This is a genomic window from Streptomyces sp. NBC_00775 (assembly GCF_036347135.1).
GTDB lineage: Bacteria > Actinomycetota > Actinomycetes > Streptomycetales > Streptomycetaceae > Streptomyces > Streptomyces lutosisoli.
The window spans coordinates 625,879-682,961 of sequence record NZ_CP108938.1 but is presented as its reverse complement, the minus strand read 5'-3'; the positions used below and the strand labels follow the sequence as shown (position 1 = coordinate 682,961).

Sequence of the window (57,083 nt, the reverse complement as noted above, 5' to 3'; positions counted from 1 at the left end):
GTGCCCGCCGCGCGCACCGCCTCGATGAGTTGCTCCACGGCCTCCTCGGGAATCGGACCGCCGTGCGCCACCCGCTCGGACAGCCGCAGCCGCCACTTGGCGGTGTGCACCGGCAGCGGTACCCCGCCCTCGGCGTCCGCCACCACGAGACGCACCGTGTTCGACCCCACATCCACCACGCTCACTCGCATGCCGCTGCATGTACCCCCGGTAACCGGGTGGCACGCCCCGCGTGCACCGTTGTTGTGGGTGGTGTGGTCCCGGTGGCGTCCCTCGCGCTGCTGTCGCGTCACCCGGGGCCGCGCCAGGGGCGGAGTCCGGGCCACCAGCCCGGCACCGCTGCGCGGTAGCGCTCGTACTCGGCGCCGAATCTGCCGGTCAGTTCCGGCTCCTCGTACCAGCGCGCGAACGCCGCCATCACGAGCCCGGCGACCGCCCCGTACACCAGGAGCACCGGCCGCGCGAGCAGCAGGCCCTGCCCGGCGATCACCGCGACGACCGCCACGTACATCGGATTGCGGACATGCCGGTAGAGCCCGCCCACGACCAGGTGTTCCGTGGGCGCGACCGGCGCCGGAGTGCCGAGGCCCTCGGCGACGAACCGCGTGAAGGCGGACAGCAGCACCACCGCGCCCGCGGCCAGTGGCACCAGGCCCAGCACACGGACGGGGGGCCACCAGTGACCGGCCCGCCAGCCGGTCAGCCCCCAGGGGAGAAGGACGGCCACCGTGCCGGGGGCCAGGGCCAGGAAGAGCGAACTGCCGACCGCCGCCGCAGATCTGCGCATACGCTCACCATGGCCGCCGCGCGGCGCGGCGTAAACGTACGCGGTCCCTGGTTGGGGAAACGTGCGCCGCCCGGAGCAGACACGTCACCGGTCCGAGCCGTCCGGGATGCCGAGACGGGCGCGAGACCGCAAGGATGGACCATGGGTGTACTCGGCGAGCTGGACCAGCGGCTGTTCACACGGGTGGCCGGGGCGCGGGTGCCCGGGGCCGATCCGGCGCTGCGGCGGCTCAGCCACAGTGCCGACCACGGACGTCTGTGGCTGGGAGCGGCGGCCGGGCTCGCGCTGATCGGCGGACACACCGCCCGACGGGCGGCTCTGCGTGGGGTGGGTTCGCTGACGCTGGCCTCGCTGACCGTCAACACGGTCGTGAAGTGGAGCACCCGCCGTCCCCGCCCGCTGCTGGACTTCGTACCGCCGATCCGGCACCTGACCCGCCAGCCGCACACCACGTCCTTCCCGTCCGGGCACTCCGCGTCGGCCGCGGCTTTCGCCACCGGAGTCGCCCTGGAGTCCACGCGCTACGGCGCCCTGGTCGCGCCACTCGCCGCCGCGGTCGCCTTCTCGCGGGTCTACGTGGGAGTGCACTACCCCGGAGACGTGCTGGCCGGAGTGGCGATCGGCGCCGGGGCCGCCGCGCTCACCTGCCGCTGGTGGCCGCCGCGCGCGGCCTCCCCGGAACGGGAACGGCCCACCGCCCACGCGCCCGCGCTGCCCCGCGGCGAGCGACTGGTCGTCTTCGTCAACAGCCGGGCCGGCAGCGGCGCGCCCGCCGCGCCGCTGCCGCCCGCCGAGCGGCTGCGTGAACTGCTGCCCGGGGCCGAGCTGATCGAGCGCGGCCCTGACGACGACTTCACCGCGCTGCTCGCCGAGGCGGTCGACCGGGCCGCGGCGACGGGCGGCGCGCTGGGCGTGTGCGGAGGCGACGGCAGTGTCAACGCCGCGGCCCGCGCGGCGGCCGAACGAGGCCTCGCGCTGGCCGTGTTCCCCGGCGGCACCCTCAACCACTTCGCCCAGGACGTGGGCGTACCGGACTTCGAGGACACCGCCGTGGCCGTCGCCAAAGGGGAGGCGGTGGCTGTGGACATCGGCGTTGCGCGATCGGAGGCCGGAGAGGAGGTGCGGTTCCTCAACACCTTCAGCATCGGCCTGTACCCCGAACTCGTCCAGCTCCGCGAGCACTTGGAGGAGCGGTGGGGCAAGTGGCCGGCCGCGGCCGTCGCCCTCGTGCGGGTGCTGCGTACCGCGACCCCCGTCGAGCTGAGCGTCAACGGCCGCCCCCGCCGCCTGTGGTTGCTCTTCGCGGGCAACGGCCGGTACGTCCCCGAGGGCTTCGCCCCGGCGTTCAGGCCGCGCCTGGACGACGGACTGCTCGACGTGCGCCTGGTGGACGGAGACCACCGCCTCGCCCGCACCCGTGTCATCGCCTCCGCGCTCGTCGGGGCGCTGCACCGCTCCCGGGTCTACGGCGCCGAATACGTCCCATGGGTGCGGCTGGAGGGGCTCACCGGTATGGACAGACTCGCGTACGACGGTGAAATCGCCCCCGTGCCCGCGGAGTTGACGCTGGAGAAGGAGCACCGGACACTCGTCGTGTACCGGCCCGCGCAGCCGCAGGACGAGCTGGTCCAGCAGGCCCGTCTGGCCGCCGCGACAGCCCGTTACCGCAGACGGATGAGACGCTCCGCCACCGGAGACGGATGAGGGGCCGCCGTCTCCCTGCAGACGGCGGCCCCTCGGCCTGGTGGGTGATCGGATCAGCGACCGATCACATGTGGACGACCGGTGCGGCGGAAGCGTCGGAGGCCTGCTCCAGCTTCCCGCGGCGGTAGAGGAGGAAGCCGATCAGCGCGCCCGCCACGAAGAAGCCCGACGACCACCAGAAGGCGGTGGTGTAGCTCTCGATCGTGGACTGGGCCTGGACCAGCTTGTCGGTCGCGTCCTTGCCGGAGAGGTAGCTCGTGGCGGCGCTCGCGGCGAGGGTGTTCAGCAGCGCCGTACCGATCGAACCGCCCACCTGCTGCATGGTGTTGACGGTCGCGGAGGCGACACCGGCGTCCTCGGGGGCGATCCCGCTGGTGGCCAGCGACATCGCGGGCGGCATCACCATGCCGAGGCCCGCGCCGACCAGGAGCAGCTGCGGCAGTACCGCCGTGGAGAACGACGAGCCGACATCGATGCCGGTCAGCCACGCCATACCGACCGCGGCGATCGCGAAGCCCGCCGGGATGACGGCCTTCGGTCCGATGCGCGGCACCAGCATCGTGGTGGAGACCTGCGCCATGACCATGAGGGCGGCCATCATCGGCAGGAACGCCACACCTGTCTTGGTGGGGCTGAAGCCCAGGTTCAGTTGCAGGTAGTAGGTGAGGAAGAGGAAGACACCGAACATGCCCGCGCCGGTGATCAGGACGGTGATGAACGAGGCGGCGCGGTTGCGGTCGAGCAGGACGCGCATCGGCAGCAGCGGGTGCTTGGCGCGGGTCTGCCACCAGGCGAACGCGGTCAGCAGGATTCCGCCCGCGGTCAGGAAGCCCCAGGTGGCGGGCGAACTCCAGTCGTGGGTCTCGGCGTTGGAGAAGCCGTAGACCAGGGAGAAGAGACCGGTGGAGACCATCAGCGTGCCCGGCAGGTCCAGCTTGGAGTTCGCCGCGTCACGGTGATTGGTCAGCAGCATCCAGCCGCCGGCGAAGGCGACGATCGCGAAGACGACGTTGACGAACAGCGTCCAGCGCCAGTCGAGCGCGTCGGTCAGCACACCGCCGAGCAGCAGGCCCACCGCGCCACCGGCGCCGGCGATCGCGCCGTACACGCTGAACGCCTTGGCGCGTTCCTTGGCATCGGTGAACGTCGTGTTCAGCAGCGAGAGCGCGGCGGGTGCGAGCAGCGCGCCGAAGACACCTTGCAGTGCGCGGGCGGTGACCAGCATCCCGAAGCTGGTGGACACGCCGCCCAGCATGGAGGCCGCGGCGAATCCGGCGATACCGACGAGGAAGGCGGTCTTGCGTCCGAAGAGGTCGGCGATGCGTCCGCCGAGCAGCAGCAGGGAGGCGAAGGCCAGGGAGTACGCCGTGACGATCCACTGCCGGTTGCCGTCGGAGAAACCGAGGTCCGCCTGGGCTGACGGCAGGGCGATGTTCACGATGGTGGCGTCGAGGACCACCATCAGCTGCGCGATACCGATGATCGCGAGGATCCACCAGCGCCGCTTCGACGCGTCCGCGGGCGGTGCGTCCACGGCACCGGTGCGGGGGCCCTTGGTCAGGGTCTGAGGCATGGGAGAACCACTCCAGGGAAAGTCGCTCAGGGGTTACGTGCACGTAAACGAAACGGTTTCGTACACATCGACAGTACGAGACTAGACCCCCTTCAGCGAAACGGCAAAGTTTCGCTAAGTGAGCTGGGTCGCTTCTTCATTCCTTGACGGGCATATAACCGGTGAGGCATATTAAAACCATGCCCGATGTCTCCCTCTGGGCCGCACTCGCCGACCCCCACCGGCGCGCCATCGTCGCGCTGCTCCTGGAGCGGCCACGAGCCGTCGGTGAGATCGTCGAGGCGTGCGGTCTGAGTCAGCCGAGCACCTCGAAGCATCTGCGGGTGCTGCGCGACGCGGGATTCGTGCGGGTACGACAGGACGCGCAACGCCGCGTCTACGCGCTCGACCCGGCTCCGATCGGCGAGCTGAACGCCTGGCTGGCCCCGTACCGGAAGCTGTGGAACGAGAGCCTCGACGCCCTCGGCCGTCGCCTGGACGAGGCGGCGGGGGAGCCGTCGGACGACCACGAAGAACTCTCCCCGAAGGACTGAGCCACCATGTCCGCCGAACCCGCCGCCCTCACCGGCGCCTACGTCACCCTCGACGACGGCCGCCCCGCCGTCCGCTTCAGCCGGACCTACGACCACCCCGTGGACCGGGTCTGGCAGTTCGTGACCGACCCCGACGAGCTGGCGCACTGGTTCCCGTCCCGCGCCGAGATCGAGCTGCGGCCCGGCGGCACCATCACGTTCAGCGGTGACCCGAACATGCCGGAGTCCACCGGCCGTGTCCTCGCCGTCGACCCGCCCCGGCATCTCTCCTTCGACTGGGGCGGCGACGAGCTGCACTTCGACCTCGAGGCCCTCGACGAGAAGCGCACGCACTTCACGCTCACCGATGTCCTCGCGGCCGAGAACACCGCCGCCCGCAACGGCGCCGGCTGGGAGATGTGCCTCGCGGCCCTCGACGCCCGTGCGCGAGGGGAGGAGTCCGCAGGACCGCACGCCGGGGCCAGTACGCCGTGGAAGGAGTTCTACCGCGGCTACGTCGAGGCCGGGGTTCCCTCCGGCGCCCCGGTCCCCGGACTCGACTGAACGCCTACCGCATCTGCCGGCGCACCAGCTCGTGCAGCCGCCCGCCCGTGTCCGCCAGCAGCGCCGCGGGCGGGCCCTGCTGGGCGACCCGGCCGTCCTCCATCACGATCACGCGGTCCGCGTCCATCACCGTGGACAGACGGTGGGCGATCACGATCCGCGTGGCGTTGAGCGCCCGGGTGCTCTCGATGACCGTGCGCTGGGTCTCGTTGTCCAGGGCGCTGGTCGCCTCGTCGAAGAAGAGGATGCGAGGACGGCGGATCAGCGCCTGGGCGATCATCAGGCGCTGGCGCTGGCCGCCGGAGATCGCGCCGCTGCCGGAGACGATCGTGTGCAGCCCCATCGGCATCCGCTTGATGTCCTCGGCGAGGCCGGCCATCTCGGCCGCCGCCATCGCCTCCTCGGGCGTGTACGGCTCGGTGCCGCAGATGCAGTCCAGGATCGATCCGGTGAACGGCTGGGCGTGCTGGAGCACGACACCGCACTGACGGCGTACGGCGGACTGGTCGAGGGCCGCCAGATCCTGGCCGTCGTACAGCACACTGCCCGAGACGGGCTTGTCGAAGCCGATCAGCAGCCGCAGCAGCGTGGACTTGCCGCAGCCGCTGGGGCCGACGATCGCCACGAACTCGCCCGGCCTGATGTCGAACGACACGTCGTCGAGGACGAGCGGGCCGTCGTCGGCGTACCGGAAGGAGAGCCTTCGGGCCTCGATGCTCCCGGAGAGGAGACCTGGGCGGGTGCTCGCCGTGCGGACCTCGGGGGTCGCGTCGAGCACCGGCCTGATCTCCTCGAACATCGGCAGCGCGGCCGCCGCCGAGACGGCCGCTCCCGTGATCTGGGTGACCGAGGTCAGCAGCATCGTCACCGAGGTGTTGAAGGTGAGGAAGGCGGCGGCCGACAGCGTGCCCCGCGCCGGGCCCGCGAGCAGCATGAACATCAGCAGCGAGCACAGCGGCAGATACACCGCGCCCATCACCGTGGTGAGGTTCTTGATCCGGCCGACCTTCTGCTGGAGCTCACGACTGCGCGCGAACTCGCCGGCCCAGGCCGCGTACGCGTAGTTCTCGGCCGCCGCGACGCGCAGCTTGGGCAGACCGCGCAAGGTCTGGAACGCCTGGTTGTTCAGCTTGTTGCTGAGTACGACCAGCCGCCGCTGCCAGCGCACCTGCCACAGACCGAGCCCCAGGAACACCGCCGCGATGACGACGAGCATGCCGATCGCGGCCAGCGCCATCGGCACGCTGTACCAGAACAGCAGCCCCAGGTTCATCGCGCCGACCGTGCCCGCCTGCGCGACCGTCGGTCCGACCCCCGCGAGGAGCCGGCGGATCGCGCTGATGCCCATGGCGGCACTGGCGAGCTCACCGGTCGAGCGTGAGGTGAAGAACTTCGTGGGCAGGCGCAGCAGCCGGTCCCACACGGCCGGCTGGAGCGTGGCCTCGATGCGCCCCTCCATGCGCAGCATCGTGAGGTTCTCCAGCAGCATGAACGCCGCCGACACGACACTGGTGACCATGAGGGCCAGACAGACCTGCACGATGAGGGTGTGCTGGGCCTTCGGCACGTACTCGCCGAGCACCTTGCCGGTGGCGATCGGCACCAGTGCGCCGATCGCGACCGTGACGAGACCGCTGATCGCGAGGTTGCGCAGATCGCCGCCCGTGCCCTGGAGACAGAACCGCAGCAGCCGCAGCGGGCTCAGCTTCCGCTCGGGCAGCGGACGGTAGAACATCACGGCCCGCGGCTCGAACTCCGCCGCGTTGGCCTTCTCGACCGGCGTCTCCCGCCCGGAGGACGGCTGTACGGCCACATATCCGCCGCGCCGCCACAGCAGCGCCACCGGCGCGCCGGACACGGCCCGGTGACCGATCAGCGGACCGATGTTGTCGCGCCACCAGCGCCCGTCGAGGCGTACGGCACGGGTCCGGACGCGCGAGGCGAGCGCGATCCGCTCGACCGGGTCGAGCCGGTCGCTCTCCGTGCCGCTCTGCGCGGACTCGGCGAGGGTGATCCCGCCGGCCTGGGCCACCAGCTTGCAGGCCGCGTACGTGGCGTCCGCGTCGGCCGCGGTCGGGCGCTTCGCCGACGACTTGCCGATGGAGGCGAGCAGGGTCCGGTCGGCCTGGGCGCGGACGGCCTCGCCCGCCTTGATGCCCGCCGCCGTACGGTCCTCGTGGCGGGCCTCCAGCTGCTCGATCCAGCGGTCGAGCGTGGACAGCAGCCGGTACTGCTGGTCGACCATGCCCTGCCAGACACCGGAGTCCATCAGCAGGTCGGCCGCGGCCTCCGCGCCGTACAGCGAGCCGTACTGCACACTGCCGGGCGGCACCTGCATCCAGAAGACGTCGTCGTCCGTGAGCGCGGCAGCGTTCTCCGTGGCCATCGGCGCCTGGAAGAGGATGGAGAGGCTGCGGCCGACGCCCAGGGCGAGGGCGTACTCCAGTGGGCTCGAAGTCGGCGGGACGTACTGGGCGTTGCCGTACTCGTCGTACGACCAGGTCTGCGTGTCGACGGGCTGGTACAGCTCGCGCAGCACGATCCGGTGCACCACGCAGTCGCGCAACGGCCGCCCGACCAGCGTGTGTTGGGGGCCTGCCACCGGACCGAGCAGCAGCGAGCCCGCTTCGAGGCGGCCGAGGTGGTGCCAGTGGCCCTGCTGGACGGCGTCGACCGCGAACAGGTCCATGGCGCCCGCGGCGACCAGCCACAGCACCTGCGGACCTTCCAGGTCGAGGCGGTTGAGGCCGGAGCAGTCGATCGCCGTGCCCATGCCGCCGAGCGCGCCGAGGACGAGGTCTCCGTCGCGTACGCCCTCGTGAACCGTGGTCATCTCATCGCTCCTTGACCAGCTCGGCGTACGGGCCGCCGGCCGTCACCAGGGTGTCGTGCCGCCCGCGCTCCACGATCGTGCCGTGCTGAAGTACGACGATCTCGTCGCTGTCGCGCACGGTGCTGAGCCGGTGCGCGATCACCACGCAGGCGCAGCCGCGCTTGCGCAGGTTGTCGATGACGGTCTGCTCGGTCTCCGCGTCCAGCGCGCTGGTCACCTCGTCGAGGACCAGGATGCTGGGCCTGCGCACCAACGCCCGTGCGATCTCCAGGCGTTGCCGCTGGCCGCCGGAGAAGTTGCGGCCGTCCTGCTCGACCCGGCTGTGGATGCCGCCGGGGCGGCGCATGACGACGTCGTACAGCGCCGCGTCCTCCAGCGCCGCCACCACGGCGTCGTCCGGGATCGATGGGTCCCACAGCGCGATGTTGTCGCGGACCGTTCCCTCGAAGAGGAAGACGTCCTGGTCGACGAAGGAGACGGAGGCCGCGAGCGCGCCGCGCGGGATGTCCTCCAGACGCTGCCCGTCGATACGGATCGTGCCCTCCCAGGGTGCGTACAGCCCCGAAATGAGCCTGGAGACGGTGGACTTGCCGCTTCCGGAGCCGCCGACCAGCGCGACCTGCTGGCCGGGGCCGACCGTCAGGGAGAAGCCGGTGAGCAGCGGCTTGTCGAGCGGGCTGTAGCCGAACGTGATGTTCTCCAGCTCGACATGGCCCTGGAGGCGGCGGGTGGAGTCGCCGGTGCCGGAGCGGGCGTAGAGCGGGTCCGCCTGGAAGTTCTCGACGTCCTTGAGGCGGGCCACGTCGGCCGCGAAGTCCTGGATGCGGCCCGCGACGCCGTTGAGGCGGGTGATCGGCGCGGTGAAGCGGGTGACGAGGGCCTGGAAGGCGACCAGCAGACCGACCGAGATATGGCCCTCCACCGCCCGCAGACCGCCGATCCACAGGATCAGCGCGGAGTTGAGGGTGGCGAGCGTCGGCGCGACCACGCCCAGCCAGGCGCTCGGCACGCCGAGGCGCTGCTGTTCCTCCAGTGTGGTGGCGTGCTGCCCGGCCCACTTGCGGAAATAGCCGTCCTCGCCGCCGGTCGCCTTCATCGTCTCGATCAGCTGGAGCCCGGAATACGCCGTGTTGGTGAGCCGGGCGGTGTCCGCGCGCAGCTTCGCCGTGCGGGTCGCGCGCAGCCGGATCACCACCCGCATGGCCACCACGTTGAGCAGGGCGACGCCGATTCCCACGGCGGTGAGCTGCGGGTCGTAGGTGTAGAGCAGTACGGCGTAGAGCACCACCACGATCGCGTCCACACCGGCCGCCGCGAGGTCGCGGGCCAGGGTCTCGGCGACCGCGTCGTTCGACTGGAGCCGCTGCACCAGGTCGGCCGGGCTGCGCTGCGAGAAGAACGTGACCGGCAGTCGCAGCAGATGGCGCAGGAAGCGGGCGCTGCTGAGCGTGGAGGAGATGATGCGGCCGCGCAGCAGATTCGCCTGCTGCAGCCAGGTCAGCACCACTGTGAGCAGCACGGAGGCGCCCATCGACGCGAACAGCACACCGAGCAGCGAGGACTGACCGCCGATCAGATACTGGTCGATGTACGTCCGGCTGAGCGCGGGCAGCGCCGCACCGACCGCCACCAGCAGCAGACTCGCCAGCACGGCCGCGGGCATCGTGCCCGACGTGCCGCGCAACCGGGCCGGCATGGCGCCCAGGACGCCGGGCTTGCGGCCGCCCTTGCGGAAGTCCGGCCCCGGCTCCATGACGAGGACGACGCCGGTGAAGCTGGTGTCGAAGTCCTCCATCGGGACGAAGCGGCGGCCCTTGCCGGGGTCGTTGATGTGCACGCCGCGCCGTCCGAAGCGGCGGCCCATGCCGTCGTACACGACGTAGTGGTTGAACTCCCAGAACAGGATCGCGGGCGCCTTCACCTCGGCGAGCGCGACCGTGTCCATCTGCATGCCCTTGGCCGTCAGGCCGTAACTGCGCGCCGCCTTCAGCAGGTTGCTGGCGCGCGAGCCGTCCCGGGAGACACCGCAGGCGATGCGCAGCTCTTCGAGCGGGATGTGGCGGCCGTAGTGGCCGAGCACCATGGCGAGGGAGGCCGCGCCGCATTCGACGGCCTCCATCTGGAGCACGGTGGGGGTGCGGACGGACTTCCGGCTGCCCTTGGGGACCGTGCGCTTGGGCGCGGCGGCGCGGCGTCTGCCCCGGGTGTCTTGCGTGGTGGTCACGGCAGGAGCCAATCCATCGGGCGCTGATCGGCCAGGCGGATCGAACCCGTGGCCAGGGTCATGGAGGTGAGCGCGTACGGCGGTCCGTCCTGCGAGGACCACTTGAGGCCGCTCTTCGTGCCGGACGAACGGTCGAGACGGACCAGGACGGCCACCGGCCTGCCCTTCTTGGTGAACTGCTCGCCCAGCTGGCTGTCACCGAGGAAGGAAGCGATCTGCTGCTGGCTCTGCACCGTCAGGTCGACCGCCTTCACATGGCCGCGCAACACCCCGTACTGCTGCGTCGGCACCGACTGGACGGTGAGGTCGACGGCGGCGTTCTCGGGAATCGTGGAGGCGCTCTCGGCGGGGACGTACACGGTCGCGTACAAGGGATCGCCGGCGTGGGCGACCTTCTCCACCGCGGCGACGTTCGCGCCGGTCTGGATGATCGCGCCGATGGTGGCGGCGAGTGCCGTGATGCGACCCGCGGCGACCGTGCGGACGACGGCCGTTTCGCCCTGCGCCGTACGGACCTTCAGTACGGGGGCGTTCGCGGTGAGCCGTTCGCCCTCCTTGGCGAGGACCTCGGTGACCTGCCCGGCGACGGGGCTCTGCAACACGTAACTGCCCTCCCCGTGCGTGAGGATGGCGGGTGCGCTGACCGTGGACGCGACGGTGCCCGTCACCGCCCACACGGAGGCGGCCGCCATGACGACGACCGTCACGGACAGCACGAGCCAGCCCTGGGGGCGGGCGAAGCGCACCGGAAGGTCGAGCTCTTCGGGCGACTGCAGCTTGGCGAGGGCCTGTTGGCGGAACTGCACGGGACTTCCCTCACCTGTTCGAGAGATTTACGGCACCCGAGAGTCCCGGAACCGGGAAGCGGTTCCGGGACTCAACGGCATGAGATGCGATCAGAGACCGGCAACCAGGCCGGTGACCGGGGCGGTGTTCAGGCCGGTGACACCCTCGACGGTGCCGACGACCGTGCCCACGAGGCCGGAGACCGGGGCAACGCTGTCGACCAGGCCGGTCACGGTGCCAACGGCGTTCAGCGACAGGCCGCCGGAGACGTTGTCGAGGTCGGCGTCCGAGATCTCGGCGGTCGCAACACGGGGGGTGGAGTTCATGATGGAACTTCCCTTCCTAAAAGAAATTCATAAGGGGGAGAGCGGCCCCCCTCTGGGGACAGATGACGGCCGCCACCGCGAGCGCGCGGCACCCGTTTCGGGGAGCCTTGGTGCGACCCCCGCGGTGCAACGGATCAAAGCACGCCCGGACGGCGTGCATCCAATCAACCAGGGCTCTCACCTGGGCACTTGAGTGCTCCGGCCGGTCAACCGTGATGACGTGCACACGTCTCGACGGCGAGTTCTTCACATGCTGCACGGCGTCGTTTCGTGCGGGCTCTTGCCGCCCGGGGATCGAATGGGACAGTCCCGTCCCAATGGCGCGGAGGGGGGCGCGCGACTGTGCAGATCCCTCGCACACGGTGACTTGGTTGAGTATTCGATGTGCAGATTCGCTGAAGCCGGGATTCCGTTCTCGGTCGAAGACGGACCGTTACCGATCAGTAGCGGTCTGTGCCGCTCAGTCCAGGAGTGCGTACACCGTGCTCGCCCGCGCCGCGATCCCGTCCGCCCCCTCCGCGGTCATCGTGATGTCCGCGAAAGCCATACGGCGGCCCAACTTGGTGAGGACCGCCTCGATCAGCACGTCCGCGTCCGTCACCGCCCGCTGAAAGCTGGTGGACTGCTGAACCGTGGTCATGGGCACGAAGGCGCCGCGCGCCGCCGACACCGCGATCACGGTCGCCGTGTCCGCGGCGGCCATCAGGGCCTGGCCCGACAGGGAGCCGCCCTCCCGGGAGAGCCGCGTCGACCAGGGCAGTCGCAGGACCGCGCGGTCCTCGCCCAACTCCTCCACGGACAGACCCAGGTCGAGCACCCAGGGGGCGAAGTGGTCGGCGAGGATCTTGTCGGCTTCGGTGAGGTTCAGTGTCATACGGGGCATTGTTCCCCGTCTGCTTGGCCCAAGGGCCCGATTGCCTCGTAATCCACGCCTTTGGCCTGCGTAACTCCTGCCTTTCTTAAAGGGAGTTGAACAACCCACGTGGCTCACGCGTACCAACAAGCATCCAGGCGCCCCCCAAGTCAGCTGCCGGACGGCGGCATCGACCCCGTCCCCAGGAGGTCAGAAGTTGAGTCACAAGCGGATACCCAAGCGCAAGGCCGCCCTCGCGGCAGGAAGCGTGGCGGCGCTCGGAGCGGCGGCACTTCTGCTGCCCAATGCCAACGCGTCCCAGACGAACTCGGAGGACGCCACCCCGAAGACGTTCAAGGCGACCGATGTCGCTGACGTCGCCTCGCAGCTCGCCTCCCAGTTGGGTGACGCCTTCGCCGGTTCGTACTACGACGCGTCGAAGCAGCAGCTCGTCATCAACGTCGTCGGCGACAACAGCAACGTCGTCAACCAGATCGAGAAGGCCGGCGCCGTCGCGAACGAGGTGCAGAACAGCACCTCCACGCTCCAGGCCGCCGCCAAGACGCTGAAGACGGACGCGACGGTCCCGGGCACGGCATGGTCCGTCGACCCGAAGACCAACGAGATCCGCGTGACCGCCGACTCCACCGTCACGGGCACCAAGTGGGACACGGTGGAGTCGACCGTCAAGAGCCTCGGCTCGGACGTGGCGACCCTCAAGAAGTCCGCGGGCACCTTCAAGACGTTCGTCGACGGCGGCGACGCCATCTTCGGCGGCGGCGCCCGCTGCTCCCTCGGCTTCAACGTCACCGCCGGCGACGGCAGCCCCGCGTTCCTCACCGCGGGCCACTGCGGTGTCGCGGCGGCCCAGTGGTCGGACGCGCAGGACGGCGCCCCGATCGCCACCGTCGACCAGGCCACCTTCCCCGGCAACGGCGACTTCGCCCTCGTCAAGTACGACGACCCGAACACGCAGACGAACAGCGTGGTCAACGTCGGCAACGGCCAGACCGTCACGATCAACCAGGCCGCCGACGCCGCCGTGGGCCAGCAGGTCTTCCGTATGGGCAGCACCACCGGTCTGAACGACGGCAACGTCACCGGCCTCGACGCCACCGTGAACTACCCGGAAGGCACGGTCACCGGCCTCATCCAGACCGACGTCTGCGCCGAACCGGGCGACAGCGGCGGCTCCTTGTTCACCCAGGACGGCAGCGCGATCGGCCTGACCTCCGGCGGCAGCGGCGACTGCACCGTCGGCGGCGAGACGTTCTTCCAGCCCGTCACGACCGCGCTGCAGGCGGTCGGCGCGACGCTCGGCGCGGGCGACGCCGGCGCCGGTGGCGCGGTCGACCCGAGCGCGAGTGCCGGCGACGCGGCGGGCGCCGGTGACGCGGCGGGCGCCGGTGACGCCGGTGGAGCGGTGGACCCGAGCGCCAGTGCCAGTGACGCGGCGGGCGCCGGTGACCAGACAGGCGGGGCCGACCAGACGGGCGACCAGTCCGCCACCGGCATGGACGACGGCTCGGGCCTGGTGTCCTCCAACCCCTGACGCCGGTGACGAAGAGCCACTGACCCGGCCGCGGAACAGCCGTCCCGGCCGGACGTGGAAGGGTCCGGCCCTCCGGCGGGAGGGCCGGATCACCCGGCGTACACGGGGCCGGCTCCACCGGCCGGCTGCGCGGACAGGGTCCTCGTGGCCACGCGCCCGGGCTCAGTCCTGAGCCCGCGCCCGCAGCAGGAGCAGTGCGACATCGTCGAGCCGCTCCCGCGTCGCCTTCTCGCCGCCCTTCACGAGGCTGTCGGCGAGCGCGTCCAGGGGCTGGTCGCCGCTCTCGGCGAGCCGTCGGCCGAGGTCGGCCAAGGCGTCCTCGATGTCGACACCGGGGGACTCGATCAGACCGTCGGTGTAGAGGGCGAGCATGGACCCGGGGGCGAACGGCACCTCGGTCGTCGGATACGTGGCCGACGCGTCGATCCCGAGCAGTGGCCCACCGGCCAGGTCGAGCACCCGGACCTTGCCGTCCGGCCGCAGCAGCAGGGGCGGCGGGTGGCCCGCGCGCGCCATCACGGCCACCTCCCGTGCCGGGTCGAGGCGCATGTACAGACAGCTCGCGAAGAGGTCGGTGCCCAGGTCGATCAGCAGCCGGTTGGTGCTCCGCATGACCTCCTCCGGCGTCTGCCCGACCGTCGTGTACGCCCGCACGGCGGTGCGGAGCTGCCCCATCAGCCCCGCCGCCGTCACGTTGTGCCCCTGCACATCGCCGATCACCGCCGAAGCCAGGCCGTGCGAGGGCACCAGGTCGTAGAAGTCCCCGCCGATGTCCATGCCCTGAGTGGCCGGCAGATAGCGTGCGGCGGCCTCGATCAAGGGCAGCGGCGGCAGCGAGTGGGGCAGCAGCGCGGCCTGCAGACCGTGCGCCAGCTGGAACTTGGCGTCATAGAGGAGAGCACGCTCCAGCGCCTGCGCGATCAGACCGCTCAGACTCGTCAGTACGGCACGCTCGTCCGCCGGGAAGGGACGCGGCTGCTCGTACGCGAGGACACAGGTGCCCACCGGACGCCCGGACGCGATGAGCGGCAGATACGCCCACGCGGCCATGCCGTCCGGTGTCGCGTCCCGCGACGGGTAGAGGCGCTCCAACTGCTCACGCGAGTCGAAGAAGGCGGGAACCCCGGAGGTCAGCGCATGGGTCCCCGGGGTCTGTTCGCTGAGCGGCAGCCCGTCGAAGCGCTCCACGACCTGCGCGTCCCGATACCCCCGATGCCCGAGCACATGCAGGCGCCCGGCCCGCGTGCCGAGGACGACCAGGGCCTGGCTGCCGACAGCGGGCGCGATCTCGTCCGCGACCAGCTGCACCACGTCCTGCACGCCCGCCGCCTCCGTGAGGGCGCTCGCCAGACTCAGCACATGGGAGATGGTCACCAGGCTCCGGGTGCCGTCGCCCTGCTGTGGTCCGGCACGGGTCATCTCGGCCACCGCCCGGGCCCGTGAGATGCGCACACTCAGCCCGTTCGTACTGGGATACATGCGAAACGACAGCCAGTCACCGGGCGGCCGCAGCGCCACGAACGACGTGACGTGCTGGCTCAGCAGCGCGGCACGGTAGCGGTCTTCGTAGACGGGGTCGTTGAGCCAGGGCACGGACGCCCACAGCTGGGCGCCCAGCAGCCCGCTGACCGGGATGCCGAGCAGCTCGGCCGTCGCCGGGTTGGCATAGCTGACCCGGCCGTGCAGATCCAGCGCGCACAGTCCGTAGGGCAGCCGGGACACCATCCGCGAGGCCTCCATCGTGCCGAGCGCGCCGGTCATGGTCGTCGCCGCGGCGGACGGTGCCAGCAGGTCCGGCTCGGGGTGGACCGGACGCCGCTCCTCGGCGGCCCGCTCCAGGCGCAGCGCGAGCCGCTCGCAGGCGGCGGTGAGGTGGTCGCGTTCCCGGTCGGACAGCTCCGGCGGATGCGAACCGGGCCAGGTGACATAGACGGCGCCGTACGCCTTGTGCGCGGTCGCCACGGGGAGCGCGGCCAGTGCGAAGGAATAGGGGAGCACCACGGCGATCCGCGGATAGCGCAGGGCCATCTCCTCCTCGCCGCTGACCCAGACCAGCCGGCGCTCCCGTACCGCCTCGGCGACCGGGATGGGCGCGCTCAGCCCCACCCGCTCCCAGGGCGCGGCGAAGGCCCTGGGCAGCCCCGCCATCACCGCCATCTCCAGCACCGGCTCGCGGGGCGCCAGCAGATACACCGCGCCGGAGTGGGCATGCACGTCGTCCAGCATCGCGGCGAGCGACAGCGACAGCAGCGGCCGTCCGACCGGCACCGCGGTGGCCGCCGGCGCCTGCTCGGACCCCTGCCAGCCGGACACGCCGACCACCTCCTCGCAGGGCCGTGCGACAGCTTCCAGGGATCAAGGCTCCCTCTTGGCGGCTCTTCCCGCACGGCGAGCGGTGCGGGAAGGCCGTTCCGGTGGGGGTGCCGCTTCTACCCCGGTGGCGTGCAGGCATGCCCCTAGGGTCGAAGCGCGACGCGGCGCACAGGCGCTCCCCGTGCGCCCCCGCGCACCCTGTTGGCCGGTTCTTCGCGCCCATGAACGGTCGCAGGCGCCAACAATGGGCACGCGCTCAGGACGAGGGCGCCGCCGAACGGGGACCTGGAGGAGCCGACGTGATCCGTGTACTACTCGTGCACGACGCGTGCCTGGTGCGACTGGTGCTGGCGGAGTGGCTGCGCCGCGAGCCGGACCTCGGGGTGTACGACACCCCGTGGCGCAGCGCACCGGGCCGCGTCCGGTCGTTACGGCCGGACGTGTGCGCGGCGGACCTGGAGTGCACCGACTCCTACGGCATTCCGCCGCTCGCCGACCTGTGCGGCCGCGGCGCCGGCCCCCGGCCGCCACGGCTTCTCGTGCTTGCCAGTGCGAACAGGCCCGGATTGCTGAGGCGGGCCGCGGAAGCCGGCGCGCTCGGCTACGTCGACAAGGAGGGCTCGCCGGAGCGGCTGGTGTTCGGGATCCGCCGGGTCGCCGAGGGGGAACGTTTCGTCGACGACTCGCTCGGCTTCGGTTTCCTCAAGGCCGCCGAGATGCCGCTGACCCGGCGCGAGCTGAGCGTGTTAACCCTCGCCGCCGAGGGCGCCTCCGTCGCGGAGATCGCCGGCAGTCTCCATCTGTCCCACGGGACCGTGCGCAACTACATGGCGGCCATCACGCGGAAGACCGGTGCCCGCAACCGCATCGACGCCATCCGGATCTCGCAGGGGGAGGGGTGGCTCTGAGCCCGCCCGCGACCAGGTGCCGACCAGGTCCCGGTAGAGCGAGGACCGCTCCAGCAAGGCCTCGTGATCCCCGAGGTCGACACGCTGTCCGTCCATCACCAGCACCTTCGCGGCACGCCGTGCCGAGCTGATCCGATGGGCGACGACGACCAGCGTGCCGCCGGGGCGCGCGGCGAAGGCGCGCTCCGCGCGTGCCTCCGCCGCGGGATCCAGGTGACAGGTCGCCTCGTCGAGCAGCACGAGCGGCGCATACGAGAGATACGCCCTGGTCAGCGCGATCAGTTGGCGCTCACCGGCGGACAACGCCCCCGGATCCACCTCGGCCGTCGGACCGCCGAGCCTCCCCATCAGCCCGGCGAGCCCGACCGCCTCCGTCGCCGCCAGCAGCTCCGCCTCCGGCACGGGATCCGGCCGCGACTGGCCCAGGTTCTCGGCGAGCGTCCCCGTGAAGACGTACGCCTCCTGCGGGATGAGGACCCGGTGCGCGGCGGCCCCGCTCCCGGGCACCTGGTGTCCGCACACCCGGATCGTGCCGTGCCCCGGCTCCAGGAGCCCCGCGACGAGTCCCGCGAGCGTCGACTTGCCGATCCCGCTCGGACCGACGACGGCCAGGTGGGTGCCTTGGGGGAGCAGGAGGTCCAGGTTGTCGATGACCGGGGCACTGGCGGGGCCGTAGGCGAAGGTGACGGCGCTGAGGGACAGGGCGGGGCGCGCGCCGGGCGGCGGGGAGGCGGCGGCTTCGGGTGCAGGGGCGGCCGGCGGCGCCTCCGGCCGCTGTACGGCGGCGGGGTCCATTTTCTCCCCGAGAGGGGCCGGGGAGATCGGGCGCGGGACGGCCGCGAGGCGCGGCGTCGTCTTCGGGTCCTGCGCGTCGGCGGGGTCCGCCGGATCCGGAGCGAGTCGGCGCAGCACCACCGCGAGGCGGGAGCCGCTGGTGCCCAGGCCGTGGACCAGGTTCTGGAGGGCCGGGAGGAGGGACTGGGTGACGTAGGCGAGGGCGCCGACCAGCGCTCCCGCGCTCACGCCGTGGTCCAGGAGCCAGGGAGCCGTGGCGAGCAGGAGGACGAGGGGGAGCTGCCCGCCGACGGCGAGGGACGCCACCCGCAGAATCCCCCAGCGGGCCAGGGACCGCGCCGCGCCCAGCTCGGCATCGATGCGCACGCCCGCGGCGGCGGCGACCCGCGGTTCCGCGCCCCCCGCCGTGATGTCCCGCAACCCCGGGCAGACGGTGCCCAGTCGGTCCGCGAGGGCCTCGTCCGCGACGAGGAACACCTCCTGTCTGCGGGCCAGCGGCCGCAGTGTCGCGGCGAAGAGGGCCACCCCGGCCGCGAGCGGCGGCGCGACCACGACCAGGAGCAGCGGGTCGAGCGAGAACAACCCGATCAGGGCGCCCGCGGCGGTGAACAGGAACGAGCGCGACACCATCACCACGCCGGCGAAGGTGTCCCGGGCGATCTCCACCTGCTGGGTGAGCCCGGACAACGCGGCGCTGTCCCCCTCCCGCACCCCGCGGGCGACCACGCGCTGCACCAGAGCGTCCCGCAACGGCTCCACGAGCGCGGCGACGGCCCCGTACACCCGCCCCGTCCCGAACGCCCCGACGCACACCGCGAGCGCGCCCGTACCCAGCCAGCCGAGCCCGGCGCCCGTCCGCCCGGCCAGGAACCCGTCGTCCAGGGCCCGCGCCAGGGCGTACCCCATGAGGAAGGTCTGCCCCGTCTCCAGCACCGACCAGGCGATCAGTCGTACGACCACGCGCCACCGGTCGCGCAGGAACCGCAGCCCTTGCCGGTACACCGTCATGAGCCGCCTCCGAGCCCGCGCGCGTCGCCCGCCCCGAACACGCCCCGGTAGCCGGCCAGTTGCCACAGCTCGGCATGCGAGCCCCGCGCCCGCACCCGCCCGTCGTCCAGCCATACCACCGCGTCCGCCCGCGCCGCCGTGGACACCCGGTGGGCGACGATCAGCCGGCTGCTGTTGGTGGCGCTGCGGAAGAGCGCTTCGCTGATGTGGTGTTCGGTGACCGTGTCGAGGCTCGACAGGGCGTCGTCGAGGATGAGCAGCCGGCCGTCGTGGGCGAACGCCCGGGCGAGACCGAGGCGTTGGGCCTCACCGCCGGAGAGGGGAGCCTCGGCGACGGGGGTGGCGTATCCCCGGGGCAGCCGGCGGACGAAGGTGTCGGCGTGGGCCGTGCGGGCGGCTTCCGTGATGCGGTCGGGGTCCGGGGCGGCGACACCGAAGCCGATGGTGTCCTCGATGGTGTCGCCGAGCAGAGCGGGCCGTTCGAAGGCGTACCCGACCGCACGGCGCAGCTCGCTCCGGTCCAGCTCGCGCAGGGGTGTCCCTTCGAGCAGGACATCGCCGTCGTCCGGGTCCGCCAGGCGGCCCGCGAGCGCCGCGAGCAGCGACTTCCCGGACCCCGAGCGCCCGACCACGGCGAGCGTGGTGCCGCCCGGCACGACCAGGTCGACTCCGTCGAGCACGGTGCGCCCACCCCGCCGCACGGTCACCCCACGCAGCTCCAACCGCCCCTGCCCGTACGGCAGTCGGCGTGTTCCGTACGCGGTCGGCGGTTCGCCCAGCACCTCACCGAGCCGCCGGGCCGCCGCCCGCGCCCGGACCAGCCCCGACAGCCGGCCGACCAGGACACCCACGCCGGTCGCGAGCACCGCGTACCGGGACGCCGCGAGCAACTCGCCGACGGTCAGCCGGTGGTGGACGAGCAGGACGCCCGACACGGCCAGCACCCCGATCTGCAGAAGCGGCGCCACGGCGACCGCCTGCGCGGCGGCACGCCCCTGGACCCGCCACATCCGGTGGCCCGCGCGGGAGAGTTCGGGCAACGGGCGCAGGATCCGCGCCGCCTCCCTGTCGGCGGTCCCGCCGGCCGCGATCGTACGGAACCCGCCGATCGCCTCCGCCAGACCGCTCGCGATCTGGCCCTGCACCTCCTGGTACCGCGCCACGCACTGGGACGAGTCGCGGGCGAGGGCCCGCAGCAGCAGGGTGAGCAGCGGCGCGCCGCCGAGGAACACGGCCGCCAGCCATGGATCGACGAGCCAGAGCGCCACCATCGCGCCGACCGGTGCGGCGAACGCGGCGAGCAGCGCGGCGACGCCGGCGGGCGCGGTTCCGGCCTGCGCGGCGTTGCCGACCAGCCGGGCCACGAGCTCGCCCGGCCCGAACCGGCGAACGGCCCGCGGCCCGACGGCCAGCACATGCCCCACCAGCCGGTCGCGCAGCCACGCGGTGGTCCGGGCGTCCGTGGTGGCGCCGAGAACGGTCTCGCACGCGTCGAGCACGGCGAGCAGCAGCACCAGACCGGTGCAGCCCAGCACCCAGCGCGTGGCCCGTGCCCCACCGGGATCCGTCAGCAGCAGGTCGAGGGCGCGGCCCAGCGCGGCCGGCAGCAGCAGGTTCGCTCCCGTCGCGGCCGTGGCCGCCGCGCCGAGGGCCAGGCAGCGCAGGCCGCTGTGGCGGACGGCCGCGCGCAGGAGCGGCACGGAGGTGTCGGCGGGCGGGGGGCTTTCGGCGGGTGTCGTCATGCGGTGCAGGTCTCGCATCCCGGGTGCCTCGCGCCGGACGGACCCCGGGCGGCCCCTCCCGTGAAGGGAGGGAACCGCCCGGAGCCGTACCCGCGCCGTGCTGTCAGAGACAGAGCAGAACGCTCGCGGCGGAGACGCAGGAGAGCAGGCTCAGGGTGCTCGCGCCGCCGCCGCCCGTCAGCTCGTCGGACTCCATCGTCTGCAGGTCGAGAAGTGCCATCTCGTGTCCTTTCCCTTGATTGGGGACGGGGGGTTGCGTCACGACTCCGTCAGGTTGCGGAGCCGCGTGTGGGGGCCGCCGTCGTGAGCGGCGGCAGGAAGGGCAGATGAGCCGGGACCTCGCCGTCGAGGGCCGCGCCGAGCGCGAGCAGGCACCCTGCCGTTCCGGTGCCCAGGTCCATGGAGAGCCGCATCATCTGGTGCCCGGGGAAGGCGAGTTGCCCCTGGTACGACATCGCGAACCAGCCGAGCCCGGCGACCTGCTCGGCGAGCCGCTCCTCGGTGGCGCCCGGCGCGCGGGTGCGGCTGAGGTGCAGGACCATTCCGGCGCGGCCCTGGAAGAGCCCGGGCTGTGCGTAGAAGCGCGAGGTCGCGGCGGTCAGGATGCCGGCGCGCGCCCGTTCGAACTCCTCGGCGCCGCGCCCGCCGTGGGCGAGCCAGTCGTCGACGACCATCCCCAGCCCGGCACTGCCGTCACCGAGATACGGCAGCGTGCGCCAGCCCTCGTCGACCTCCAGACCGCCGCCCTTCTGGACGACACAGCGGTCCAGGTCCCGGCGCAGCGCCCGCGCGGCGGCGTCGAGGAGCTCGGGTGCGCCCGTGGCCTCGTACTGGCGCAGCAGGAAGAGCGCGGGCCCGCTCGCGCCGCGCAGCAGGCCGGCGCGCCGCCGGGGGGTGTCGGGGCCGGGTTCGGAGAGCCGCTCCAGGAGCAGGCGGGTGGCCTCCGCGGCGCGTTCGGCGAGCTCCGGTTCGCCGGTGGTGCGGGCCAGCTGCCCAAGGACCAGGCCGAACCCGGCGAGCCCGCCGTGGAGATCGGAGGAGAGCTTCTGCCACCGCTCCTTGAGGATGGAGTCGATCAGATCGAGGGCCCGTTGCCGGTGTCCGAGCAGGTCCAGGACGTAGGCGACGCCCGCGAGCCCGTCGTACAGGCCCAGCGGCGTGCCGACCGGCGCCGGGTCGGTGTGGTCGAGCAGCCAGCGCTCGCCCTCCTCGTGGCGCCCCGCCCCGGTCGCGGCCAGCGCGTACAGCACGCCCGCGGCCCCGTGCGCGAGCCCGAGCCCGCCGCCGTCGGAGAACTGGGCGATGTCGCCGGGGAAGAGCCGGTCGTCGCGCTCCGGTGTCGCCGAGGCCAGGATCGCCTTGACCATCGAGTCGCGGCTGTACGGCCAGTCGCCGGGAGCGGGGAGCGTGGCGAAGCGCGACGAGGCCGACCCGCGAGGGACGGCGGACGGCAGGGGCGTGCCGGCCGTTCCGTCCTCGGGGGCCGACGCACGCCGGCCGCCGCCGTCCCGCGTGATCTCGGCGACCGCGGCCGCCAGGAACTCCCCGGGTATGTCCGGGAACTGCCCGGCGATGACCTCCGCCAGATGGGCGGCCTTCTGGCGGTCGACCACGAACAAGGTGGTGACCGGCATGAACAGCGCGAGCCGCAGACACGCCAGCGCGTACCGGTCGACGGCCGGGCCCGTCCGGTCCGGCGGCGCGAAGAAGCCCGGATGGGCGACCACCTGACGGCCGTTCTCCTCGATCGGCGCCGCGGCCTCGAAGTCGAGCAGGGACACCGACTCCCCGTCGGGCGCGACCATGATGTTGAAGACATGCAGGTCGTTGAAGACGATCCCGCGCGCGTGCACCGCCTCGACGGCCTTCTCGACCGCGCGGTGGATGCGCAGCGCCCACGCGGTGTACGAGGCGACGGCGTCCGGGGCCGGTTCCGGGGTGAGCAGCGGATGCCGCTCGGCGAAGAAGGAGTTGAGCGGCCGCCCCTCCAGGAAGTCCATGACGAGGAAGCGATGGTCGCCGAGCGTGAACCAGTCCCGTACCCCGGGCACCACATCCAGCCCCGACACCCGCTCCAGCGCCTCCTTCTCGCGTTCGAGGCGGGCGACCGCGTCGGCCCCGTCCGCGGCGAGCCCCGCGTGCGGCCGCCCCTCCTTGAGGACGACCTTGCGACCGTCACGGGTGTCGGTGCCGACATACACCCCGCCGCCGTTGGAGAAGTGCAGCGCCTTCTCGATGCGGTACGGCAGCTCGCCCACCGTCGTCGTGTTGCGCGCCGCGAGCTGCGGCGCGAGAAAGGCCGGCAGCGTCACCCACTCCGGTACCTGGAAGGAGGGCTGCCGCCGGTCCGGCACCAGCTGCCCCTCGCCGTCCCGGACCGCGGGGACCAGCGAGCCGCGCTCGTCGACCACGAAGGAGCGCGCGAACGCGCCGTAGCGGACGTACAGCGGCCCGTCGTTCCAGCGCAGATCGGTGAGGATGTACGGCCCCTCGAAGCCGTCCAGGAGCCTGCCCAGCTCACGCAGCACGAGGTGCAGCTGCTCCTCGTCCGCCGGGTAGACCGTGACGAACTTCCCGCTGGTGTCGCGGGCCGCGTACTTGGTGTTCCGCAGGTGCAGCAGATGAGGACCCGGCACGAACTTGAACGGGATCAGCCGCGGCACGCAGTAGTCCCACACCACCTGGGCGATCCGGTCCGCGTTCTCCTGGGTGGCGGAGGCGTGGACCTTCCAGCCCTGGGAGGGCCCGGAGCGCGGCGTGCCGTCGTCGTCGACCGGCGTGAGTGTCAGCCAGTCACCGATCCGCGCCGCACGCCATCCCGCGGGCACCTCACGCAGCGCCGTCGGGTACGAGGGCGGGGCACCGCGCTCACCCGTGCCCGGCCGGTCCGGCGAATCGTAGAAGTACCGGTCCGCCAGCGCGTACACCTCGTACCGCTTGTCCATGCCATTCCCCCTCGGCCCTGTGATTCCGAGCCTTCCAGCCCGCCAGAGGCGCGGACAGTCACACCTGTCACGAGATCACCGTGCGGAACGCATGCGTAAAGTCATGTTCGGCTTCGTTCGAGAGGCTGGGCTCCGGCGCAGGCCTGACGGCCCCGGAACGGTCGCAGGGGCTGCGCGAGCGTCCCGGAAGCGCTGTAATTGCGGACGTGGTCAGTGAGGGCGCAGCGGAACGCGGAAAGAGAACGCTGCGTGCCGAACTTGCCCTCAAGACGCTCACCACGGAACGGGACCCGCGCGAGCGGCTGCGCCGCGTCCTGGAACAGGTGCTCGTCTTCAGCGGCGCGGCCTTCGCCGCGGTGTACTCACCGAGCGAGAGCGGCGACGAGCTGCACCTGGCCGAGTACGCCGGGGTGCCGAGGACGCTGTACGGGCTGCGCGACAGCTATCCGCTCTCCGGCGGGTCCCCCGCGGTGGACGCCCACCGCTCGGGACAGCCCCTCTGGCTGGGGCCGGAGGAGCTCGGCCGCTGCGCCGACGCCCGGCGGCTGCCGTCCCAGGACTTCTCACTGGCCGTGCTGCCACTGCGGGACGACGGCTGCCTGGTCGCCGTCACCGAGAACCCGGACGGCTTCGGCTCCGACGACCGGGAGTGCCTGGGCCTGCTCGCCGAGGCCGTCGTCTGTCCGCCGCCCGCGACGGCGGAGGGCACCGAGGAACTGCACGCAGGCTCGTTCAGCCTCGCCATGGACACCGGGCACGTCGAGGTCGGCGACGAGATTCTGGAGCTGTTCGGCCTCGGCCAGGACGAATTCGACGGCAAGGTGGAGACGCTGCTGTCGATGACGGTGCCGGAGGACCTGCCCTCGCTGATGTCCGCGGTGGAGCCGGACCCCATGTCCCTCGGGGACCGCGAGCTGGAGTTCCGGATCCTGGGGCCCTCCGGCGGACAGAAGTGGCTGCGGCTCCGGGCCCGCCTGCTGCCCGGCGGCGAGGGCCGCCCCGCGCGGCTGGTGGGCACGGTCTCCGACGCCTCGAAGCTGCGCTCCGGGGTCAACGATGTGGGCCGCGTGCAGCGGCTCGACACGGCCCTCGCCACCGCGGGCACCGTCCGTGACGTCGGCGGCGCCGTGGTCACCGCCCTGCGCAAGCCCCTCCAGGCCGACCGGATCGCCCTAGCCGAACTGGAGGGCGACCGTCTCGTCGTCACCGTCCTCGACCCGCCCGAGCCCGAGTCCTGGCCCGAGCTGTGGCGCACCGAATGGCGCTCGGAGTGGCCGGACGCGCCCGTCCGCTCCATGCCGACGCTCGCCGCGGCCCTCAGCGAGGGGCGCCCCGTCATCTGGCCCGCCGGGGCGCCCCTGGAACCCGCGCTCGCCGAGGTTGGCCCCGGCGGCCTCGCCATCCTGCCGCTGCCCGCCGGCGGACACATGGCCGGCGCCTGTCTGATCGGCTGGGACGCCCCGCACGACTTCGGCCCCGAAGAGCGCGCCCTGCTGACCGCCGCCGCGGGCCTCGCGGGCCAGGCCCTGGTCCGCGCCCACGCCTTCGACGCCGAACACGAACTCATCGGCATGCTCCAGCGCACCCTGCTCCCGCGCCGCCTGCCCCGGCTGCCCGGCGCGGTCGCCGTAGCCCGCTATCTGCCGACCACGGCAGGTCTGGAGGTCGGCGGCGACTGGTACGACGTGATTCCGCTGCCCGACAACCACGTCGCCCTCGTCATCGGCGACGTCCAGGGACACAACGCCTCGGCCGCGACCCTCATGGGCCAGATGCGCACGGCCCTGCGCGCGTACGCCATCGAAGGCCACCCCCCGGACGTGGTGGTCTCGCACGCCAACCGTCTCCTCATGGACCTGGAGACCGACCTCTTCGCCACCTGCTGCTACGTCGAGGTCGACATGGAGGAGGGCTCCGCCTGGTACGTCCGCGCCGGACATCTGCCACCGGTGCTGCGCCACCCGGACGGCCGCACGGAGATCCCCGAATCGGAAGGCGGGCCACCGCTCGGCGTCGTCACCCAGGCCGACTTCCCCATGAGCCCGCTGCGGATCCAGCCCGGCACGATCATGGCGCTGACCACGGACGGTCTGGTCGAGTCCGTGGAGGTCGACATCGAGGACGGCCTGAACCGGCTCGCCGAGAAGCTGGCCGCCTCCGACCCCGCCCACCTCGGACTCGTGGCCGACGCACTGCTCACGGGCGCCAACCGCAGCGACGACGTGGCCCTCCTCCTGATGCGCTACGACGGCATGGCGGTCCGCCCGCGCCGCGAGACCTGGACCGTCTGGCGCGTCCCCGAGGCGGTCCGGCACGCCCGCCGCTACACCAGGCGCGTCATGCGGGCCTGGGGCGTGAGCGACGACCTGGACGCCGTGCTCCTCGTCGTCTCCGAACTCGTCACCAACGCCCTCGTGCACACCGACGGCCAGGTCAGACTCGACCTCACCCTGATCAACCACCGGCTGCGGATCTCGGTCGCCGACAACTCGCCGCGTACACCGATCAAGCCCACCAACCTCGGCTGGGAGGCCACCGGCGGCCGCGGCATCTTTCTCGTCGAGGCCATGTCGGCGGCCTGGGGGACGGTGCCGGTGAGCGGGGGAAAGCAGGTGTGGAGCGACGTCCTGCTGGAGTGACACCTGCGAGACGGTCCTGGGGTGACACCCTGAGGGTGTGCGTCTGCTCCTGATGTCCGACACCCACCTCCCCCGGCGTGCCAAGGAGCTGCCCGCGCAGCTCATGGCCGAACTCCCGCTCGCCGACGTGGTCATCCACGCGGGCGACTGGGTGGACACCGCCACCCTCGACCTGCTGGAGGACCGCTCCCGCCGGGTCCTCGGCGTGTACGGCAACAACGACGGCCCGGCCCTGCGCGCCCGCCTCCCCGAGGTCGCCCGCGCCGACCTGGGCGGCCTGCGCTTCGGAGTCGTCCACGAGACCGGCGCCGCCCAGGGCCGCGAGCGCCGCTGCGCAGAGCGCTTCCCCGACCTCGACGTCCTGGTCTTCGGCCACAGCCACATCCCCTGGGACACGACCGCACCGACCGGCCTGCGCCTCCTCAACCCGGGCTCCCCGACCGACCGCCGCCGCCAGCCCCACTGCACCTACATGACGGCGACTGTGGCGGAGGGTGAACTGACGGACGTACAGCTGCACCGGCTGCCGCCCCGGGAATGACGTAGCGCTGCGTCACCCCCGGAGTGGCGGGCGTCGGTGAACCGGAGGGACGGGTCACCACACCGGAATTGAGTGGACAGCCGGCCGCCCGGCGGCTGGGATGGACGGCGTGCTGATCGACACCGATCTCGTATGCCGTCTGCTGGCGGCGCAGTTCCCCCACTGGGCCGAACTGCCCCTCTCACCCGTCCCGTTGTCGGGCATGGACAACGCCACCTTCCGGCTGGGCGACGACCTGTCCGTACGCCTGCCGCGCTACTCGCACTGGGTCGGCCAGGTGGAACGCGAGCACACGTGGCTGCCGCGCCTCGCGCCCCATCTGCCGCTGCCCGTTTCCGAACCGCTGGCGAAGGGGGAGCCGGGGGAGGGATACCCCTTCCCCTGGTCCGTGTATCGGTGGCTGGAGGGGGAGACGGCGACCACCGAAGGCCTTGCCGATCCCGTCCAAGCGGCCCTCGAACTCGCCGAGTTCATCAACGCCCTGCAGAAGATCGACCCGACCGGCGGTCCCGGCCCCGAGGCGAGCAACGCGTTCCGCGGTGTGCCCATGGGCGACGAGCGGGACTCCCTGGCGGCCGAGGCCCGAGTCCGCCCCAAGATCGCGGCGCTCAAGGGCATGGTCGACACCGACGTGGTGACGGAGGTGTGGGAAGCGGCGTTCGCGGCGCCCGCCTGGGACGCGCCGCCGGTGTGGATCCACGGCGACCTGGCGACCGGCAATCTCCTCGCCGTCGAGGGCCGGTTGAGCGCGGTCATCGACTTCGGGACGCTCGCCGTGGGCGACCCCGCCGTCGATCTGCTGCCCGCCTGGAAGTTCCTGCCCGCCGAGGCCCGAGGCGTGTTCCGTACCGCGGTCGGACTGGACGACGCGACCTGGGCGCGGGGGCGCGGCTGGGCGCTCGCCGGATCCCTGCCCGTGCCGGACGACCCGTTCTTCCAGGAGGACCCGGCGCGGGTGACCGCGGCACTGCACCACCTGGAGCAGGTCATCGCCGATCACCGCGACGAGGCCGGCTGACCGACTCAGGGGCGCCGACGGCGTCGTACGCGCATGAACACCAGCGCAGCCACGACGGCCGCGGCGACCGCCACCACCAGCCGCTTGGCGACCGGCATCCCGGCCGTCCTGATCAGGTCGATCGGCTCCGCCTCGGAACGCACCGCCACCGTCGGCTCGTTGAGCAGCTCCGACTCCTGAAGCCGACCGGGCTCCCGAAGCCGGCCGGATGCCTCCGGTCGGCCGGATTCTTCGAGTCGCCCAGGTTCTTCGAGGCGTCCAGGGTCTTCGAGTGGGCCGGATTCCTCCAGGCGCTCGGAGAGGCAGGCCGCGAACCGGCCGACCAGCTTGTCGCCCACCTCCGCCATCACGCCGCGACCGAACTGTGCCGGGCGCCCCGTCACCGTCAGATCGGTCCGCACCGAGACGGCCGTGCCGCCGTCGCGTTCGCTGAGCGTGCCCGTGACCCTGGCCCGTGCGGTGCCCTGGCCGCGCGCCTCCTTGCCGCTCGCGGTCAGCACCAAGCGGTGCGCGGCCTCGTCCTGCTCCTCGAAGACGGCGGTGCCCCGGTAGGTCAGTGTGATCGGGCCGACCTTCACCTTCACCGAGCCGGTCACGGTCTTGCCGTCGAAGTCCTCCACCATCGCGCCCGGCATGCACGGCGCCACCCGTTCGATGTCGAGGAGCACCCGCCAGGCGTCCTGGAGCGGGACGGGGACCGTGAACTCGTGGTGCAGATCCATTTTCTCCTCCTGGACGGGCTGGACGGGCTGGACGGGCTGGACGGGCTGGACGGAGCCTTCTCGGACGGCCCTGGACCGCGCTACCTCGGATGAATCGCCCCGCCCGTCGCCGTCAGGGGCGCTCCGCTGCCGCCCCACCGCAGCGCGACGATCTCCGCGGCGACGGACACGGCCACCTCCTCGGGCGTACGCGCCCCGAGGTCGAGCCCGACGGGTGAGCGCAGCCGGGACAGGTCGCGTTCCGACAGACCGGCCTCGGCCAGCCGCTTCATCCGGTCGTCGTGCGTACGACGGCTGCCCATCGCCCCGATGTACGCGGCCGGGCGGCGCAGCGCCTCCTCCAGCAGCGGCACGTCGAACTTCGGGTCGTGGGTGAGGACGCAGATCACGGTGCGCGCGTCGGTCGTCGTACCGCTCAGATAGCGGTGCGGCCAGTCCACGACGACCTCCACGTCCTCCGGGAACCGTTTCGGCGTGGCGAAGACCGGGCGGGCGTCGCACACCGTGACCCGGTAGCCGAGGAACGCGCCGATACGGGCCACCGCGGCCGCGTAGTCGATCGCGCCGAACACCAGCATGCGGGGCGGTGGCGCGAAGGAGTTGAGGAAGACGGTGACGGTGTCCTCGCGGCGTTCGCCGTGCGGGCCGTAGTGCCGCCGGATCGTGGCGCCCTGGGCCAGTTCGCCGCGTGCGTCGGCGGTGACGGCCACGTCCAGACCCGTCGACCCGAGGGAGCCCGACACCCAGCCCGAGGGCCCCGACTCCTCGTCCGGCCACACGGCGAGCGTGGCCCCGAGCGGGACGGGCCCGTCGATCACCGTCGCCACGGTCACCGGCCGGCCCGCGGTCACCGACTCGGCCACCGCCCCGAAGGCCGGGTCGTCGGCGGGGGACACCCGGCGGACGAGCAGGGTGATCTCGCCGCCGCAGGTGAGCCCGACGGCGAACGCGTCCTCGTCGCTGTATCCGAAGGTCTCCAGCCGCGCCTCTCCGGACTCCACGACCTCCTGGGCCAGCTCGAAGACCGCGCCCTCCACGCAGCCGCCGGACACGCTGCCCACGACCTCGTCGCCGGGGCCCACGGCCATGGCCGCGCCCGGGTCGCGCGGCGCGCTGCGGCTGACCGAGACCACCGTGGCGAGCCCGAACGGGGACCCCGCCGCGTACCACTCGTTCAGCGCCGGGAGGATGTCACGCATCGCCCGCTCCCTTCACCGTGGAGTGCGTCTCTTTCAAGAGTCCGCTCCTCTCACCACCGCCGCCAGACGCTCCAGCGCGGCCAGACTGTGCCCCTCGACGAACGCGTCCACGCTCGGCAGCGCCGCCGCCATTCCGGCGGCCAGGGGTGCGTAACCGGGGCGGGCCTTGCGCGGATTGGCCCAGATCACCCGGTGCGCGAGCCGGTGCAAGCGTCGCATCTGGGCCGCGAGCAGGGCAGGATCGCCACGCTCCCAGCCGTCCGAGAGCAGCACCACGACCGCGCCGCGCGCCATGCCCCGCCGGCCCCAGCGGTCCAGGAAGGCCCGCAGCATCTCGCCGAGCCGGGTGCCGCCGCGCCAGTCCGGGACCGCCGCCGAGAGTGCCGCCATCGCTGTGTCGGGGTCGCGGTGCGCGAGCTCGCGGGTCACCCGGGTGAGCCGGGTGCCGATCGTGAACACCTCCGTACGGGTGCCGTGCGAGGCCGCGTGCGCGAACCGCAGCAGCGCGTCCGCGTACGGGGCCATCGAGCCGCTCACATCCACGAGCAGCACGACCTGGCGCGGGCGCTCGGCCCGGGCGTGCCGCCGCAGCCGGGCCGGCTCACCGCCCCGCCGCAGCAACTCCCGTACGGTACGCCGCGGATCGACGCTCCCGCGCCGGGCCGGGTGCCGCCGCGCGGAGCGCCGTACCTCGCCGCGCAGGCGGAAAGCGGCCAGCAGCCGCCGCAGTTGCTCCCGTTCGGCCGCCGTGAGCCCGGCGAAGTCCCGGTGGCGCAGTACGTCGGTGGAGTCGGCCAGCACCGGTGTCGGTACGCCGTCCTCCGCGGCCCGCGTCGCCGTGGGCGGAGCGGAACCGGGATCGCGGACGACCATGCGCAGCCGGGTCGCGGGAGCGGCCCCTTTCGGCACCCCGTCGCCCTGCGCGCCGAAGTACGCGGCGAAGACCCGCTCGTACCGCTCCAGATCGTCCCGGCTTCCGCACAGTGTGAGCCGCCCGGCCCAGTACACGTCGGAGCGCAGGCCCGGTGCGAGGAGAGTGAGCGCGCCGAGGAAGGCCTGGACACGGTCGGGCCCCGCGTCGACACCGGCCGCGCGCAGCGCACGGGCGAAACCGACGACCACGGCGGACGCGTCGACGCCCCTCACCTTTCACACCCCTCGCGCCGCGAGGATCGCCGACAGATCGAGCCCGCGGGCCCGCTCCGCGTCCTCCCGGTACTTCAGCACCGAACCCAGCGTCGCGACCGCCAGTTCGGCGTCCACCTCGGTCGCGCCCAGCGCGTGCAGGGCCTCCGCCCAGTCGATCGTCTCCGCGACCCCGGGCGGCTTGAGCAGGTCCTCGGCGCGCAGAGCCTGGACGAGCGCGGTGACCTGCTCGGCGAGCCGGGCGGTCACCTCCGGCAACCTCCCTCTCACGATGGCGAGTTCGCGGGCGAACCCGGGGTGGTCGAACCAGTGGTACAGACACCGTCGCTTCAGCGCGTCGTGCACCTCGCGGGTGCGGTTGGAGGTGAGGACCACGACCGGCGGCGACTCGGCCCGCAGCGTGCCCAGTTCGGGGATGGTGACGGCGTACTCCGACAGCAGCTCCAGCAGGAACGCCTCGAACTCGTCGTCCGCGCGGTCGACTTCGTCGACCAGCAGCACCGACGGCTGGGTCTCCAGAGCCTGGAGGAGGGGCCGCGTGATGAGGAACCGCCGGTCGTACAGCTCCCCTTCGAGCCGGTCGGCGTCGGTGATGCCCGCCGCCTCGGCGGCCCGCAGGTGCAGGAGCTGGCGCGGGAAGTCCCAGTCGTACAGGGCCTGGGACGCGTCGATGCCCTCGTAGCACTGCAGCCGGATCAGCGGGGCACCGGTTGCCTCGGCGAGGGCGGACGCGAGCGCGGTCTTGCCCACGCCCGCGTCGCCCTCGCAGAAGATCGGCCGGTGCAGCCGCAGCGCCAGGAAGCAGGCCACGGCCAGCCCGTCGTCGACGAGATACCCCGTCTTCTCCAGGCGGGCCCGCACCTCCTCCGGACCGCTCAAGCCGTCCATGGCCATGCCGGTGATGGGCTCCTCACCCCATTCCGGCGGCGGACAGGACCGCCCGCCGCGTGAGCACTCGGGCGAGGTGCGCGCGGTATTCGGGCGAGGCCGATGGATCGGACGACGGGTGCGTGCCGTCCGCCGCCACCTCGGCGGCCCGCCGCACCACACCCTCCGCGGAGGCGCCCACGAGCGCCTCTTCGGTCGCCCCGGCCCGCAGTGGTGTCGAGCCCATGTTCGTCAGCCCGATCCGTGCCTCGGTGATCTGCCCGTTGTCGCGACGCACGAGCGCCGCGACACCGACGACCGCCCAGGCCTGCGCGACCCGCTGGAACTTCTCGTAGTGGAAGCCCCAGCCGTCGGTCGTCGGGATCTCCACCTCCACCAGCAGTTCGTCCGGCCGCAGCGCGGTCTGCAGATAGTCCACGAAGAACTCGCGGGCCGGGATGGCGCGCCGCCCCGCCGGTCCCTCCGCGATCAGTGTCGCGTTGAGCGCGAGGATCACGGCGGGCAGGTCACCGGCCGGATCGGCGTGCGCGAGCGATCCGCCGAGGGTGCCGCGATGGCGTACGGCGGGATCGGCGACGGTGGCCGTGGCCGCCGCGAGCAGCCCGGCGTGCCGGCGTACCCGGGGGTCGCCGATGACGTCGTGGTGCGAGGTCAGCGCGCCGATGATCAGCGTGCCCTCGTCCTCGCGGATCCCGCGCAGTTCGGGGATCCGGCCGACGTCGACGACGAGTTCGGGAAAGGCGAGCCGCAGCCGGAGCAGTGGCAGCAGGCTCTGCCCGCCGGCCAGCACCTTCGCGTCCTCGCCCGCGTCCGCGAGGGTGCGCACGGCCTCGTCGACGCTCGCGGGCCTGGCGTAATCGAATGCCGGGGGGATCATGCCGACACCTCCTTCGCTGAGCGGGCCTGCTCGATGGCCTCCCAGACGCGCTGCGGCGTACAGGGCATCGCCACCTCGCTCACCCCGAGCGGGCGCAGCGCGTCCACGATCGCGTTGACGACCGCGGGCGTCGAGGCGATGGTCCCGGCCTCGCCGACTCCCTTGACGCCCAAGGGATTCGAGGTGGCGGGCGTCTCCGTCCGGTCGGTCACGAACTCGGGCAGATCGGCGGCCGAGGGCACGAGATAGTCGGCCATCGTGCCCGACACCAGGTTGCCCTCGTCGTCGTACACCGCCTCCTCGTACAGGGCCTGCGCGATGCCCTGCGCGACCCCGCCGTGCACCTGTCCCTCGACGATCATCGGGTTGATGACACGGCCGACGTCGTCGACACAGACGTACTTGCGGATGGTGGTCCGCCCGGTCTCGGTGTCGACCTCCACGGCGCACAGGTGGGTGCCGTGCGGGTAGGAGAAGTTCTCCGGGTCGACCAGGTGCTCGGCGTTGATGGTGGGTTCCATGCCGTCGGGCAGGTCGTGCGAGGAGAACGTCTCGAAGGCGATCTCCTGGATGGACTTGCGTGCCTCGGGCGAGCCCTTCACGGAGAAGACGCCGTGTGTGAACTCCAGGTCGTGCTCGTTGGCTTCGAGGAGGTGCGCGGCCACCTTCCGTGCCTTCTCCACCACCTTCTGGGCGGCGTGATGGACGGCCGCCCCGCCGACGACCAGCGACCGCGAGCCGTAGGTGTCCATGCCCTGCGGTGCCGCCTTCGTGTCGCCGTGCACCACCTGGACGTCGTCGAAGGGCACCCCCAGTACATCGGCGGCGATCTGGCTCCAGCAGGTCACATGCCCCTGCCCGTGCGGGCTGGTGCCGGTGACCACCTCGACCTTGCCGGTCGGCAGCATGCGGATGCTCGCCGCCTCCCAGCCACCGGCCGCGTACCGCAGATCCCGCAGCACCCGGCTCGGCGCGAGCCCGCACATCTCGGTGTACGTGGACACCCCGATGCCGAGGCGTACGACGTCACCGCGCTCGTTGCGCTTCTGCTGCTCGGAGCGGAGCTCGTCGTAGCCGAAGAGCGTGAGTGCCTTGTCCGTGGCGGCTTCGTAGTTGCCGCTGTCGTACGTGAGTCCTGCGATCGACGTGTACGGGAACTCCTCGTGCTTGATCCAGTTGCGACGCCGCAACTCGATGGGATCCAGGCCGAGTTCGACGGCCAGCTCGTCCATGATCCGTTCGATGGCGTACGTCGCCTCGGGGCGTCCGGCGCCTCGGTACGCGTCCGTGGGCGTCCTGTTCGTGAACACGCCGGTGCAGGAGAAGTCGTACGCGTCCATCTTGTAGATCGCCGGATACATGAAGGCGCCCAGGATCGGGATGCCCGGCGTGACGAGCATCAGATAGGCGCCCATGTCGGCGGTGAGGTGGACCTTGAGACCGTTCAGCTTGCCGTCGTTGTTGGCGGCGATCTCGATGTCCTGGATCATGCCCCGGCCGTGATGGGTGGCGAGATATCCCTCGGAGCGCGACTCGGTCCACTTCACCGGCCGCCCGAGCCGCTGGGCGATGGCGAGGGCCAGCACCTCCTCGCCGTACACCTGGAGCTTGGAGCCGAAGCCGCCGCCGACGTCGGGGGCGATCACGCGCAGTTTGTGCTCGGGGACGCCGGTGACCATGGAGAGCATGATCCGCAGGATGTGCGGGATCTGGGTGGCCGAGTAGACGGTGTACTCGCCGGACGCGGCCAGCGGAGTCACGACGACCGCGCGCGGCTCCATCGCGTTGGGGATGAGCCGCTGCTGGACGTAGCGGCGGCGCAGGACGACATCGGAGCGGTGCCGTGCGGCGGCGTAGTCCTCGCCGGTGGCCAGGGGCCAGTCGTAGCAGCGGTTGGTGCCCTTGTCCGCGTGGACGAGCGGGGAGTCGTCCTGGAGGGCGGCCTCCAGGTCGAGCACCGGAGGCAGGGGCTCGTAGTCGACCTCGACGGCCTCCAGGGCGTCGGCGGCCGCGTACCGGTCGCGGGCCACGACCACGGCCACCGGATCGCCCGCGTACCGGACCTCGTCGACCGCGATCGGCGGGTGGTCGGGAAGGACGATGTCCTCGGTGACCGGCCAGGCGCAGGGGAGTGAGCCGAGACCCTCGGCGAGGTCACGGCCGCTGAACGCGGCGACCACGCCGGGCCGATCGAGGGCGGGCGCCACGTCGATCCGGCTGACGCGGGCGTGGGCCATCGGGCTGCGCAGGATCGCCAGGTGCAGCAGCCCGTTGACGCTGATGTTGTCCGTCCAGTTGGTCTGCCCTGTGACGAGGCGGGCGTCCTCCTTGCGGGGCCGGGAGCGGCCTACCTCGCGTTCGGTGACCTGGTCGGTCATGTCGAGACCTCCTGCCCGGACGCGGCGAGGACCGCACGCACGATGTTCTGGTAGCCGGTGCACCGGCAGAGGTTGCCCTCCAGGGCTTCGCGTACGTCGTCAGAGGTCGGGGCGGGGTTCTCGCGGAGCAGATCGCGGGCGGCCATGATCATCCCTGGGGTGCAGTACCCGCACTGCAGGGCATGCCGCTCGTGGAACGCGGTCTGCAGCGGATGCCACTCGCCGTCCTGGGCGAGCCCCTGGACCGTCGTCACTTCGCTCCCGTCGGCCTGGACGGCGAGGACCGAGCAGCTCTTGACGCTGTCTCCGTCGAGGTCGACCGTGCAGGCCCCGCAGTTGGAGGTGTCGCAGCCGATCGGGGTGCCGGTCAGGCCCAGGCGGTCTCGCAGGTAGTGGACCAGGAGGAAGCGGGGTTCGACGTCGTCCTCGTATGTGGTGCCGTCGACCTTCACCGATATGCGGGTCATGTGCCCTCCCAGAGAGCCAGGTGAGGGGTATCAGCCATTTTACGTGACCTGCGTCACTCTAGGGCTGAGTGCCGAGGGGGGCGAGCGCTGCGGCACGCATTTGTTGAGCGTTAATCCGTTGCCGTCGTGTGCCGCCGCCTGCTGCACTACCGGGGACGCGTCCACCAAGATCGAGGAGCAGCAATGCGCACAGCGTTCATGTCCACCCAGGAAGGAATCACTCCCACTTCAAAGGACATGACGCCCGGTGCATATGCTCAACCTGGGAATTCTGGCGCACGTAGACGCCGGTAAGACAAGCCTGACCGAGCGGCTGCTGCACACGGTCGGGGTCATCGACGAGATCGGCAGCGTCGACGACGGAAACACCCAGACCGATTCCCTCGCGCTGGAACGACAGCGCGGTATCACGATCAAATCAGCCGTCGTCTCCTTCGCGATCGACGACGTCGCCGTCAATCTGATCGACACCCCCGGCCACCCGGACTTCATCGCCGAGGTGGAGCGCGTGCTCAGCGTGCTCGACGGGGCCGTGCTCGTCGTCTCGGCTGTGGAGGGTGTCCAGGCGCAGACCCGGGTGCTGATGCGGACGCTCCAGCGGCTGCGGATTCCCACGCTCGTCTTCGTGAACAAGATCGACCGTGGTGGGGCGCAATACGAGCGAGTGCTGGAGAGCATCGCCGCGCGGCTGACTCCGGCGATCGTCCCGATGGGCGAGGTGGCCGGGCCGGGCGCGCGCGACGCCCACTTCACCCTGTTCGACGATGCCCGCCTCCAGGCGCCCCTCCTCGATCTGCTCGCCGAGCACGACGACGACCTGCTGGCCGCGTACGTCGAGGGCCGTGTCTCCCGCGAGCGACTCCGCACCGCCCTCGCACGGCAGACCGGGGAGGCCCTGGTGCACCCCGTGTACTTCGGCTCGGCCATGACGGGCGCGGGCATCACCGAACTGATCTCCGGGATCAAGGAGTTGCTGCCCCCGGCCGAGGACGACGCCGGCGGCCCGGTCTCGGGCACCGTCTTCAAGGTCGAGCGCGGACCCGCGGGGGAGAAGATCGCCTACGCGCGGATGTTCTCCGGGACCCTGCGCACGCGCGACCGGCTGGCCTTCCGTGAGGGTGAGGAGGGGAAGGTCACCGCGATCAGCGTCTTCGACCAGGGGGCGGCCGTCCGGGACGGAGCTGTGGCGGCGGGGCGTATCGGCAAGCTGTGGGGGCTCGGCGACATCCGCATCGGCGACACCATCGGCGTACCGCGGACATCGCGGGCGGACGGGCACGGCGCGGAGGAGCACTACTTCTCCCCGCCGACGCTCGAAACCGTCGTCGCCCCCTGCCGTACGGCCGACAAGGGCGCCCTGCATCTCGCGCTCACGCAACTCGCCGAACAGGACCCGCTGATCAATCTCCGGCAGGACGAAGTGCGCAAGGAGACCTCCGTATCGCTCTACGGCGAGGTGCAGAAGGAGGTCATCCAGGCGACGCTGGCGGACGAATTCGGTATCGACGTCATGTTCCGCGAGACGACACCCCTGTGCATCGAACGGCCCGTGGGCACCGGCACGGCGGTCGAGTTCAACAAAAAGGACCCCAATCCCTTTCTCGCGACGGTCGGACTGCGCATCGATCCGGCGCCGGTCGAGTCCGGTGTGGAATTCCGGCTGGAGGTCGAACTCGGCGCGATGCCGTACGCGTTCTTCAAGGCGGTCGAAGACACCGTGAAAGAGACGCTGGAGCAGGGAATCCATGGCTGGCGGGTCACGGACTGCACCGTCACCATGACCCATTCCGGATATTCACCCCGGCAGAGCCACGCCCATCAGGGCTTCGACAAGAGCATGTCCAGCACGGGCGCCGACTTCCGTGGCCTGACACCGCTGGTGCTGATGAGCGCGCTGCGGGAGGCGGGCAGTCAGGTGTACGAGCCGATGCACCGGTTCCGTCTGGAGGCTCCGGCGGACACGCTCGCGGCGGTGCTGCCGGTGCTGGCGAAACAGCGCGCCGTGCCGCAGACCACGCAGATGCGCGGCGCCTCCTGCGTGCTCGAGGGTGTCGTCCCGGTCGCCCGGCTCCATGAACTGGAGCAGCAGCTACCGGGGCTGACGCGAGGGGAGGGCGAGCTGGATTGCGCCTTCGACCACTACGCCCCGGTCGTCCGCGACACGGTGCCGGACCGGCCGCGGACCGACCTCAACCCGCTCGACCGGAAGGAGTACCTGCTGAACGTGACGCGACGGGTCGGTGGGTGACCCGAGGCCGGTGAAACGAGAAACTTACTCATGAGTCAGGGGTGTTGACGCCCCTGGGGCAGCAGCGCATGTTGTGAACATGTCGAAGTTACGTGCGCGTCTGCTCGGCGTCCTCGTACTCCTCACCGGCTTCCTCACGGCGGCGGGCGCCCAGCCCGCCGCCGCGGACGGACTCCCCGACTCCCTCTGGTTCGACGAACCCGCGGCCGCCACCCTCACGGTCGCGAACGGCCACTTCACCGACGGTCTCGGCCGCGAGGTCGTGCTCCGCGGCTACAACGTCTCCGGCGAAACCAAGCTGGAGGAGAACAGCGGACTGCCCTTCGCCTCGGTCGCCGACGCCAAGAAGTCCGCCACCGCGCTGCGCGCCCTCGGCGGCGGCAACTCCGTGCGCTTCCTGCTCTCGTGGGCGCACGCCGAACCCGCGCGGGGTCAGGTCGACACCACCTATCTCGCCGCGGCCACCGATCAGATACGCGCTTTCCTCGACGCGGGAATCCGCGTCTACCCCGACTTCCACCAGGACCTCTACTCCCGCTATCTCTTCAACACGGGCAGCTGGTACAGCGGCGACGGCGCCCCCAAGTGGGCCGTGGACGCGGGCAATTACCCCCAGGAGTCGTGCGGGATCTGCCTCTTCTGGGGCCAGAACATCACCCAGAACGGGGCCGTGAAACAGGCGTCGTACGACTTCTGGCACAACACGTACACACTCCAGGACGCCTTCCTCACCACGGCCCAGGCCACCATGGCCTACGTCAGACAGCACCTCACCACCGCCGAATTCGCGGGCGTCGTCGGCTTCGACCCGTTCAACGAGCCGTACGCGGGCACCTACGACTCCGGGCAGGCCAGCCGCACCTGGGAGCGAGACGTCCTCTGGCCCTTCTATGTGAAGTTCCGGGCCCGGATGGACGCGGCGGGCTGGCAGGACAAGCCCCTCTTCGCCGAACCGAACCTCTTCTGGAACGCCAACATCGACTCCCAGAAGCAGGAGGGCGGCCTGCTGGACGCGGGAACGCTGGGCCCGCGCTATGTGTTCAACACCCACTTCTACGACCAGAAGGCGATCTCGGGCGTCCTCATGTGGGGCAAGGCGGGGGACGGCCAGTACGCCACCGACTTCGGGACGGTACGTGACCGGGCGTCGGCCGCGGGCACGACGGCGATCGTCAGCGAATTCGGCCACCCGCTCAGCGGATCCGTCTCGGACAAGGCCCCGACGGTCGTCAAGGCGATGTACCAGGCCCTCGACTCCCGTCTGCCGGGCTCGACCTGGTGGACGAAACCGGCGTCGTCCGGCCCGGTCCTCTCCGGCACCCAGTGGCAGTGGGACATCTACAACGGCCGCCATCACGAGCTGATGAACAACAACCCCGACAAGGTCCTGACCACCGGCGACGCCTGGAACGACGAGGACCTCTCCGCCGTACGCCTGGACGACTCGGGCACGGCCGTCCTGCGCCAGGACACCCGCCTCCTGGACCGCCTCTACCCCAGCGCCACCGCGGGCACCACGGTCGCCTTCACCTACGAGGACCGTTCCCGGGACGGCTCCACCACCCTGACCTGGAACCCGGTTCCCTCGTCCCTGCCGCATGTCTCCCAGCTCGTGGGCTCCGGCCAGTACGGGCTGCTGCTCTGGCGTTCCAGCGGGAGCACCGCCCCCACGGAACTCCATCTGCCGGCTTCCTTCCCGACCTCGGCCACGACCGTGGTCTCCGACCTGGGCACGTCGTTCGGGCCGCCGTCGTACACGACGACGACCCCGATCGCCGTGGCTCCCGAGCCGGGCGGCACCGGCAGCCGTCGGCTGCTGCTCACCGCACCCGGCTCGGGCACACTGCACTACGCGCTGGTCACGAACGGGGCGACGGCTCCGTCCGCCGACCTGCTGAGCGCGGCCCGGACCGAACTGGCGTCATGGGCCGCGACGGTGGTCAACTAGCCGACGGGCCCGACCAGTTCGCCTCCACATGGCCGAGGCGAACACGCTGGGGGTGGTCGCCGACCGGCACCGACACCGTCTTCTGCCCCGTGGCGAAGTCGATGGCGGTGACCTGGTCGGCACCGCTCTCGGAGATGACGCAGTCCTTGCCGTCACCGCTGACGGTCGCCCAGTACGGCTTGGAGGCGGTGACGAGCGGACCCTCCTGGAGGGTCGCCCGGTCGACGACGGTCGCGTAGTCGTCCATCGTTCCCGCGACGCACAGCTTGGTGCCGGCGGGGTTCATCGAAATGCCGTGGTGGCGGGAGTCGTTGACCCAGGTGGTGCGGTCGGTGCTGGTCGCGGGGTTCATCGGCAGGGTCTTGACCCGGGTGATCTTGTCGGAGGCGACGTCGTACTCCAGGAAGCCGTTGAAGAAGGAGACCTGGAAGTAGAGCTTGGACTCGTCGGGGGAGAAGACCGCGGGCCGGACCGCGTCGGAGAAGTCCTTGAGGCCGATCGCGTCCAGCCGCTCACGCATGTCGATGACCTTGACCTGCTTGTATGTGGTGGCGTCGACGACCGTGATGTGCCGGTCGCCCTTCGTCCAGTCCAGCCACGGGTCGTCGAGAGCGGTGTTGACGTCACCGATCGCCATGTTCCAGATGTACTTGCCGTCGCGGGTGAAGATGTTCTCGTGCGGCTTGTCGCCGGTGGCGAAGGAGCCGAGCTGCTTGCCGGTGCTGATGTCCAGGACGTGCACGGTGTTGGCGGTCGACGCCGAGACCGCGACGCGGGTGCCGTCGGGGGAGACGGCCATGTGGTCGGAGCGGTAACCGGACACCGGGAAGCGCCAGTTGATGGCTCCGGTGGCGAGGTTGATCGAGACGACGTCCGCGAAACTCGGACGGGAGACGACCACGGACTGGCCGTCGGGTGTGGAGTACATGTCGTCGACGAACTGGTCGTGGCCCTCGCCGACGCCGTTGCGAATGGCCATGAAGTAGGCCCACTTGATCGGATCGGCGTTGATCGCGGCCATCCGTTCGTCCTTGTCCGGGATGACGTTGATCCGGCCGACCTTCGCGAAGTCACCGGTGGACTTGATGACGTCCGCGGTGCCCTCCCAGTTGTTGCCCACGAACATCACCTCGCGCAGATCGGTGGCGGAGGCCTGCGCGGTGGCGGCGGTGGCGGTGCCACCGAGGGTGAGGGCGAGGACTGCGGTGAGGGAACAGAGGTGTCTGGGCCTGAGGGCAGACATGGTGGGTCCTTGTCGTCGTGGGGAGTGCGGGTGGCGGGGGCATGACAAGGGAAAATCTGAACACGCCCGCGTTCAGAGTTGACTTACTGGAAAGTAAGGAGGGGACCCACCTCTCCACAAGGGTCCGTACACGACAAAATCGTCGGAGGGTCGAACGGTGGTTCGTCGGAACGGCGAGGGAGGAACGCGTGGCGGGCAGGCTCAAACAGCCGACCGGCCGTTACGGGGGCAGGACCGCCGAGGAGCGGCAGGCCGAGCGGCGCCGACGTTTCCTGGAGGCCGCGCTCCAGCTGTTCGGCGACAGCCCGGGCTTCCGGTCCACGACGGTCGCGGCGCTGAGCGAGGCGGCGGGGCTGTCGACACGGCAGTTCTACGAGGAGTTCCGCACCCTCGAAGACGTCCTGGCCGCTCTGCACCTCCAGGTCAACGACTGGGCCGAAGAGGCCGCGCTGGCGGCGCTCGCCGATGCGGAGGAGTTGCCGCTGGCCGAGCGTGCCACCGCGATCTTCCGCGCCTACGCCGCCAACGTGACGAGTGATCCGCGCCGGATCCGCATCACCTTCGTCGAAATCATCGGCGTGAGCCCCCGGTTGGACGAACAGCGACTCGCCCGCCGCGCCCGCTGGGTGGACTTCATCTGCGCCGCGGCAGCGGCCGCCGCCGCACGTGGCGAAGCGGCACCGCGCGACTACCGGATCGCCGCGACCGCCTTCATCGGCAGCGTCAACGGGCTCCTGCACGACTGGAGCGCGGGCTGGGTGGACGCGACGCTCGACGAGGCGGTGGAGGAGCTGGTCCGGCAGCTGCTGGGGATTCTGCGACCGGCGGGGTGGGGCGGGGCGGGCTGACATCGCCCCCGCCGCCCCTACCCGTCCCATCCCCAGGGGCTCTGCCCCTTCGACCCCGTTCGGTTGTGTGTTGGCTGCGGGTGGGTGGGGGCTGGTCCAACAGATTGCGCAGTTCCCCGCGCCCCTAAAAGGGGCGCGGGGAACTGCGCAATCTTTTAGCGGGGGTCTGGGGGTGCAGCCCCCAGGGATGGGACGGGTAGGGGCGGCGGGGGCGAAACCATCACGGCGGTGGACCCGCCAGTCGGCCGAGCGCCGCGACAACCGGCCCCACCCCGTCCTCCGCACGAATCCGCCCCGCCAATTCCTCGGCACGCCGCCGATACGACGGTTCCCCCGTCGCCCGGACGAGCGCCGACGCCAGCCGCGCCGCCCGGAGCCCCCGCAGCGGCACCACCCCCGGAGACACCCCGACGGAGACCAGACGGTTGGCCCAGAACCCCTCGTCGAACTGGATCGGCACGGGCACGGCCGGGACGCCGGCACGCAGCCCGGCCGCCGTCGTGCCGGCCCCCGCGTGATGGACCACCGCGGCCATCCGGGGAAAGAGCACGGAGTGCGGCACCTCCCCGACGGTGAACATGTCGTCGCCGCTGGCGCGCAGCTCGCCCCACCCCCGCTGGATCACCCCGCGCAGCCCGGCCGCCCGCAGGCCGCGTACGACCTCGTTGCTCAGCCGCTCGGGATCGGGCACGGTGGCGCTGCCCAGGCCCACGAAGACCGGGGGAGGGCCGGCGTCCAGGAAGTCCCGCAGTGGCGAGGGAAGTTGGGCGTGCGCGGCGTCGTACGGCCACCAGTATCCGGTCACGTCGAGCCCGGGCCGCCAGTCGCGGGGCCGCCGCACCACCAGGGGACTGAAACCGTGGTGCACGGGCCAGCCCTGCCGCTCGCGGGCGCGTCGCGTGTCGCCGGGGCCGATGCGCGGCAGGCCGAGCCGGGCCCGCAGCGTGCCCACGGTGTCGGCGAAGACGCGTTCGACGGCCATGTTCACGCCGTACCCGGCCGCCCGGTTCACCGCGGGCCCCCAGGAGCGGACCCCGGTCACCGGAGGCGCGAACTCCCTTGTGGGGGCCAGTGGTTGGAGGTAGACACCCATGCTGGGCAGCGACAGCCCCTCGGCGACGGCGTGCCCGAGCGGCCCCAGGGAACTCGACAACAGGAGTACGTCACTTGTCTCGGCGGCCTCGATCAGGTCCTCGGTCATCTGCCCGACGAGCGCACGCGCCATCTCGACGACGCGGATGAGTTTCCCGGCGCCGGTGGTACTGCGGTGCAGCGCCTGTCCCCGCGCGGACTCCAGCTCCGCCCGGGGATCCACGGGCAGCGCGTGAAACCCCACGCCCGAACCGGCCACCAGCGGCTCGAAGCACCCATGTGTCACCAGGGTGACCTCGTGCCCGGCACGCGCCAGGCCGTGCCCGAGTCCGGTGTACGGCGCCACATCGCCCCGCGATCCCGCGGTCATGATCGCTACTCGCACGATGGTCAGTATGGCGGGGGTTCACGGCTGGTGGCCCGCGGCCGCACGGTTTGTTTCTGTGCCCTCGGCATCTACGGCATCTACGGCGCCGCTGCCGCTGAACCGGCTCCGGGACAAGGAACCGGCCACGGCCGAAAGCCGCTCTGGCTCCTGTCCATCCGGAATGATCGAATCGGTGCCCGATTGATCTCGACGGCGGGGTGGGGCAACGTGAAGGCGATGACGTACGTGGATCTGCATCGCCAGATGTCCGCGGACATCGAAGCGGAGACGGAATCCGCTCTTGACCGACTCGGTCCGTCGGCGTCATCGGTTCGAGCGGCGGTCGCCGCACTGCTGGAGCATCGCACGTTCAAGTACCCCCTGTCGGTCCTCCCGATGATCGTCCACGCCGTCGAGACCGGCGCGCCCGAACCGGCCGTTCCACTGGCCGTCGTCCATGAGCTGTGGTGGACCTCCGCCTGCTACCTCGACGACCTGGCCGACGGGCAGGGCGCGTTCGTCGCCGGTGGCCTCAGCGAGAGTGCGGCGCAGCTCGCGGCGGTCATCAGCGGAACTGCCCTCCCTCATCTCGTCGTTCAGTCGCGGCGGATTCCCGAGTCGGTGCGCGGCGCTCTGTCCGCCGAGATCGTGACGTGCTGGATCGTGGCGACCGAAGGGCAGCTGAGTGACCTCCGTGGAGATGCGGGCGACGCCACGCGCGACTCGGTGATCACGGCGTACAGAGGAAAATCCGGCGCACCCTTCAGCATGATCACGGCAATGGCCGCCGAACTGGCGGGTGTGGAGCAGGGGAGAGCGGAGCTCTGGCGCGAGTTCGGCAATGTCTTCGGCATCCTGTGGCAGATATCCAACGATCAGGAAGACATCCTGTCCGGCCGCAACGAAGACCTCCTGAACGGCACCGTCACGTATTTGCTCGCGTGCGCCCTTGAGGAGACATCCCCCGAGTCCACGGAGCGTGTCCTGGGGCTGCACGCCGCCGCGCGGAATTCCGCGCGATCCCGAGCGGAACTCACCGACGTCCTTCTCGCGCCCGCCGTTCTTGGCCGGTACGAGAAGGACATCGACGAGTTCCGCGCCGAAGCTCACCGCATCCTGGACGAACTGGGCGGCGACGAAGCCTATGTGCGTGTGCTGCGGCACCTCGTGGACCAGTCCGCCCGCATGCTCCTTTAGCGTCGTAGCGCTGTCGGGTGGCCGTCGCCGAGGTGGTGAGACGGGGTGGCCGACCGCCGGCACCACCGATAGCGTCACCGCATGGACCAGGATGAACGGCTGCTTCACGCCTCGTCGTTCGGCGCGGCGGCGGTCGCCTACGCCGAGCACCGTCCGGACTACGCGCAGACCGCGGTGCGCTGGGCGCTTGAGCCCGCGCCGGGCCCGCGGGTGCTCGACCTCGGCGCCGGAACCGGCAAGCTGACCGCCACGCTGGTCGCGCTGGGCGGCGAAGTCATTGCGGTCGAGCCCGACCCGGAGATGCTGACCGAGCTGCGCCGCTCGCTGCCGGCTGTCCGCGCCCTGCCGGGCAGCGCCGAGGCGATACCGCTGCCGGACGCGTCCGTCGATGCCGTGCTGGCCGGCAACGCCATGCACTGGTTCGACATGGCCGTCGCGGGACCCGAGATCGCCAGGGTCCTCGCACCCGGCGGCATCCTGGCCGGCCTGTGGAACGTCATGGACGACCAGGTCGACTGGGTTGCCGGGCTGGCGCGGGTCAGCGGGAGCGCGGCCATCGGCCCGCGTGACACGCCCACCAGCTGGCGTGCTGAGACGGCCGACATGCACCTTCCCAAGACTGGCGTGGCGGCCCGGTTCGGCTCGCCGGAACAGGCCGAGTTCCCGCACGGGCAGCGCCGCACCGCCGACTCTCTCGTCGCGACCATCGCGACGCGCGCGGGGGTTCTGGTCATGCCGGAACAGGAACAAGAGGCCACGCTGGGACGGATCCGCGCCTTCCTCGCGAGTAGACCGGAGACCGCCCGCGGCGAGTTCACTCTCCCGATGCTGACCGGCGTGCTGCGCGTCCGGCGGCTGTGAGGCATCACGTCGACACCGGCGCCTGACGCACGGCCGCGAGCGCGCGGGGACCTGCCGCGGCGAGCGTGTCGACGAGGCGGGAGATGGTCGGGTCGGACGCAAGCGGCCCGAACATGCCGTCCGCCCGCAGTGCCGCCACCCCCGCCGTGGCCGCCCCGCGCCCGCTGGTCGTCGAGGCCGGCTCCACCCCCGTACCCCTGGACCGCCTCGCCGACCGCGCGGCGGCATCCGACAGCGCGCTCAGGCTGCGCCAGGGGACCCACTTCCAGGCCTGGAGCCTGAGCATGACCTCAGGTCCCCAGGCCCGGCCGCCGCTCACGCTTCCCGAGGAACGCGTCGTGCGCTGGAAGGCCGACGGCAGCCACACGGAACTCGTCGTCGCGACCGATCCACGCCACCCCGGCAGGCCGGTCATCACCGACGCCGACCCCGTCCCGCGCACCGTCGAGGACGGCCATGTCCTCAGCAGGCAGACGTACCCGCCGAGTTGGAGCGACGCCCCGCCCCAGGCACGACCGCCGCACGACGCCGAGCGGCTGCGCGCCTACCTCGAAGGGATCGACACCACCGAGGAGCTGGACACCCCCCAACTCCTCGACGCCGTCGCCGAGTTGCTGGACCACTGGACGCTCGGCAGCCGTGAGGACGCCGCACTCGCGCGCATCCTCGCCGACGCGAAGGGGCTGCGCCCGGCCGGAGCGGTCACCGACCGGCTGGGCCGCCCCGGGCAGGCGTACGTGTACGAAGACACAGCCCGCTCCGGCCGCCGGATGCTGATCCTGGACCCGGCGACCGGTGCCGTCCTCGGCCTGGAGGACACCGTCACCGAGGCCGATCCCGAGTGGGGCGTCAAGGCGGGGGACGTGATGTCGTACAAGGCGTGGATGCGCTGAGCCGCGACGGTCAGACGCCTGCCTGGCGTTCGGCTCCGGTCACGGTCTGCTCCAGCAGGACCGCGATCGTCATCGGGCCGACGCCACCCGGCACGGGCGTGATCAGCCCGGCCCGGGTGACGGCGGTGTCGAAGTCGACGTCGCCGACGTTCCCCTCGTTGTAGCCCGCGTCGATCACGACGGCTCCCGGCTTGATGTCCTCCCCGCGGATCAGCCGGGGCCGTCCCACGGCGGCCACCACGATGTCCGCCTCGCGCACCACCGACGACAGATCCGCCGTACGCGAATGGCAGTACGTCACCGTCGCGTCGCGCCCGAGCAGCAGCATGCCGACCGGCTTGCCGAGGATGGCGCTGCGCCCCACGACGACGGCCCGCTTGCCGGCCGGGTCGACGTCGTACTCGTCGAGGAGCCGCATGATGCCGCCGGGCGTGCAGGACACGAAGCCGGGCAGGCCGAAGCTCATCGCGGAGTACGAGCTCAGCGTCACACCGTCGACGTCCTTCTCCGGCGCGATGGCCTCGAACGCCGCGCGTTCGTCGATGTGCGGCCCGACGGGGTGCTGGAGCAGGATGCCGTGCACGGTCGGATCGGCGGACAGGGCGGTGAGCGTGTCGACCAGCTCGGCCGTCGTGGTGCCGGCGGGCAGTGCGACGTGCCGCGACTCGATACCGGCCTTGCGGCAGCGGTTCTGCTTCATCCGGACGTACGTCACCGAGGCGGGATCCTCGCCGACCAGTACCGTCGCCAGACAGGGCGCCATGCCCGTACGGTCCTTGAGGCCGGCCGCGCGCTTGGCGGTCTCCTCGACGATGCGGCGCGCGAGACCGGCGCCGTCCATGAGCTGGGCCTGGGACATGGGTTCTCCTGAGCGTTGCTGACACCATCGCCCAGGCGCGCGGCAAAGACCCGTTCGTCAGGCCGCTCCCCGGTGGTACTCCACCTCAGCGCCAGTCACGGCCCGCCGATCAGCCTAGCTCGTAGGATGAACGGCCTGGGCGGCGGGCGGTGCCGTCGGGTCTTCTCCCGCCAGGAAACCGTTGGCCTGCGCCTCGGTGGTCACGGCTCCGACGGCTCCCGCCCAGCGGGCGATCTCCCGGGCCAGTGCGACGGCTCCGGCCTCGTCGCCGGTGTCGCGGGCGAGGACCGCCAGGAGCATCTGCATCGAGAGGGTGCCGGGGACGGTTCCGGCCCGGGCGCCGAGCGTGGTCGCCCGGTTCCAGCGTTCCAGCGCCCGTGCGTGGTCGCCGTGGTCGTGGTCGTGATCGCCGAGGTGGCGCAGTGCCTCGCGGGACAGCAGGTCGTCCCCCGACTCGCCCGCGCGCAGGGCGGCCTCGTAGTGGGCGGGCGCGCTGGCCCGCTCGGCGAACAGGTTGTCCGCGATCAGGCCCAGATACATCTCGGCCCAGCCGCGGCGCACCGCGTCCGGGGCCTGGTCGCGCAGGAGCCCGGCGAGATGGCGCAGCGCGGCGAGGGCCTCCGGGTCCTTGCCGTCGGGGCCGGCGCGGAACGTGCCGTCGGCGCGCAGCAGACCGGAGTAGTCGTGGCGCAGCCACAGGAAGTCCAGGTCCCAACGGCCGTCCAGGCGCGCTTCCCCGAAGGCCTTCTCCGCGGCGCCGAGCCGAGCCCGCGCCAGGCCGGTCCCGCCGAACCAGTCGCTCTCCAGCGCGACTTCGGCGGCGGCCACGGCCAGTCGGGCGCGCGCCTGCGGATCGGTCGCATCGGTGGCGTCCAGTAGGTTCGTCGCGCGTTCCCAGCGACCGCTGATCCTCAACTCACGTACAGCGGCGAGGAGTTCGTCCAGCGATACGGCTGTACGAATCGTGCTTGCGGTGTTCGTCATGGCGAGGAAAGTAGTAATTCGAAAAACTATCCACAAGAAAACTATGTGGGGGGCCCGCATGACAGAACCGTCCGACGCGGCGACCGCGGACTCGGTCGACCGGCACGTCGCGCTCTGGTCGAAGGAGCTCGACTGGATGGACCCGGTCAAGGAGGCGATCATCGCCCGGCTCGCCATCCTGGCCCGGCACGCGGCGCAGGCCCGCCGGGACACCCTGGACTCGGACGGCCTCCAGCACTGGCAGTTCAAGGTGCTGCTGATGCTGCGCAGGCTCGGCCCGCCCTACGAGGCCAGCCCGTCACAGCTCGCCGACATGCTGGGGCTGACCCGGGGCGCCCTGTCGGCGCGGCTCGCACCGCTGGAGGATGCGGGCCTGCTCAGCCGCACGCATGAGAGGAGCGACCGTCGGCGCGTACGGGTACGGCTCACCGACGCCGGATTCGATGCGTTCGAGCAGCATGTGGTGTCCGAGGACAAGGGTGAGAACGCGCTGCTCGCAGTACTGAGCCCAGCAGAGAAGCGGACGCTCGCAGACCTGCTGCGGAAACTGGTCCTATCCGCCGAGTCCGGTGCGTACGCGACCGGCCCATCGCCGTACTCGCCGAAAAGGTCCAGGTCAGACGGGACCTGATCTGGACCCTCGGCCAGTTCCTTCCTACTCGTCCCATGCCTGCACAAGCGTCTGCTCGACGATCTTGCCGTCGCGCAGCGCCATCATCGAGCTGGCCAGTACCCGCACGCCGTCCGGGTACTCGCAGGACTCGGTGTAGGCGACGTGGTCGCCCTGGATGACGCACTGCTCCAGCTTGTGCGTCATGTCGCGGCTGTAGACGTCGTTGAGCATGTCGCCGATCTCGCTGCGACCGTGTTTGACCATCGGGTGGCTGGGCTGGGTGTTGCGGTCGATGACACGTAGTTCCGCGTCGTCCGCGTACAGCGACAGCAGAGCTGTCGCACTCTGTCCTTCGATGCCCTGGCGTAGCGCTTCGGTGTCGAAGGTGGGAAATGCCGCAGTGCCCATAGTGACCTCCTTGGAAGGCCGCGGCCCAGCGAGGAGTGGGCCGCGAAGGGCCTCTCCTTCGAGGCTCCTCCGCTGTGGGGCGGTCGGCAAGCGCAACGGCCCGATGCGCCTGACGGGTGAGCGACGGGGGAGGGCCGTGTCCGCCGGGGGCCCGGGGCCGTTGCAGAAAGCATGATCTCAACACGACGTATGGTCGCCGCCGTTGGTCTCGCCATCGGTGTCACAGGCCTTGCCGCGCCGCTGGCGAGCGCGGCGGGCGCCGAGGCCCAGAACGCGGGGAAGCTCAGCCCGATCGCCGAGCTCGACTCGCTGGCGCTGAGTGACATTCCCGCGGAACACCAGGCCGACATCCCGCTGCCCTCCCGCCAGCTCCGCGGACTCAGCCGGCTGAACGACCTGAACCAGCTGCAGCAGGTGACCGACCTGGCCGCGCCCGTCACCGGGCTGCTTCCCGGTATCGAGTAGCGCGGCAGCACACGGGCGGCAGGGCGAGCCCCGGCAGAACAATGACGTTCTGCCGGGGCTCGCCGTCGCTCAGGCGTCGGCCGTGACGACGGCGCCGGTGCGGCCGACCCCGGTGACCAGGCCGAGCCCGGCCGCGCGCTCACTCTCGCGGTAGACGGTGTCGGCGGTGGCGTAGACCATGACCTGCGCACTGAAGAGCCGGACTCCCGTGATCGCGACCACGGCGTACGTCACGCCCAACGGGAGATGTGCCTTGAGCAGCAGCGCGCCCGGCAGCCAGGTGCTGACGCCGTACACGAGCGGCAGCCCCGAGAAGGAGGCCGGCCAGAGCAGGGGAGTGGCCCAGCGGGACTCGGGACGGAAGAGCGCCCCTACGGCGGCGAGACGGCCCGCTGCGCCCGCGGCCGGAGCGGCGACCTGGGGTGGGGCGGACCAGGCCGTTCCCGGTGGTCAGGGCGCCGATGAGCATGCCGAACGAGGCGGCTACCCGGCGGTGGCGAGGAACTGCGTGGCCGCCAGTTCGGCGTAGAGCGGATCAGCGGCGACGAGCTCGCGGTGGGTGCCCACGGCGCGGACGCGCCCGGCGTCCATGACGACGATGCGGTCGGCCATGGTGACGGTGGACAGCCGGTGCGCGACGACGAGGACCGTGGTCGTACGGGCGACATCGGCGACTGTGTCGCGCAGCGCGGCCTCGTTGACGGCGTCGAGCTGCGAGGTGGCCTCGTCGAGGAGCAGCAGCCGGGGGCGGCGCAGCAGGGCACGGGCGATGGCGACGCGCTGGCGTTCGCCGCCGGAGAGCTTGGTGCCGCGGTGGCCGACCAGGGTGTCCAGGCCGCGCGGGAGCCGGGCGATCAGGCCGTCGAGACGGGTTGTCTTCAGGACGCGCGTGAGGTCGGCCTCGTCGGCCTCTGGATTCCCGAGCAGCAGATTGTCGCGCAGCGAGCCCGAAAGGACGGGGGCGTCCTGCTCCACATAGCCGATGGCGGAACGGAGTTGGGGCAGATCCCACTGCGCCAGATCACGGCCGTCGACCGTGACGACGCCCACCTCCGGGTCGTAGAACCGCTCGATGAGCGAGAAGACGGTGGTCTTGCCCGCGCCGGAAGGGCCGACGAACGCGGTCATGCCGCGGGCCGGCACGGCGAAGGTCACACCGTGGTGGACGTACGGCAGATCGTCGGCGTACCGGAAGCGGACGTCGTCGAAGGCGAGCGCCGCGGGTTCCGCGCCCGGAGTGGGCAACGGCGCGGGCCGGGCGGCCGGTTCGGCGGGCAGCCGCAGTGCCTCCTGGATCCGGGCCAGCGCGGCGGCACCGGTCTGGTACTGCGTGATCGCGCCGACCACCTGCTGGATCGGCGACATCAGATAGAACACGTAGAGGAGGAAGGCGACCAGCGTGCCCACGTCGATGGAGCCGGTCGCGACCCGGGCGCCGCCCACCGCCAGCACCGTGATGAAGGCGATCTGCATCGCCAGACCGGCCGTGTTGCCCGCGGCCGCCGACCACTTGGCGGCCCGCACGCTCTGCCGCCACGACTCCTCGGCCGCCGCGTGGATGGTCGCCTCCTCGCGGTGCTCGGCACCGGACGCCTTGACCGTGCGCAGCGCGCCCAGGATCCGCTCCAGCGAGGCACCCATCACACCGACCGCGTCCTGGGCCTGCTTGCTCGCCCGGTTGATGCGCGGCACGATCACCCCGAGCACCGTCCCCGCGCACAGGATCACGCCCAGGGTGACGCCGAGCAGCACCACGTCGACCAGGCCCATCATCACCACCGTCGCCACGAGCGTGAGACCGCCCGTCCCGAGGCCCACCAGGGAATCGGTGGTGACCTCGCGCAGCAGCGTCGTGTCGGAGGTGATCCGGGCCATCAGGTCGCCCGGCTCGCTGCGGTCCACGGCCGGTATCCGCAGCCGCAGCAGATACGACGACAGGGCGCGCCGCGCGCCGAGCACCACCGACTCGGCGGTGCGCCGCAGCACATACGAACCCAGCGCCCCCACCGCCGCGTTGGTGACCACCAGTGCCGCCATGCCGAGCAGCGCCCGCCCGATGGGCCGGTCGTGCGACAGATCGTCGATGAGCCCGCGCGCCACCAGCGGCAGCACCAGACCGGTGGCCCCGGTCGCGAGCGCCAGCAACGCGCCCGCGAGCAGGGCCCATCGATGCGGTCGAACGTACTCGAGCAGCAGGCGCCACGCGGGCACCTCGGGCTCGGCGGCGGTGATGCTCACGGTGCTCCTTGCGGGCCTCGGTGCGGAGCATTCAGGCTACGTCGGCGCGGGCGCGGACCGAGAACCGCTCAACTTCCGCGCAGGGTGGGCCAGTCCGGGGCCGTCGAGAGGGCGAGCGGGGGCTCGCCGTCACCCGGCGGCTGGTGTCAGCGCCCGGCGAGCGCGGCCAGCGTCGCGTCGAGATCGGCCGGCCGGGGGCGGTTGTGCGGGAGCTTGGCGAGTATCGCCGCCATGCCGCAGGTGTTGGTGACCGCCGAGAAGACCAGGCCGCCCGCTATCCCCGCCGAGAGCAACTGCCAGGCAGGGTGCAGCAGTCCGAGACCCAGCCCGGCCAGGACGACACTTCCCGCGGTGAAGCGGACCTGGCGCTCCATGGACCAGGTGGTGCGCGTACCGGCCGCAGGGTGATGCAGCTCATGGCCGCGCTCGGCCCAGGCGCTGGTGCCGCCGACGAGGGTGGCGGCCGTCACGCCGTGCTCGGCGAGCGTCTTGCGGGCGCTGTCGGAACGGGCGCCGGACGCGCACACGACGAGCAGGTCGGTCGTGGCCTCCTTGAGGGCGGGCAACGCCCGGTGCAGTTGGTCCAGGGGGATGTTGAGGGCGCCGGGCAGGTGCCCGGAGGCGTACTCGCCGGGCGTGCGGACGTCCAGGACGGTCAGCTCGGGCAGGCGCGTGCGGGCCTGGTCGGCGTCGAGGGAGAGGGGGGTCTTCATGTCGGTGTCATCCTTGATCTTCGAGGGTGCCCCGAAGGGCGGAGTATCATACCCCTAGGGGTATAGGTAGAGGAGTGTTCGTGGAACTGGATCTCGCGGCTGCCGAGCTGAAGTCCGTGCTGAACCGGCTGCGCCGGGCGCAGGGGCAGATCACCGGAGTGATCAAGATGATCGAGGAGGGGCGCGACTGCGAGGAAGTCATCACCCAGCTCGCCGCCGCCTCCCGAGCGCTGGACCGGGCCGGCTTCGCGATCATCGCCACCGGTCTGCAGCAGTGCCTGACCGACGTCGAGGGCGGCATGAAGAACGGCGAGGACAAGGACGTGATGCGCGCCCGGCTGGAGAAGCTGTTCCTGTCACTGGCGTGACGGCTCACTGGCGTGCCGTCGTCATACGACGGCGTCGACCAGCATGAACAGCGCCACCGCCAGCAGGACGCAGGCGAAGATCCGCTGAAGCATGCCACCGGACACCTTGGCCGCCAGCCGCCTGCCGTCCCACGCGCCGAGGATCGCGGCGCCCGCGAACGGTGCGACGACCGACCAGTCGAGGCTCTCGGCCGTCCCGGCGCGGGCAGCCAGCGCCGCCAGCGAGTTCACGGTGATGACCAGCAGACTCGTGCCGACGGCGGCCCGCATCCGCAGACCCACCACACCGACCAGGGCCGGTACGGCGAGGAAGCCGCCGCCCACCCCCAGCACACCGGTCACCGCGCCGAGCCCCGCGCCCGTTCCGGCGATCAGTCCGGGACGCGGTGGCGCCGCATCGGGCACGGCGGCCGAAGGCCGCAGCATCCGCACCGCCGCGAGGGCGGCGACCACCGCGAAGGCGGCGGTCAGCAGACCGGACGGCAGATGTCCGGCGACGGCTCCGCCCAGGGCCGCGGGCACCAGTCCCGCCGCCGCGAACAGTGCGCCGCCGCGCCAGCGCACGGCGCCTTCCCGGGCGTGCGCGGTCAGCGCGGTCGCGGACGTGACCGTGACGATGACCAGGCTCGCGGTGGTGGCCGCGGCGGGGCTGAAACCGAGCAGATAGATCAGGGCGGGTACGGCCAGTACGCTGCCGCCGCCGCCCAGCGCGCCGAGCGCCAGCCCGATCACGCCACCGGCGAGGAGAGCGAGGATCAGGACACTCACGCGGCCGGTCCGCCGTGTTCGTTCCCTTGGCCCGGCGCGGTCACCGTGGACAGGCCCGCCTGAGCCCAGGCCCGCATTCCCCCGATGACGTCCACCACGTCGAAGCCACGGGCCGCGAGCAGCACGGCGGCCTCCCGGGAGCGCTTCCCGGAGCGGCACACGGCGACGAGGGGACGGTCCTGGGCGGCCGGAGGCAGCGCGGCGCCGGCGGCCAGCGCGGACAACGGGGCGTTCACGGAACCCGGCGCGTGCCCGTCCGCCCACTCGTCCGGCTCGCGGACGTCCAGCAGCACGGCATCGGTGCCGGGGCCCGTGCGATCCCGGGCCTCGGCCGGAGTGATCCGCGCCATGGGCAGACCGGCCTCGCCCGCGGCGGTGAAGGCGTCGTCCACGGCCACGACATCCCGGCCGGCCGCGTCGAGGAGCGAGGCGGCGATGGCTGCCCGCATGCCTCCGGCGCAGTGCACCCAGACGGTTCCGGCGGGTATCTCGCCGAGCCGGTCGCGCAGCTGGTGGACGGGGAGGTGCACCGAACCCGCGATGTGGCCCTCGGCGCGCTCGGAATCGCGCCGGACGTCCAGGATCACCATCTCGCCGGAGTGTGCCCCGGCGAGGTCCGCGAAGGTGGCGCGCGGGAAGGAGCGCGGCCGTTCGCCTTCGCGCACCCAGCCGCCGGGCGAACCGACGGCGGCCGCGGCGGGACGGTCGACGCCGACGCGTACGAGCTCCCGCTGGGCGTCGGCGAGTTGGCGCGGTGACTCGGCGAGCAGGGTGACCGGCTTGCCCCACGGCAGCAGCCAGGCCAGATAGGTGGCGAGCGAGCCGTCCGCCTCGAAGTTGACGGACCCGGTGACGTGGCCCGCCGCGAACGCGACCCGGTTGCGCAGATCCACCACCCACTCACCGGCGGCCAGCCGGGCGGCGATCTCCTCGGCGTCCGCGAGCGCGGGCGGGGTGAGGTCGACGGGGGCGGGGCCCTCGGCGTTGGCGGGGCCCATGTGCGCGTAGTACGCGGGCACGTCGTCGAGCCCGGCGAGCAGTTCGGCGACGAAGGTGTCGACGTCCTTGACCAGCGCTTCGTTGCTGCCGCGCTCCTGCCCGATGGTCGTCGAGTCACCCGAGGCATGCCCGGCGGAACAGAAGCTGCCGAATCCGTGGGTGGGCAGCACCGCGGTGTCGTCCGGCAACTCGGCGGCGAGCCGGTGCGCGGAGGCGTGCTGTGCGCGGGCCAGCTCCCCGGTCAGCCGCGGCTCGACCAGGTCGGGCCGCCCGACCGTGCCGATGAGCAGGGAACCGCCGGTGAACGCCGCCACCGCGAGGCCGGCCTCCTCCAGGACGTACGAGGTGTGGTGCGGCGTGTGTCCGGGCGTGGCCAGTGCGCGCAGGGTCAGTCCGGCGTCGACCTCCACACGGTCCCCGTCGGCCACCGGCACCCGCTCGAAGGTGACCCGTGCGTCGCCCGGCACCAGGTAGAGCGCCCCGGTGAGCCGGGCCAGCTCCAGGCCGCCGCTCACGTAGTCGTTGTGGAGGTGCGTCTCCACGACGTGCGTGATCCGCACGCCCCGCCGGGCCGCGGCCGCGACCACCCGGTCGACGTCCCTCGGCGGATCGACCGCCACGGCGCCCGCCGGGCCGCCCGCCAGATAGCTGCGGTTTCCCAGGCCCGGCACCTCGATGGTGTCGACGAAGAACACGGCAGCACTCCTCTCCTCGTGGACCCCGGGAAATTACCCCCGGGGGTATATATCCACGGTAGCAGAGGTACCCCCGGGGGTATATTTTCGTGGAGTGGGGCACACAGCGAGGCGCGGCCACCTGGCCTTCTACCGGTCGGTCACCCCGTAGGGTCGGTTGACGGAACGTCGACCCATGGAAGGGCTTACTCACATGGCGCAGGAAGTACGGGGCGTGATCGCACCGGGCAAGAACGAGCCGGTGCGTGTCGAGACCATCGTCGTGCCGGACCCCGGGCCGGGAGAGGCCGTGGTGCAGATCCAGGCGTGCGGGGTCTGCCACACCGACCTGCACTACAAGCAGGGCGGCATCAACGACGACTTCCCGTTCCTGCTCGGCCACGAGGCGGCCGGGATCGTGGAGTCGGTCGGCGACGGTGTCACGGACGTCGCGCCCGGCGACTTCGTCATCCTCAACTGGCGTGCGGTGTGCGGACAGTGCCGGGCGTGTCTGCGCGGTCGTCCCTGGTACTGCTTCAACACGCACAACGCCAAGCAGAAGATGACGCTTACCGACGGCACGGAGCTGTCCCCGGCCCTCGGCATCGGCGCCTTCGCCGAGAAGACCCTCGTCGCCGCCGGACAGTGCACCAAGGTCGACCCGGCCGTCTCCCCGGCGGTGGCCGGACTGCTCGGCTGCGGAGTCATGGCCGGCATCGGAGCCGCCATCAACACCGGGAACGTCGGCCGCGGCGACACGGTCACGGTCATCGGCTGCGGAGGCGTCGGCGACGCGGCGATCGCCGGTTCCCGGCTCGCGGGCGCGGCGAAGATCATCGCCGTGGACATCGACGACCGGAAGCTCACGACCGCGGAGAAGCTCGGCGCGACCCACACCGTCAACTCCCGCGAGACCGACCCGGTCGAGGCCATCCGCGAGCTGACCGGCGGCTTCGGCGCCGATGTCGTCATCGAGGCCGTCGGCCGCCCGGAGACCTACCAGCAGGCCTTCTACGCCCGTGACCTGGCCGGCACGGTCGTGCTCGTCGGCGTACCCACTCCGGACATGAAGCTCGAACTGCCGCTGATCGACGTCTTCGGACGCGGCGGCGCCCTCAAGTCGTCCTGGTACGGCGACTGCCTGCCCTCCCGGGACTTCCCGATGCTGATCGACCTGCATCTCCAGGGACGTCTCGACCTGGGCGCGTTCGTGAGCGAGACGATCGCCCTGGACGAGGTGGAGCCGGCCTTCGAGCGGATGCACCACGGCGACGTGCTGCGTTCGGTGGTGGTGCTGTGATGACGGCGCGCATCGAACACCTCGTCACCTCGGGCACGTTCTCGCTCGACGGCGGCACCTGGGAGGTGGACAACAACGTCTGGATCGTCGGCGACGACCACGAGGCGATCGTCATCGACGCCGCCCACGACGCCGACGCCATCGCCGAGGCGGTGGGGGACCGGCGGCTGCGGGCCATCGTGTGCACCCACGCCCACAACGACCACATCGACGCCGCGCCCGCCCTCGCCGAGCGCACCGGCGCCAAGATCTGGCTGCACCCCGACGACCTGCCGCTGTGGAAGCAGACCCACCCCGACCGCCTCCCCGACACCTGGCTCCAGGACGGCCAGGTCATCGAGGCGGCCGGCGCCGACCTGACCGTCCTGCACACCCCCGGCCACGCGCCGGGCGCGGTGTGTCTGTACGACCCCGGCCTGGGCACCGTCTTCACCGGCGACACGCTCTTCAAGGGCGGCCCGGGAGCCACCGGACGCTCCTTCTCCCACTTCCCGACGATCGTCGAGTCGATCCGCGAGCGGCTGCTCGGCCTCCCGGCGGACACGGTCGTCCGGACGGGACACGGGGATTCGACCACGATCGGCGCCGAGGCCCCGCATCTGGAGGAGTGGATCGCGCGCGGTCACTGACACGAGGGAACGGCGGTCAGAATCCTGACAGAAGGTGTCCGGCTTCCAGGGCACGCTCGTAGGGACAC

The 57,083-nt window shown here is 71.7% G+C and carries 47 protein-coding genes, 3 pseudogenes and 1 riboswitch (1 of these 51 running past the window's edge); of the genes and pseudogenes, 19 read left to right on the top strand and 31 right to left on the bottom strand.

The window, feature by feature from the left end; all coding sequences use genetic code 11:
• On the bottom strand, positions 1 to 191 hold the beginning of the coding sequence (locus OIC96_RS03240) for a Ppx/GppA phosphatase family protein (RefSeq protein WP_330309405.1). It extends 820 nt beyond the left edge of the window; only the first 191 of its 1,011 coding nucleotides appear in the window; it begins with the start codon at positions 189 to 191; its stop codon lies off the left edge, out of view.
• A 98-nt stretch (positions 192 to 289) separates the two neighbouring features.
• A complete protein-coding gene (locus OIC96_RS03235) occupies positions 290 to 787 on the bottom strand; it encodes a methyltransferase family protein (RefSeq protein ID WP_330309406.1) in 498 nt (165 codons plus the stop codon).
• Positions 788 to 928: 141 nt separating this feature from the next.
• On the opposite strand from OIC96_RS03235, the gene OIC96_RS03230 reads away from it, so the two are divergent.
• Entirely contained in the window at positions 929 to 2,491 is a 1,563-nt protein-coding gene (locus tag OIC96_RS03230) for a bifunctional phosphatase PAP2/diacylglycerol kinase family protein (RefSeq protein WP_330309407.1), read from the top strand.
• Positions 2,492 to 2,555: 64 nt separating this feature from the next.
• Here OIC96_RS03230 and OIC96_RS03225 read toward each other — a convergent pair whose 3' ends face one another.
• On the bottom strand, positions 2,556 to 4,064 hold the full coding sequence (locus tag OIC96_RS03225) for an MFS transporter (protein ID WP_330309408.1): 1,509 nt from the start codon (positions 4,062 to 4,064) through the stop codon (positions 2,556 to 2,558).
• 179 nt (positions 4,065 to 4,243) lie between these two features.
• Here OIC96_RS03225 and OIC96_RS03220 point away from each other — a divergent pair, with 179 nt between their 5' ends.
• The gene (locus OIC96_RS03220) at positions 4,244 to 4,597 is read left to right on the top strand and encodes an ArsR/SmtB family transcription factor (protein WP_330309409.1); all 354 of its coding nucleotides are present in this window, start codon (positions 4,244 to 4,246) and stop codon (positions 4,595 to 4,597) included.
• Positions 4,598 to 4,603: 6 nt separating this feature from the next.
• Entirely contained in the window at positions 4,604 to 5,140 is a 537-nt protein-coding gene (locus tag OIC96_RS03215; RefSeq protein ID WP_330309410.1) for an SRPBCC family protein, read from the top strand.
• A gap of 4 nt (positions 5,141 to 5,144) precedes the next feature.
• Here OIC96_RS03215 and OIC96_RS03210 read toward each other — a convergent pair whose 3' ends face one another.
• The 5 genes from OIC96_RS03210 to OIC96_RS03190 form a co-directional block, all read right to left on the bottom strand.
• Positions 5,145 to 7,973 (bottom strand): NHLP bacteriocin export ABC transporter permease/ATPase subunit, encoded by a 2,829-nt coding sequence (locus OIC96_RS03210; protein ID WP_330309411.1) that lies wholly within the window; start codon positions 7,971 to 7,973, stop codon positions 5,145 to 5,147.
• Between the two features lies 1 nt (position 7,974).
• Complete coding sequence (locus tag OIC96_RS03205) at positions 7,975 to 10,197, bottom strand: NHLP family bacteriocin export ABC transporter peptidase/permease/ATPase subunit (RefSeq protein ID WP_330309412.1); 2,223 nt, start codon at positions 10,195 to 10,197, stop codon at positions 7,975 to 7,977.
• Complete coding sequence (locus tag OIC96_RS03200) at positions 10,194 to 11,003, bottom strand: HlyD family efflux transporter periplasmic adaptor subunit (protein WP_330309413.1); 810 nt, start codon at positions 11,001 to 11,003, stop codon at positions 10,194 to 10,196. The genes OIC96_RS03205 and OIC96_RS03200 overlap by 4 nt, the downstream gene beginning before the upstream one ends.
• Before the next feature lie 90 nt (positions 11,004 to 11,093).
• Positions 11,094 to 11,309, bottom strand: a complete 216-nt coding sequence (locus tag OIC96_RS03195; RefSeq protein ID WP_330309414.1) for a type A2 lantipeptide — start codon at positions 11,307 to 11,309, stop codon at positions 11,094 to 11,096.
• A 460-nt stretch (positions 11,310 to 11,769) separates the two neighbouring features.
• Positions 11,770 to 12,183, bottom strand: coding sequence for a PaaI family thioesterase (locus OIC96_RS03190; protein WP_330309415.1), 414 nt, complete (start codon positions 12,181 to 12,183; stop codon positions 11,770 to 11,772).
• Positions 12,184 to 12,379: 196 nt separating this feature from the next.
• On the opposite strand from OIC96_RS03190, the gene OIC96_RS03185 reads away from it, so the two are divergent.
• On the top strand, positions 12,380 to 13,714 hold the full coding sequence (locus OIC96_RS03185) for a S1 family peptidase (protein WP_330309416.1): 1,335 nt from the start codon (positions 12,380 to 12,382) through the stop codon (positions 13,712 to 13,714).
• Between the two features lie 162 nt (positions 13,715 to 13,876).
• Here the strand turns inward: OIC96_RS03185 and OIC96_RS03180 are convergent, their stop codons facing one another.
• The gene (locus OIC96_RS03180) at positions 13,877 to 16,036 is read right to left on the bottom strand and encodes a SpoIIE family protein phosphatase (RefSeq protein ID WP_330309417.1); all 2,160 of its coding nucleotides are present in this window, start codon (positions 16,034 to 16,036) and stop codon (positions 13,877 to 13,879) included.
• 128 nt (positions 16,037 to 16,164) lie between these two features.
• Here OIC96_RS03180 and OIC96_RS03175 point away from each other — a divergent pair.
• Positions 16,165 to 16,851, top strand: a pseudogene (locus OIC96_RS03175) (LuxR C-terminal-related transcriptional regulator); the annotation flags it as partial.
• Here the strand turns inward: OIC96_RS03175 and OIC96_RS03170 are convergent.
• The 4 genes from OIC96_RS03170 to lanKC all read right to left on the bottom strand — a co-directional run bounded on the left by OIC96_RS03170 (position 16,774) and on the right by lanKC (position 23,425).
• A complete protein-coding gene (locus OIC96_RS03170; RefSeq protein ID WP_330309418.1) occupies positions 16,774 to 18,738 on the bottom strand; it encodes an ABC transporter ATP-binding protein in 1,965 nt (654 codons plus the stop codon). The pseudogene OIC96_RS03175 and the gene OIC96_RS03170 overlap by 78 nt on opposite strands.
• A complete protein-coding gene (locus OIC96_RS03165; RefSeq protein ID WP_330309419.1) occupies positions 18,735 to 20,480 on the bottom strand; it encodes an ABC transporter ATP-binding protein in 1,746 nt (581 codons plus the stop codon). Before OIC96_RS03165 ends, OIC96_RS03170 begins: the two co-directional genes overlap by 4 nt.
• A 103-nt stretch (positions 20,481 to 20,583) precedes the next feature.
• Positions 20,584 to 20,700, bottom strand: coding sequence for a SapB/AmfS family lanthipeptide (locus OIC96_RS03160; RefSeq protein ID WP_264925528.1), 117 nt, complete (start codon positions 20,698 to 20,700; stop codon positions 20,584 to 20,586).
• Between the two features lie 49 nt (positions 20,701 to 20,749).
• Positions 20,750 to 23,425 (bottom strand): class III lanthionine synthetase LanKC, encoded by a 2,676-nt coding sequence (gene lanKC, locus OIC96_RS03155; protein ID WP_330309420.1) that lies wholly within the window; start codon positions 23,423 to 23,425, stop codon positions 20,750 to 20,752.
• Positions 23,426 to 23,631: 206 nt separating this feature from the next.
• On the opposite strand from lanKC, the gene OIC96_RS03150 reads away from it, so the two are divergent.
• The 3 genes from OIC96_RS03150 to OIC96_RS03140 all read left to right on the top strand — a co-directional run bounded on the left by OIC96_RS03150 (position 23,632) and on the right by OIC96_RS03140 (position 27,623).
• A complete protein-coding gene (locus tag OIC96_RS03150) occupies positions 23,632 to 26,064 on the top strand; it encodes a SpoIIE family protein phosphatase (protein ID WP_330309421.1) in 2,433 nt (810 codons plus the stop codon).
• A gap of 37 nt (positions 26,065 to 26,101) precedes the next feature.
• On the top strand, positions 26,102 to 26,605 hold the full coding sequence (locus OIC96_RS03145) for a metallophosphoesterase family protein (RefSeq protein WP_330309422.1): 504 nt from the start codon (positions 26,102 to 26,104) through the stop codon (positions 26,603 to 26,605).
• Between the two features lie 100 nt (positions 26,606 to 26,705).
• The gene (locus tag OIC96_RS03140; RefSeq protein WP_330309423.1) at positions 26,706 to 27,623 is read left to right on the top strand and encodes an aminoglycoside phosphotransferase family protein; all 918 of its coding nucleotides are present in this window, start codon (positions 26,706 to 26,708) and stop codon (positions 27,621 to 27,623) included.
• 5 nt (positions 27,624 to 27,628) lie between these two features.
• Here the strand turns inward: OIC96_RS03140 and OIC96_RS03135 are convergent, their stop codons facing one another.
• From OIC96_RS03135 to OIC96_RS03105, 7 genes are all read right to left on the bottom strand, one after another.
• Positions 27,629 to 28,345, bottom strand: a complete 717-nt coding sequence (locus OIC96_RS03135; protein WP_330309424.1) for an SRPBCC family protein — start codon at positions 28,343 to 28,345, stop codon at positions 27,629 to 27,631.
• An 80-nt stretch (positions 28,346 to 28,425) separates the two neighbouring features.
• A complete protein-coding gene (locus OIC96_RS03130) occupies positions 28,426 to 29,544 on the bottom strand; it encodes an XdhC/CoxI family protein (protein ID WP_330309425.1) in 1,119 nt (372 codons plus the stop codon).
• A 33-nt stretch (positions 29,545 to 29,577) separates the two neighbouring features.
• Positions 29,578 to 30,690: a vWA domain-containing protein gene (locus OIC96_RS03125; protein WP_330309426.1), complete on the bottom strand. Its 1,113-nt coding sequence runs from the start codon at positions 30,688 to 30,690 to the stop codon at positions 29,578 to 29,580.
• A 3-nt stretch (positions 30,691 to 30,693) separates the two neighbouring features.
• Positions 30,694 to 31,584, bottom strand: a complete 891-nt coding sequence (locus OIC96_RS03120) for an AAA family ATPase (RefSeq protein WP_330309427.1) — start codon at positions 31,582 to 31,584, stop codon at positions 30,694 to 30,696.
• A gap of 16 nt (positions 31,585 to 31,600) precedes the next feature.
• Positions 31,601 to 32,455, bottom strand: a complete 855-nt coding sequence (locus OIC96_RS03115; protein WP_330309428.1) for an FAD binding domain-containing protein — start codon at positions 32,453 to 32,455, stop codon at positions 31,601 to 31,603.
• A complete protein-coding gene (locus OIC96_RS03110; protein ID WP_330309429.1) occupies positions 32,452 to 34,833 on the bottom strand; it encodes a xanthine dehydrogenase family protein molybdopterin-binding subunit in 2,382 nt (793 codons plus the stop codon). The genes OIC96_RS03115 and OIC96_RS03110 overlap by 4 nt, the downstream gene beginning before the upstream one ends.
• Positions 34,830 to 35,300, bottom strand: a complete 471-nt coding sequence (locus tag OIC96_RS03105; RefSeq protein ID WP_330309430.1) for a (2Fe-2S)-binding protein — start codon at positions 35,298 to 35,300, stop codon at positions 34,830 to 34,832. Before OIC96_RS03105 ends, OIC96_RS03110 begins: the two co-directional genes overlap by 4 nt.
• A gap of 247 nt (positions 35,301 to 35,547) precedes the next feature.
• Between OIC96_RS03105 and OIC96_RS03100 the strand changes: the two genes are divergently transcribed.
• Positions 35,548 to 37,548, top strand: a complete 2,001-nt coding sequence (locus OIC96_RS03100; RefSeq protein ID WP_330309431.1) for a translation factor GTPase family protein — start codon at positions 35,548 to 35,550, stop codon at positions 37,546 to 37,548.
• 79 nt (positions 37,549 to 37,627) lie between these two features.
• On the top strand, positions 37,628 to 39,496 hold the full coding sequence (locus OIC96_RS03095; RefSeq protein ID WP_330309432.1) for a cellulase family glycosylhydrolase: 1,869 nt from the start codon (positions 37,628 to 37,630) through the stop codon (positions 39,494 to 39,496).
• Here the strand turns inward: OIC96_RS03095 and OIC96_RS03090 are convergent.
• Complete coding sequence (locus OIC96_RS03090) at positions 39,489 to 40,739, bottom strand: YncE family protein (RefSeq protein WP_330309433.1); 1,251 nt, start codon at positions 40,737 to 40,739, stop codon at positions 39,489 to 39,491. The genes OIC96_RS03095 and OIC96_RS03090 overlap by 8 nt on opposite strands.
• 188 nt (positions 40,740 to 40,927) lie before the next feature.
• On the opposite strand from OIC96_RS03090, the gene OIC96_RS03085 reads away from it, so the two are divergent.
• Positions 40,928 to 41,587: a TetR/AcrR family transcriptional regulator gene (locus tag OIC96_RS03085; protein WP_330309434.1), complete on the top strand. Its 660-nt coding sequence runs from the start codon at positions 40,928 to 40,930 to the stop codon at positions 41,585 to 41,587.
• A gap of 220 nt (positions 41,588 to 41,807) precedes the next feature.
• Here the strand turns inward: OIC96_RS03085 and OIC96_RS03080 are convergent, their stop codons facing one another.
• Positions 41,808 to 43,049: a glycosyltransferase gene (locus tag OIC96_RS03080; RefSeq protein ID WP_330310400.1), complete on the bottom strand. Its 1,242-nt coding sequence runs from the start codon at positions 43,047 to 43,049 to the stop codon at positions 41,808 to 41,810.
• Between the two features lie 234 nt (positions 43,050 to 43,283).
• Between OIC96_RS03080 and OIC96_RS03075 the strand changes: the two genes are divergently transcribed.
• The 3 genes from OIC96_RS03075 (at position 43,284) to OIC96_RS03065 (ending at position 45,997) form a co-directional block, all read left to right on the top strand.
• Positions 43,284 to 44,243, top strand: coding sequence for a polyprenyl synthetase family protein (locus tag OIC96_RS03075; protein WP_330309435.1), 960 nt, complete (start codon positions 43,284 to 43,286; stop codon positions 44,241 to 44,243).
• Between the two features lie 81 nt (positions 44,244 to 44,324).
• Positions 44,325 to 45,104: a class I SAM-dependent methyltransferase gene (locus OIC96_RS03070; protein WP_330309436.1), complete on the top strand. Its 780-nt coding sequence runs from the start codon at positions 44,325 to 44,327 to the stop codon at positions 45,102 to 45,104.
• A 113-nt stretch (positions 45,105 to 45,217) separates the two neighbouring features.
• On the top strand, positions 45,218 to 45,997 hold the full coding sequence (locus OIC96_RS03065; protein ID WP_330309437.1) for a CU044_5270 family protein: 780 nt from the start codon (positions 45,218 to 45,220) through the stop codon (positions 45,995 to 45,997).
• A 10-nt stretch (positions 45,998 to 46,007) separates the two neighbouring features.
• On the opposite strand, the gene OIC96_RS03060 is transcribed toward OIC96_RS03065, so the two are convergent.
• Together OIC96_RS03060 and OIC96_RS03055 are read right to left on the bottom strand one after the other, a co-directional pair.
• Positions 46,008 to 46,856, bottom strand: coding sequence for a bifunctional 5,10-methylenetetrahydrofolate dehydrogenase/5,10-methenyltetrahydrofolate cyclohydrolase (locus OIC96_RS03060; RefSeq protein WP_330309438.1), 849 nt, complete (start codon positions 46,854 to 46,856; stop codon positions 46,008 to 46,010).
• Between the two features lie 22 nt (positions 46,857 to 46,878).
• Positions 46,879 to 46,965: riboswitch (ZMP/ZTP riboswitch) on the bottom strand.
• Between the two features lie 5 nt (positions 46,966 to 46,970).
• Positions 46,971 to 47,840: a hypothetical protein gene (locus tag OIC96_RS03055; protein WP_330309439.1), complete on the bottom strand. Its 870-nt coding sequence runs from the start codon at positions 47,838 to 47,840 to the stop codon at positions 46,971 to 46,973.
• Positions 47,841 to 47,898: 58 nt separating this feature from the next.
• On the opposite strand from OIC96_RS03055, the gene OIC96_RS03050 reads away from it, so the two are divergent.
• A complete protein-coding gene (locus tag OIC96_RS03050) occupies positions 47,899 to 48,471 on the top strand; it encodes a MarR family winged helix-turn-helix transcriptional regulator (RefSeq protein ID WP_330309440.1) in 573 nt (190 codons plus the stop codon).
• 24 nt (positions 48,472 to 48,495) lie between these two features.
• Here the strand turns inward: OIC96_RS03050 and OIC96_RS03045 are convergent, their stop codons facing one another.
• On the bottom strand, positions 48,496 to 48,861 hold the full coding sequence (locus OIC96_RS03045) for a nuclear transport factor 2 family protein (RefSeq protein ID WP_330309441.1): 366 nt from the start codon (positions 48,859 to 48,861) through the stop codon (positions 48,496 to 48,498).
• Between the two features lie 171 nt (positions 48,862 to 49,032).
• On the opposite strand from OIC96_RS03045, the gene OIC96_RS03040 reads away from it, so the two are divergent.
• Positions 49,033 to 49,326, top strand: a complete 294-nt coding sequence (locus OIC96_RS03040; RefSeq protein WP_330309442.1) for a hypothetical protein — start codon at positions 49,033 to 49,035, stop codon at positions 49,324 to 49,326.
• A gap of 69 nt (positions 49,327 to 49,395) precedes the next feature.
• Here the strand turns inward: OIC96_RS03040 and OIC96_RS03035 are convergent, their stop codons facing one another.
• The 3 genes from OIC96_RS03035 to OIC96_RS03025 form a co-directional block, all read right to left on the bottom strand.
• Positions 49,396 to 49,623, bottom strand: a complete 228-nt coding sequence (locus tag OIC96_RS03035; protein ID WP_330309443.1) for a hypothetical protein — start codon at positions 49,621 to 49,623, stop codon at positions 49,396 to 49,398.
• Positions 49,624 to 49,809: 186 nt separating this feature from the next.
• Positions 49,810 to 51,564, bottom strand: coding sequence for an ABC transporter ATP-binding protein (locus OIC96_RS03030; protein ID WP_330309444.1), 1,755 nt, complete (start codon positions 51,562 to 51,564; stop codon positions 49,810 to 49,812).
• A 146-nt stretch (positions 51,565 to 51,710) separates the two neighbouring features.
• Entirely contained in the window at positions 51,711 to 52,277 is a 567-nt protein-coding gene (locus tag OIC96_RS03025) for a rhodanese-like domain-containing protein (RefSeq protein ID WP_330309445.1), read from the bottom strand.
• Between the two features lie 80 nt (positions 52,278 to 52,357).
• Between OIC96_RS03025 and OIC96_RS03020 the strand changes: the two genes are divergently transcribed.
• On the top strand, positions 52,358 to 52,645 hold the full coding sequence (locus OIC96_RS03020) for a metal-sensitive transcriptional regulator (protein WP_330309446.1): 288 nt from the start codon (positions 52,358 to 52,360) through the stop codon (positions 52,643 to 52,645).
• 21 nt (positions 52,646 to 52,666) lie between these two features.
• Here the strand turns inward: OIC96_RS03020 and OIC96_RS03015 are convergent, their stop codons facing one another.
• The 3 genes and pseudogenes from OIC96_RS03015 to OIC96_RS03005 all read right to left on the bottom strand — a co-directional run.
• Positions 52,667 to 53,413 (bottom strand): sulfite exporter TauE/SafE family protein, encoded by a 747-nt coding sequence (locus OIC96_RS03015; protein ID WP_330309447.1) that lies wholly within the window; start codon positions 53,411 to 53,413, stop codon positions 52,667 to 52,669.
• Positions 53,410 to 53,688, bottom strand: a pseudogene (locus tag OIC96_RS03010) (rhodanese-like domain-containing protein); the annotation flags it as partial. The gene OIC96_RS03015 and the pseudogene OIC96_RS03010, both read right to left, overlap by 4 nt.
• Before the next feature lie 74 nt (positions 53,689 to 53,762).
• Positions 53,763 to 55,107: pseudogene (locus OIC96_RS03005) on the bottom strand (MBL fold metallo-hydrolase); the annotation flags it as partial.
• 193 nt (positions 55,108 to 55,300) lie between these two features.
• Here OIC96_RS03005 and OIC96_RS03000 point away from each other — a divergent pair.
• Positions 55,301 to 56,386: an S-(hydroxymethyl)mycothiol dehydrogenase gene (locus OIC96_RS03000; protein ID WP_330309448.1), complete on the top strand. Its 1,086-nt coding sequence runs from the start codon at positions 55,301 to 55,303 to the stop codon at positions 56,384 to 56,386.
• Entirely contained in the window at positions 56,386 to 57,015 is a 630-nt protein-coding gene (locus OIC96_RS02995) for an MBL fold metallo-hydrolase (protein ID WP_330309449.1), read from the top strand. The genes OIC96_RS03000 and OIC96_RS02995 overlap by 1 nt, the downstream gene beginning before the upstream one ends.
• Positions 57,016 to 57,083: the final 68 nt, after the last annotated feature.

Bases quoted from the DNA above. Each gene is read 5' to 3' on its own strand.
- OIC96_RS03055 (WP_330309439.1), bottom strand. From the start codon at position 47,840: ATGACGAACACCGCAAGCACGATTCGTACAGCCGTATCGCTGGACGAA.
- OIC96_RS03170 (WP_330309418.1), bottom strand. From the start codon at position 18,738: ATGACGGTGTACCGGCAAGGGCTGCGGTTCCTGCGCGACCGGTGGCGC.
- OIC96_RS03090 (WP_330309433.1), bottom strand. From the start codon at position 40,739: ATGTCTGCCCTCAGGCCCAGACACCTCTGTTCCCTCACCGCAGTCCTC.
- OIC96_RS03075 (WP_330309435.1), top strand. From the start codon at position 43,284: ATGACGTACGTGGATCTGCATCGCCAGATGTCCGCGGACATCGAAGCG.
- OIC96_RS03095 (WP_330309432.1), top strand. From the start codon at position 37,628: ATGTCGAAGTTACGTGCGCGTCTGCTCGGCGTCCTCGTACTCCTCACC.
- OIC96_RS03065 (WP_330309437.1), top strand. From the start codon at position 45,218: ATGCCGTCCGCCCGCAGTGCCGCCACCCCCGCCGTGGCCGCCCCGCGC.
- OIC96_RS03080 (WP_330310400.1), bottom strand. From the start codon at position 43,049: ATGACCGCGGGATCGCGGGGCGATGTGGCGCCGTACACCGGACTCGGG.
- OIC96_RS03215 (WP_330309410.1), top strand. From the start codon at position 4,604: ATGTCCGCCGAACCCGCCGCCCTCACCGGCGCCTACGTCACCCTCGAC.
- OIC96_RS03060 (WP_330309438.1), bottom strand. From the start codon at position 46,856: ATGTCCCAGGCCCAGCTCATGGACGGCGCCGGTCTCGCGCGCCGCATC.
- OIC96_RS03120 (WP_330309427.1), bottom strand. From the start codon at position 31,584: ATGGCCATGGACGGCTTGAGCGGTCCGGAGGAGGTGCGGGCCCGCCTG.
- OIC96_RS03110 (WP_330309429.1), bottom strand. From the start codon at position 34,833: ATGACCGACCAGGTCACCGAACGCGAGGTAGGCCGCTCCCGGCCCCGC.
- OIC96_RS03195 (WP_330309414.1), bottom strand. From the start codon at position 11,309: ATGAACTCCACCCCCCGTGTTGCGACCGCCGAGATCTCGGACGCCGAC.
- OIC96_RS03130 (WP_330309425.1), bottom strand. From the start codon at position 29,544: ATGCGTGACATCCTCCCGGCGCTGAACGAGTGGTACGCGGCGGGGTCC.
- OIC96_RS03140 (WP_330309423.1), top strand. From the start codon at position 26,706: ATGGACGGCGTGCTGATCGACACCGATCTCGTATGCCGTCTGCTGGCG.
- OIC96_RS03235 (WP_330309406.1), bottom strand. From the start codon at position 787: ATGCGCAGATCTGCGGCGGCGGTCGGCAGTTCGCTCTTCCTGGCCCTG.
- OIC96_RS03025 (WP_330309445.1), bottom strand. From the start codon at position 52,277: ATGAAGACCCCCCTCTCCCTCGACGCCGACCAGGCCCGCACGCGCCTG.
- OIC96_RS03045 (WP_330309441.1), bottom strand. From the start codon at position 48,861: ATGGGCACTGCGGCATTTCCCACCTTCGACACCGAAGCGCTACGCCAG.
- OIC96_RS03230 (WP_330309407.1), top strand. From the start codon at position 929: ATGGGTGTACTCGGCGAGCTGGACCAGCGGCTGTTCACACGGGTGGCC.
- OIC96_RS03115 (WP_330309428.1), bottom strand. From the start codon at position 32,455: ATGATCCCCCCGGCATTCGATTACGCCAGGCCCGCGAGCGTCGACGAG.
- OIC96_RS03160 (WP_264925528.1), bottom strand. From the start codon at position 20,700: ATGGCACTTCTCGACCTGCAGACGATGGAGTCCGACGAGCTGACGGGC.
- OIC96_RS03220 (WP_330309409.1), top strand. From the start codon at position 4,244: ATGCCCGATGTCTCCCTCTGGGCCGCACTCGCCGACCCCCACCGGCGC.
- lanKC (WP_330309420.1), bottom strand. From the start codon at position 23,425: ATGGACAAGCGGTACGAGGTGTACGCGCTGGCGGACCGGTACTTCTAC.
- OIC96_RS03050 (WP_330309440.1), top strand. From the start codon at position 47,899: ATGACAGAACCGTCCGACGCGGCGACCGCGGACTCGGTCGACCGGCAC.
- OIC96_RS03190 (WP_330309415.1), bottom strand. From the start codon at position 12,183: ATGACACTGAACCTCACCGAAGCCGACAAGATCCTCGCCGACCACTTC.
- OIC96_RS03000 (WP_330309448.1), top strand. From the start codon at position 55,301: ATGGCGCAGGAAGTACGGGGCGTGATCGCACCGGGCAAGAACGAGCCG.
- OIC96_RS03135 (WP_330309424.1), bottom strand. From the start codon at position 28,345: ATGGATCTGCACCACGAGTTCACGGTCCCCGTCCCGCTCCAGGACGCC.
- OIC96_RS03040 (WP_330309442.1), top strand. From the start codon at position 49,033: ATGATCTCAACACGACGTATGGTCGCCGCCGTTGGTCTCGCCATCGGT.
- OIC96_RS03105 (WP_330309430.1), bottom strand. From the start codon at position 35,300: ATGACCCGCATATCGGTGAAGGTCGACGGCACCACATACGAGGACGAC.
- OIC96_RS02995 (WP_330309449.1), top strand. From the start codon at position 56,386: ATGACGGCGCGCATCGAACACCTCGTCACCTCGGGCACGTTCTCGCTC.
- OIC96_RS03070 (WP_330309436.1), top strand. From the start codon at position 44,325: ATGGACCAGGATGAACGGCTGCTTCACGCCTCGTCGTTCGGCGCGGCG.
- OIC96_RS03210 (WP_330309411.1), bottom strand. From the start codon at position 7,973: ATGACCACGGTTCACGAGGGCGTACGCGACGGAGACCTCGTCCTCGGC.
- OIC96_RS03165 (WP_330309419.1), bottom strand. From the start codon at position 20,480: ATGACGACACCCGCCGAAAGCCCCCCGCCCGCCGACACCTCCGTGCCG.
- OIC96_RS03225 (WP_330309408.1), bottom strand. From the start codon at position 4,064: ATGCCTCAGACCCTGACCAAGGGCCCCCGCACCGGTGCCGTGGACGCA.